Below are 57,671 nucleotides of genomic sequence, written 5' to 3'. Positions count from 1 at the left end.
ATCCACTCCCCCACCTATCTTCTGTAGAAAAGTGGAAACGGCTAGAGCTGGACAACGATTCTCTCTCAATCTTGAGGCGGGGGTCTTACTGCCCGTGAATAGCGGGATTAAAAAAAGAGCATCCTTAAAAGATCGATTTTATCGAACTTTTAGGACACCCTCTTTATTTTATATAGAGTACAAGTAGTTATGCCGCTGCTTTTACTTTACTTCTTTTACGAGATTTTTTCGTACCAGTAAAGCGTTTATGCAGTACGGATGCTATAAAGCGAGCAAGAATATTAAATAGTAGTACCATAATAATTAATACTGCTGCTGATTTTGTTGCAATTAGCTTCGCGTCAGGAATAATTCCCTCAGAATTTAACTTCCAAATATGCACTGCCAATGTTTCTGCTGGTCGAAATGGGTTCAACGGATTAGCAGGACTTGAAAGGTCTGCTGCTGTATTTAAAATTGGTGACGTTAATCCAGCTGTATAAATTAGTGCTGCCGCTTCACCAAAAATACGTCCAGCCGCTAAAATAACACCTGTAATAATTTGTGGCAATGCAGATGGAAGAATAATTCTAACAATTGTTTGCCACTTTGTTGCACCTAATCCAAGACTTGCTTCTTTCACATTAGATGGAATTTCTGTAATTGCATTTTCACAAACGCGCGTTAAACTTGGTAAATTTAAAATCGTTAAAGCTAACGCTCCACCCATGGCAGTATAACCCCAACCTGCCATCGTAACAAACACAAGTAATCCAAATAAACCAACTACAATAGAAGGTAGCGATGCCATTGTTTCAATACATAGACGAACAAAATTTAAAAATCGACCTTGCTTTGCATATTCCGCAAGGTAAATTCCTGCACCAAGACCTAAAGGAATTGAAATAATTAATGTAATGACAAGCATATAGAAGGAATTAAATAATTGAGGACCAATTCCTCCTCCTGCTGTTGTATTACTTGGTTCTCCAAATAAAAAACTTGGATCCCAGAATCCCCAACCTTTTTGTAAAATTTCGTATACAAGAAAACCGAGTAAAGCGACTACAAGCACTGCGACCGCATATAAAATCCCTGTCCATATACTATTAACTGTTCTAGCATTCATCGTTATCTTTCACCTCTTTGGCCAATCGCTCGAATTACTACGATAAATAAGAAGGAAATAAGAAGTAATATCATCGCTAATGTCCATAGCGCATTATTCCAAGCTGTCCCATTTAACGTATTCGTCATATCCATTGTCAAAATACCTGTTAAAGTTGAAGTTGGACTATATAGTCCTTCTGGTAATTTTATTGTATTACCGATTACCATCTGAACTGCTAATGCTTCACCAAAAGCACGAGCTAACCCAAGAACAACCCCTGTTAAAATACCCTTTTTCGCCGCCGGAACAATGACGCGACTAATCGCTTGCCATTTCGTCGATCCTAGACCATAAGAGGCTTCTAAATACTCAAAAGGAACTGCACGAATTGCATCGGAAGCAATACTTGCAATCGTTGGCAAAACCATAACACTTAATACAATAATACCTGCAATTAAACTAAATCCTACACCACCAAAAGAATTACGTAAAAGCGGAACTAAAATTGTAACACCTAATAAACCGTATACAACAGACGGAATCCCTACTAACAATTCTAAAACCGGCTTTAGTACTTTGTTCCCAAACTTTGGTGAAATTAAATTCATAAACACTGCTAGTGCAATTGCAATTGGCGCACTAATGATTACTGCACCAAGAGATACAGCAGTAGATCCAACTATGAAAATAACCGCTCCAAAACTTCCATTCCCTTCATTTGGAGCCCATTTTGTTGATGTGAATACTTCTGAAATTGAGATATTGCTTTGTGTAAATGATTGAATTCCTTTTGCACAAATGAATGCAATAATAGCTAATGTAACAGCAACAATTAATAACCCACAAAGCGTCACAAGTGTTCTTCCAATATATTCACTTTTTACGTAGTTAATTTGTTTTTTCCCCTTCATCACAAGACCACAACCTCACTTCATATATCGAAATGAACAAGACTGGCTAAATAGCCAGCCCCGTTTTATATTATTGTTTTAATTTAGACATTGGGATGTAACCCATTTCTTCTACTTTCTTCTCAAAGTCTGAACCTTTTACATAATCAATGTAACCCTTTGTTGCATCTTTTGCTTCACCTTTTGTGATCATGTATTCATAAGACCAAAACGGATATTTACCAGAAGAAATATTTTCAGTTGTTGGTTCTACACCATCAATTTTCAATGTTTTTAAAGTACCTTTTTTGTCACCAACCATGTAAGAGTTAGCTAAATAACTAATAGATCCTGGTGTAGAGTTGATTGCTTGCTCTACTGCACCATTGGAATCTTGTGTTGTACCAGTAGCATCGTTAATTTTTGCGTCTTTCATAACTGTTTTTTCAAACGTAGCACGTGTACCAGAAGCAGCTGGGCGATTAACTACATTGATTTTTTCGTCTTTTCCGCCAACTTCTTTCCAGTTTGTAACTTTACCAGAGAAAATATCTTGTACCTGTTTTAATGTTAAGTTATCAACATTTACATCTTTATTTACAACTAATGCAAATCCGATACCTGCAACTTTGTTATCTACTAATTCTTTTGCTTTATCAGCTTCTTTTATTTTATCTGCAGCAGGAACATCAGAGTTACCAACTTGGACAGCGCCAGAAGCTACTTGGTTAATTCCAGTTCCACTACCGCCACCTTGAACTGTAATTGATACTTTTGAATTTTTCCCCATAAATTCTTTAGCAGCTTCGTCTGCAAGTGGTTGAAGCGCCGTAGAACCAGCCGCTGTAATTGTACCGGATAATTCTTGCTTCGTTTCGTTACCACCTTTAGCAGTTTCCGTCTTTGTTGTGTCTGTTTTCCCACAACCTACTAAAGCACCTGCAACTACTAATGCCGCTAACGAAAATTTAAAACCTTTTTTCATAACCATGTCTTGTACCCCCATTTGATTATCACTTTTCATTTCTACCATTATTATGTGCATATCTCGTAGTACAAATTCATTGTAGGACAATAATATTATGTCAGTGTTAAGCGATTTTTAATTTTAAGTAAAGGACGTGGATTCGTAGAAAAAACCATATATATTCATTGTTTTCAACATAAAACAACGAAAAAACCATAAGAAACAGAACATATTGTAAAGCTAATTTTAATAATGTAAATTTATTGTAAATTCATATCCTTGCTTTTACACCTTTATTAAGATTTTTTTCTGAAAAATTCTACTTCCCCTTGTTAAAATCCCAACATACACAACAAAAAATGGAATAACATGCAAGTTAGCCCTATAAACTGGAACAATTCAAAAAATACCTGAATATTTTTAAAGTAAGAATTGACAACAGCGCTCAATATCACCTAGTATGTTATTAATAAAATGTTTCCCTAAGGAAACATTTTGAACTCGAACTAAAAAAATAGAAGTGAGGTAACTCTTATGGTATCGGTTAAAACCCAACCACTTTCTACTTTTAAAACAGGTCAGCTCGTACAAATTGAAAAAATCAAATTAGAAGGAACTATGAAACGCCGCCTCCTAGATTTAGGATTTATTCCTGGTGCAACGATTAAAGTGTTACAAAAAAGTCCGCTTGGCGATCCCATTGCATATCAAGTAAGTAATACGACAATTGCACTTCGAAATGAAGAAAGTTCGCGAATAATTGGGACATTGATAGGAGATGAGCCAAAATGAAAAAGCGCCGCATTGCATTAGCAGGAAATCCGAATACAGGAAAAAGTACGTTATTTAATACATTAACCGGATTAAAACAACATACTGGAAACTGGACAGGAAAAACAGTATTAAAAGCTGAAGGCGAGTATGCACATAACGGAGATTTATATACGATTATAGATTTACCTGGAACGTATTCTTTATATTCCAACTCTGCTGATGAAGAAGTTGCACGTGACTACATTATCTTCGAAAAACCAGATGTAACCGTCGTTGTATTGGATGCAACAGCCATGGAGCGGAATCTAAACTTAGCACTGCAAGTTATGGAAATGACAAAAGAAGTGATTATATGTGTGAACTTGATTGATGAAGCAGAAAAGAAAGGCATTATAATCAATGAGAAAAAGTTAGCAAAATCACTTGGAGTTCCTATTGTAAAAGTCTCTGCCCGTAACAAAATCGGAATCAACCAATTACTAAACACAATTGAAAAAGTAGTAAATAAAAAATTAATTTCTACTCCCTTTCAACTTACTTATAACGAGAAAATAGAAAAGATGATTCAGGAACTCGAACCCCAAATATATAAAGTTTTTGGAGACTCTTATCCTGCTCGTTGGATTGCACTTCGTATTTTAGATGGCGACAAGAGCTTCTTAGAATCTCTTCAAAAGCATCATGAAGAACCGCTTGTAAGGGAGGTCATAATTAATGGCATCTCATTCAACCAGTAAGGCTCTTCCATTAGACTATATCGTTCATCATGCGCGAACGCTTGTTAAAGAAGACATTCGTGATGAAATTGTCGGTGATATTTACCGTGCTTCAGCTAATATTTGTAAAGATTCAGTTCAATATACAGATAAAAATAAATTATATCGTTCAGAGAAGCTCGATAAAATTTTCACCTCTCCTATATTGGGCTTCCCTATTATGCTTGCTGTTTTATCTGTGATTTTCTATCTTACAATTGCTGGCGCAAACGTTCCATCCGATAAAATTGCTGAATTCTTTGGATGGACAGAAAATTATTTAACATCTTGGTTCCAAGCGATGCATGCACCAGAATGGCTACATGGTGTTCTTATTCTTGGTCTATTCCGTGGAATAGGAGCAGTTATTAGCGTTATGTTACCGCCCATGGCAATCTTCTTTCCAATTTTCGCTTTACTAGAAAACTACGGTTACTTACCACGCGTTGCTTTTAACATGGACCGCCTCTTTAAACGTGCCGGGGCACATGGGAAACAATCATTAACAATGGCGATGGGATTTGGATGTAACGCAGCTGCAATTATGTCAACACGTATTATTGAATCCCCTCGTGAACGTATGCTCGCAATCTTAACAAATAACTTTGTTCCTTGTAATGGTCGATGGCCAACGCTTATTTTATTAGCATCTTTATTTATGGCTGCTGGATATACAGGTGGGATGAAAACCCTTGTAACAGCTGGAGTTGTTGTCAGCATGGTTGTAATTGGAATTATTGTAACTTTAACCGTGTCATGGGCACTCTCAAAAACGGCTTTAAAAGGTGTTCCAACTCACTATACGCTAGAATTACCTCCATATAGAAAACCTAAAATTTGGGATACAATTGTACGCGCGACGCTCGATAAATCCATATACGTTCTAAAACGTGCGGTTATCGTTGCGGCACCTGCTGCAGTATTAACATGGGTATTAGCAAATGTATTTATCGGGGACACAAGTCTTCTTACGTATATCGTAAATTTTTTAGATCCGTTTGCAAAATTACTTGGCCTTGACGGATACATTTTAGCAGCATTTATTCTCGGCCTACCTGCAAACGAAATTGTTGTTCCAATTTTATTAATGGCTTATTTATCAACAGGTTCCTTAACAGAGTTAGCAGATTTAACACAAATTAAACAACTGTTTCTTGAACACGGTTGGACTTGGCTAACTGCATTAAATATGATGTTATTTTCTCTTCTGCATTTCCCATGCGGAACAACACTAGTTAATATATATAAAGAAACAAAAAGTGCAAAATGGACATTTCTTTCATTCGCAATCCCTACCATCATTGCCATTGTTGTTACATTCCTTACGGCACAATTGGTACATTGGTTAGGACTTATATAATAAAGTGAAACTTCCATCAGTGAAGGTTTTCTTCATCCCCCACTGATGGAAAGCTCTCACCAATCGGGCTTTTATGGGCAGTTATCCCCCACCTATCTTCCTTGCTTCTCCCTGAATCTTGAGGTGGGGGGTACTGCCCGTTAATGCGGGACAAAAAAGAAACCCAACGTATTACTCGGGTTTCTTTTTTGTCGATATTTGTTTTTGCCAAGGCTGTGCACCGTATTCTTGTATTTTTTTATGAATGAAATAAGCAGTATAAGGCAGCGTTGCCATTAAAATCGTACATATAATCCCTAAAGTTGTAAACATTATACTGCTCCTTTACTCACCTTTTTACCGGTAACATAGATCCCGTATGTTCAATACTTGGATGCACACGAACAATAATGTTACTCGTACTAAAGTAATTTTGACCTTGGTCCCAATTTTTTTTAATTTTTATCCATTGCTTATAATTTTGACGCTTATAATATTCTCCTAATCCAAATGCATCTACTTTTAAATCTTTTTGGACAATTTTAATTGTTTTCTGTATCTCTTTTTCCATTTCACTTGCAAGGTATTTGCTAATTTCCTTGTTACTCATCACCTTATTATCTTTCCGTAAATACACTTCTGCTAATGTTCCGTCTAAATATACATCAATGACAAATTTAGGCTTTGTAGGATTTGTTAAGAATGTGTGGATTTTCCGACGCATCTCACGAATTTCAAATACAATAAGCTGATTTCCTTTTTTTATTTTAAAAAAGCCCCCTACTTTTTTTCCAACAATATAATTTAATCCTAATGTTTCCATCCCATTTAGACTACCTACAAATTTAGTATCTTTTCCGCGAAATACAGCTGCTCCTTCCATTTTAATTCCTTGCCGGGTTAGCCCTAAGACAGGAAGAACAAAACTTCTATCAGCAGACATTTTCTCTTGTAAATCACCAATTCGAATTGCTTCTAACATTTGAGCATTCTTCTGTGCATTATCTGATATCATACTTATATATTTAGCTGGTAAATTTTCTGGTTTTGCACTCTGTTTTAATATTTCTTCCGCCCTTTCTTTTGAAACGAAAATACGAATGTTCCTGCGCATCTCATGATCACGAAAAAACACATCTAATGTATCTTCTAAAACGAAAGGTTTTTTCAATAAGTCCTCAGAAAAAATAAGCACTTCTATATGAGGAAAGAATAAGGACCGACTTATTTTCTTAGAGATAATCCGAATTTGAGCAAACACACTATCAGCCGTTGCATTAATATTAATATAATTTTTTCCATTTGATGGTTTATTTCCTTGTGGTGTTAAAGAACTAGGCAACACAATTTGATATGTTCCTTTTATAAGGGGGGAATAACGGGTAGTTGTCGTTTCACTTTTTTCTCCCTTATTCGTTGCCTTGTCTAAGGCAACACCGACAACAAACCCTCTTTCTTCAATTTCCTGCCGTTCAGAGCAGCCGCTGATAAGTAAAATCAAGAACAGACAACTCATTATTTTAAGAAGAAGATTCATTTTTCTTCCCCCCTCCTTTTATTTTATAAAAAATAAAAATGAGAAGAGGAATAACGAACATAACAGCCATGTCAATCCAAGCTAAATATGTACCATACTTACTTATTACATCCAAATTACCTGGAATATTATTTACAACATAAATGATAGGTGCACTAATAAAAATAAACGTATGTTTTTTTATTGAAGGAAACATTGCACAAAATAAAAAAATAGCCACATCATAATACAGTGCAGTTGTATTAAAAACGGTAATAATCCATGTTATAAAAAAAATGGCATCAAATCTCTCTAAAAACCCTCCTCCTATCTCAATTTCTTTTCCAAGTTCAATTGTTGGATATGTTAAAGTGCTAGTTGTTAAATACGTAAATACACTTATACAAGTAACATAAATTAATATATAGGATAAAACAGTAACCATAACCCCTTTCACTGCTGCCATAGGGGCGTTTTTAGTTGATTTTAATATAGCAGCATAGAAAAAACCCACCTCAAATCCAATAAATGTAAAGGCAGTTTCTCTGATCCCCCCCATATATTTACTCATTTTAGTTTGAAAAAATGGAGCTAAATTTTCAAATTCCATTACATTAATATTTAACAGCGATAACAAAATAATAGCAGTAAAAACAATTGGTAAAAACAGAACAGTAAGTCTTAATAATCCTGCCCTAGATCCGCAAACGCCATAAACAACAACGAGCAAATAAAAAAAAGACAAAAGCTGAACAGGTGTATCACTAAACAAATAGGTTTGAGAAATAATAGAAATTGTTCGCGCTTCATGAGCCGTAATTCCTGTAAATGTTAGTATTAAAATAAAACAGACAATATAAGTAATAGGTTTCGTTAAATACACGCTCGTATATTGAACAAAATTTTGTTTCGGAAATAAAATGGCAACCTTTATAATAAACCATGCAAAACAAGCACTTGTTATCCCACCTAGGAGTAAAAGAATCCATCCATCTGCAAAAAGGGCATGTGTTGCCATAATGCGCGGCATCGAAAGTGCACCTGTACCAATAATTGTAGAAGATATGGCAAACGCGAGTTCACGAGTACCAATTTCTTCATCCCCATACTCAAATGGCTTCACTTCATCCCCTCTCCTTTGAACGCAATGTTTTATCCTTTGGTTGTAAGTACTCCGGTCTTTCTTCCAACATTGCTTTAGGCAAACGTACAACCTCTTCTTTCCAATCTTTATAAAAAACAGGTGCAATCGGTGCAGAATACGGTACTCCAACACTCGTTAAATTTACGATGTGAATTGCTAAAGCAATTAATCCTAAAACAATTCCATACAAACCAAAGACTGTGGCAGCTAACATAAACGCAAACAATAAAATACGAAAGGTAATTGTAATGCTATATACCGGCAATGAAAATGTAGCTACGGCCGTGACCGCAATAATAATGACAAGAAACGGATTTACAATACCGGCACTTACAGCAGCTTCTCCAATAACAAGACCTCCTACAATACCAATCGTTTGCCCCATTGGCTTCGGAAGACGAATTCCAGCTTCACGAATCAGTTCCATTGTAAAAGCCATTATGAGTGCTTCAATATACGCTGGAAACGGAACACCTTCTCTTGCTCCAGCAATTGAATATGCAAGATTAGAGGGAATAAGTCCTTGATGATAAGAAACAAGAGCCACATACATAGCCGGTAATAAAATCGCAATCGTGCCGGCTAACATTCGAAGACCTCTTAACAACGCTCCAATCATCCAGCGTTCATAGTGATCTTCTGGTGATTGAAATATATCAATCATTACCATCGGAGCAATAAGTGCAAACGGAGAACCATCTACTAAAATAGCTGCTTTCCCTTTTGCAAGTGATGCTGCGACATTATCTGGTCTTTCTGTATTTAAAAATTGAGGGAAAGGAGACAAATTATTATCTTGTATGAGTTGTTCAATCGTTCCTGTCTCAAAAATAATATCTGTTTCAATAGACTGCAGTCTCCGGTTTAACTCTTCTACAATATAAGGGTTAATAATATCCTCAATATAAGTTAATGTTACTTCCTTCTGCGAACGCTTTCCCATAATATAAGAACGAAAACGTAGCTGCGGGTCACGTATGTGACGCCGAATTAACATTTTGTTTACATTCACATCTTCAATAAATCCTAAATTAGGCCCTCGAATGATTGTCTCTGTAGAAGGTGCATCAAGACTTCGTTTCTCCCATTCACGAAAATTTATAATTATTGCAGAAGGAATAGCATCCAGTAGCACAATTGTATCGCCTGCTAACAGTGCATTCATAACATCTGGAAATGTCTTTGCAATGCTCACTTCTCCAACTGATAAAAATTGATCGATTAATGTTTGAATAATTGGAGCTTGTTTAGGAATTTCCTCATACTGCAATGGGCGAATAACAAAACGATGAATCATGTCTTTATTGCTTAGTCCGCATAAAAATATAACTGCACACCGATCATTCGTTCCTGAAAGAGAAAATTCACGCACAGTTAAGTCATTAGGTGAATCTAACTTTTCTCGAATTGCATTGATTATTTTCGATAAGTTAGCATCTAACTGAACCATCTTTATCACCTAACTTTCTTTTTTAAATGGTGTAGTTATATTTCTCTATTTCAAGAAAATATATACAAAAAGAGTTATCCATTAGTAACTGGATAACTCGAATAAAACACTATTTTATTCCCCATTTCGCATAAAGTTCAAAACAGACGAAACAAATATATCTACACCGATCGGCAAGGCATCCTCATCAATTGTAAAACACGGATGGTGATGAGGGTGGATAATTCCCTTCTCTTGATTTCCAGCCCCTATAAAGAAAAATGTACCTGGAGCTTTTTGTAAAAATGCTGAAAAATCCTCTCCAGCCATCGTTGGCTGCAAACGAACAACTTGCTCCCTTCCTAAAAGTTGCAATGCCGTATTTTCTACATGCCTTGTTACATTCTCTTCATTTACAACCGGACGATATCCGTATTCGTATGTAAATCTATAAGATGCCCCGTATGCCTCTGTAATACATTTTACAATTTTCTCAATTCGCTCTGCTGTTTGCTTCCGAAGTTCATCCCGTAAACTTCTCACTGTCCCTCCAATTGTCGCACTATCAGGAATTACATTATGAGTTGTCCCTGCATGAAACTGTGTTACAGATAACACTAATGAATCTAATGGATTAGTAAGCCTGGAGACAATTTGTTGTAATTGAGAAACAACTTGTGTACCAATTGCGATACTATCAACTGTTTCATGCGGAATCCCAGCATGTCCGCCTTTCCCAACAATCGTAATCGAAAACGCATCAGGAGCAGCCATTGCTGGACCATACACAACACCAACTTTGCCAACTTCCAGTGGTGCCCAAAGATGCGCACCGATAATATAATCGACTCCTTCCATAACACCTGCGTCAACCATTTCCTGTGCACCACCCGGAAAATTCTCCTCAGCATGTTGAAACAAAAAACGAATTTCCCCTTGAATTTGATCTCGCTTTTGTGAAAGTGTGTATGCCGTGCCAAGTAACATCGCCATATGTCCATCATGTCCACACGCATGCATAACTCCTTGATATCTAGAAACAAAATCAAATTTATTCTCTTCTTCAATAGGTAATGCGTCCATATCAGCACGAAGCGCAATTGTTTTTCCTGGCTGTTTACCTACCAATTTTGCCATTACACTATACTGCGTTGGACGTGAAACTTCTAAATGAGGAAATGTTTGCAGTATGTCATAAACCGTTTGAGATGTCTTTTCTTCACGATAAGAGAGCTCAGGATACATATGAAAATGTCTTCTCCATTGAATAAGCTGCTCTTTCGAAATAGATGCTTCTTGTATAATATCCATATACAATCATCCTTTCTCCCCTATATTACCTGTTATTATGAAAACTCCCGCCACTTATCTCATTCGGATCTTAAAGTGGGGGTGTCTCGTGTATCCCCTTCAAAAGATGCTTAACACGAGTGGAGTTGACACAGCTGCCCGATGGCACAACCCCTCTATTCCATCAGCAAACGCCTTTGGAACTACTTTTTTAAGATGTTATAGGCACCATTCACATCTGCGTTCAGTAGTTTGTTCTCTTTCGTACGGTACAAGCCACGTTTGATACGTGTTCCACTGAATATAGGAATATCTTCCTCACCATAAGTTGGTATCACGTCATTGTCTAGAAAGGATGCCTTGCTTGTATACGATTCTTCTACAACTTGTACAGCAATACCTTTTCGTTTTGCCTTATAGATGATCATTTCAATGAGTAAATTATGTGGAACATGACAAAATGATTGATTTTGTCGTTCCCCCATCTTACTGTTTTGTTTCCATGATGTATTTTTTCCAATCGCAATCGTAGAGATTTCCTGTTGAATCGCTATCTGAACGATGAAAAAAATAAAAAAGCTATCAAATTTGATAGCTTTTTATTTTTTTAGAATCGTAATCGCTTGTTTCCCCATTTGTTCCCATGACTTTTCAAATTGAGCACGCGGAATACCTTTACGCGGATTGTTTGCCAATGGATCATTTATATATACAAAATTTTGATCATAACCTACAATAACAGCGCTATGTTCATAATATGTAACCTTTAATTCTCCAGCATTTGTCTTCCAAGTTTCAAAGCTTCCTTCATCTAGCGGCTGAAAAGTTGTATTAGCAATAACCCATACCGGTGAACCAGCACTAAGAACTTTATATATATCTTTTATATCTCTTCCTGTTAAATCAATTGTTTTATCTGGAACATATTTTTGCGCTAATTGAAAAATTGGCTGATGATATACCCCGTAACCTGGTTCAGACTTTGTATAAATATTTCCTACAAATCCTTCATGAGGATTTCCTCGCAAACCATTTGTCTCAAACGGTACACGTGTAATTTCATTTGCAAGCTTCATTTTGTCAACTTGAATTCCGTTATATTGCAGTAACATTGCTAAACTTGTCACTTCACAACCTCTTTCTAATTCAGGAAGTTGCTTTATAAATGGCACATTTTCAATCATCACTTGCTCTTTCATTTCATATGAAAAGTCTAAGCGAAGTTCCTCAGTTTTTTGAAAAATTTTATTTTTCCCTTTTTCAAATATTCCCATAACATCCTTACTGCATGCCGCACCGACAAGAACTCCAACTCCTAAAATACATATGTATTTCATTATCCTAAACATATATCTAACTCCATTACATAATTATTTTCTTACATTTCCCAAAATAATACTCTCTTTATTGTACCGTTGTTTTCACTAGTTTACTAGAATGATTCTACAAATTGTGATTTTAGGATATCACCTAAAATTCATACTTTTTAAAATAAAAAGATTTTTTAATATACAATTTCAGAATATTTTGTTAGAATGAAATGTGTTTAATATAGTGAAATTTCTTCAATAAAGATAAGCGAATTCACTAGCAGTTTTCATTGTGATTTTAACTAAAAAATATGAGGTGAGGGGTATATGATACAAAAGGAGAAGCAGTCAAATGAACTAAAACGTACGATGCAAAGCAGACACCTCTTCATGATTGCTCTAGGAGGAGTTATCGGAACCGGATTATTTATGGGATCTGGACAAACTGTTCACAATGCTGGACCCGGCGGAGCCATTCTTGCCTATTTAGTCGGCGGATTTGTTATGTATTTAACGATGCTTTGTCTTGGCGAATTAACAGTTGCAATGCCTGAAGCTGGCTCTTTCCAAAGCTATGCTAGCAAATTTATTTCACCTGGTTTTGGATTTGTGGTTGGATGGATGTATTGGCTAAACTGGGCTGTAACCGTCGGAGTTGAATTAACGACTGTCAGTATTTTAATGAAGCGCTGGTTTCCAGATGTTTCATCTTGGATATGGTGTGTTATATTTGCAGCCATACTCTTTATTGTAAACGCTTCCTCTGCACGTGCGTACGCTGAAGCTGAGTTTTGGTTTGCAAGTGTTAAAGTAATAACAATTATTCTTTTTATTCTACTCGGCGGCGCTGTTATGTTTGGTGTATTAGACTTTAACGGTAAGCCGGCACCAATGTTCCATAACTTCACAGGAAATGGCGGATTATTTCCAAATGGACTTCCAGCTGTTCTGCTTACAATGATTACTGTTAATTATGCGTTCCAAGGAACAGAATTAATTGGTATTGCTTCGGGTGAAAGTAAGCAGCCGGAAATAACAATACCACGTGCTATAAAAAGTACAATTTGGCGAACACTTTTCTTTTTCGTTCTTGCCATTTCTGTAGTCGTAGGATTATTACCATGGCAAGAAGCAAATCTTGTAGAAAGCCCGTTCGTACTCGTTTTTGACACAGCTGGAGTCCCATATGCAGCAGACATTATGAACTTTGTCATTATTACGGCTGTATTATCGGTAGCAAACTCTGGTTTATACGCAAACTCTCGTATGCTGTGGGCGATGGCAAAACAAGGAATGGGAAGTCCGCGTTTCACAAAATTAACGAAAAAAGGGGTACCGATCAACGCCTTAATTTTCAGCTTACTCTTTGCCGGTCTTTCTCTGTTAACAAGTGTATTTGCCGCTGATACAGTCTTTTTAGTATTAACATCGATTGCGGCCATGGCAGCTGTCGTTGTTTGGATGTCCATTGCTGCATCTCAATTTTTCTTTAGAAGAGAATTTATTAAGAACGGCGGAGATATACGAGACTTAAAATACCGTGCGCCGCTATATCCGCTTGTTCCTATTGCAGCGTTCTCGTTAAACTTCATTACATTTATAAGCTTAGCGTTTATTCCAGATCAACGTATTGCTTTATATTGCGGCATTCCATTCATGATTATTTGTTACATTTTTTATAAAGTAAAATATAAAAAAATTGTCACATTTGAGCAGCAAAAAAATGTTTCATAAGGAGTAAACTAAATATATAAAATATTCAGCTATCTTTACTTATTATAAGATAGCTTTTTTCTATTTTTTGGATATTCTGGTATAACTTTATTTATCTTAAAATTTTAAAAATCGCGATATGGCATCAAAAATAGTTTACAATATTAGCAAGTTACAAAAGTTTTTCATCGTAAAAACTGTGCATTTGTGTCTATTTTTTAACAATATCTCAAAAACTATTGCCATCTATAAATTAATAGGTTTATATTGTTTTATTGGCATAGTTTCAATCCAAGGAGAAAGGAGATTTTCAATCGTGCAACTGAAAAAAAAATTTTGGAAGTTGGCTTCACTTCTTCCACTATCATTACTCTTGTTCCTCGGTGGATGCGACAAAAAAATTGCTGTATTAAATCCACAAGGACCTGTTGCAAAAACGCAGTATGATTTAATTATTTGGTCGCTCATACTGATGTCTGTAATTATTGTAGTCGTATTCGTCCTGTTTACAGTTATTTTAATTCGTTACCGTGAAAAACCAGAGAATATGGACTATGAGCCACCTGATATACATGGTAATACTCTTTTAGAAATTATCTGGACTATTTTCCCTGTTATCATCGTGATTGCATTGTCAATCCCGACAGTAAAAGCAACATATGCATCGGAAAAGCCACCAGAGCAATCAAAGGATATAAAACCTGTAGAAATTTACGTTACATCTGCTAACTGGAAATGGTTATTCAGTTATCCTGAGGAAGGAATTGAAACCGTTAACTATTTAAATGTACCAGCAGGTGTTCCAATTCAATTTAAGTTAACTTCTGTTGGTCCAATGAATGCTTTCTGGATTCCAGAGCTTGGTGGAATGAAGTACAACATGGATGGTATGGTCATGGACTTATACCTACAAGCTGATAAACCAGGTTCTTACACTGGACGTAGTGCAAACTTCTCTGGTAAAGGATTTACTGACATGGAGTTTGAACTTGAAGCTAAAACAAAAGATGACTATAACAAATGGGTAAAAGAAGTACAACAAACTGCCCCTAAATTATCTGAAAACAAATATAAAGAAATTGTTGAACCAGGTGTAGTAGGGCGTATGTCGTTCTCTAGCAACCATTTAAAATATGTAGATCCAAAATCACTTGAATATTGTGATTACAACTACTACAAAAACAAAAAGTAATAACGACTATTCCAACAGATTGGAGTGAATATAGTGAAGCTTGATGAATTTTTTGTCACAGGCGATCCGATTCTATACGGAGCGGATGCATCTATCGTTCTTGTGACGTTAGGAATCATTTTTGTGCTAACAAAGTACAAAAAGTGGAGATGGCTTTGGGATGAGTGGTTAACTTCTGTTGACCATAAAAAAATTGGGGTCATGTATATCATTTCAGCAATTTTAATGCTGTTCCGTGGTGGTATGGACGGATTAATGATGCGTGCCCAACTAACGTTTCCTGACACAACTTATTTAAATGCTGAACACTACAACGGTATCTTTACAACACATGGTACTGTTATGATTCTTTTCATGGCAATGCCATTTGTTATGGGACTTATGAACGTTGTTGTACCTCTTCAAATCGGGGCACGTGACGTTGCATACCCTTATCTAAATTCCTTAAGCTTTTGGTTATTTTTCGTAGGTGCTATGTTATTTAACATCTCCTTCGTTATCGGTGGTTCTCCAGACGCTGGATGGACATCGTACTTCCCGATGGCTGGGAAAGAGTTTAGTCAAGGCGTAGGAAACAACTATTATTCAATTGCATTACAGATTGCGGGTCTCGGTACGCTGATGACAGGGATTAACTTCCTTGTTACAATCTTAAAAATGCGTGCACCAGGCATGAAGTTAATGAAAATGCCAATGTTTACATGGTCTATTTTAATCACATGTGTAATCATTATCTTTGCTTTCCCAGTATTAACAGTTGCTCTTGCATTAATGACATTTGACCGTCTGTTTGATGCTCACTTCTTTACGATGGCGAGCGAAGGTATGCCAATGCTTTGGGCTAACTTGTTCTGGGTATGGGGTCACCCTGAAGTATATATCGTTATTTTACCGGCATTCGGTATTTTCTCTGAAATCGTAAGTACATTCTCGCGTAAACGTCTATTTGGATATAGCGCAATGGTATATTCAATGATTGCTATCGCAGTCTTGAGTGGTCTTGTATGGCTGCATCACTTCTTTACAATGGGTGCAGGACCATCAGTTAACTCATTCTTCTCGATTTCGACAATGGCAATTTCAATTCCAACCGGTGTTAAGATCTTTAACTGGTTGTTTACACTTTATAAAGGTCGTATTCGTTTTACAGTTCCAATGCTTTGGTCATTGGCGTTTATTCCAAACTTCGTAATTGGTGGGGTTACGGGTGTTATGCTTGCGATGGCAGCAGCTGACTATCAGTACCATAACAGCTACTTCCTAGTTGCTCACTTCCATTACGTATTAATCGCAGGTACAGTATTTGCGATGCTTGCTGGATTTACATTCTGGTATCCAAAAATGACTGGCCATATGCTAAATGAGCGCATTGGTAAATGGACATTCTGGATCTTTATGAGCGGATTTAACATTTGTTTCTTCCCAATGTACTTCCTAGGTTTAGATGGTATGACACGTCGTATGTACACATACTCTGCAAATCTTGGATGGGGCTTATTAAACCAAATCGCATCTGTCGGTGCAGTAATGATGGGTATTGGCTTTATCTTATTATGCTACAACGTAGTTTATAGCATTCGTCATGGTGAACGTGACTTAACTGGAGATCCTTGGGATGGCCGTACACTTGAATGGGCAACACAATCTCCTGTACAACATTACAACTTTGCAAAAATCCCAGAAATTAAGCATAGCGATGTATTCTGGGAAATGAAGAAAAACGGTGAAACTATTGCACCAAAACCTGAAGAATTAAAACCAATTCATATGCCGAGCAATTCAGGTGTTCCAATTATTATGTCTTGCTTCATCGGCCTTGCTGGTTTTGCATTAGTATTTAGCTGGTTCACGTTAGCTATTATCGGCGGTATTGGTATGTTAGCTTGTATGATTTGGCGTTCGTTTGATTACGACGACGGATACTACATTAGCGTAGATGAAATTAAAAAGACAGAACATGTTGCATGAGAGGTGAAACGAAATGGCGGCTTTAGATAAAAGCTTACCTCTAGAATATCAATCTGAACAAAGCAGATTGAATATTTTAGGGTTCTGGATTTTCCTTGGGGCTGAAATCGTGCTGTTCGCAACACTTTTCGCCTCTTACCTAGTATTAGCTGGTCGTTCCGCAGATGGTCCGACAGCAGCACAAATTTTTGAATTAAAGCCTGTTATGATTGAAACACTTTTACTTTTAACAAGTAGTTTCACATGCGGGATTGCAATTCATGAAATGCGTAAAGAAAACAAAAATGCTATGCTCGTTTGGTTTATCCTTACATTACTATTAGGTGCAGGCTTCCTTTACATGGAAATTGAAGAATTCATGATGTACGTAAGCCACGGTGCTACACTTCAAACAAGTGGTTTCTTATCAGCATTCTTCGTTCTACTTGGAACGCACGGTGCCCACGTAACGGGTGGTATCATCTGGGCAGCTTGTGTTATTATCCAAATTTTAAAACGAGGACTAACACCAGTTACAGCACGTAAAGTATTTATTATCAGCTTGTACTGGCATTTCCTTGACGTTGTTTGGATCTTCATTTACACACTAGTTTACTTGAACGGGATGGTGGCGTAATAATGGGACAAAACAATACACACGCTCATAGCGGGTTTCCTTGGTCACACGTTTTCGGATTTATTTTATCACTTGCATTAACGTTCCTTGCTGTATACGTAGCGTTATATACAAGTTTGCCACTTTCAACAATCTTAACAAGCATTATTGCAATGGCATTGGCACAAGCAGCATTACAATTAATTATGTTTATGCACTTAAAAGAAGGAGAAGGCATAACACAAACAATAGCAATATTATTCAGCTTCTTCATCGCTATAGTAACTGTTGTTGGTACGGTTTGGATTTTCTTCTCTATGTAATTTTCAAAAGTCTGTTGGGACAATGTCTCAGCAGGCTTTTTTATATAAAGTAAAACTTCCACCTATCTTCTTCGCTTCTCTCTGAGTCTTGAATAACAGGATATTAAATACTTATATATAATGGTTAGCACTGCATCTTCTGCTCCCCTTAGGTAATTTAATATCTCATCTATAGCATGCAGATACTCCCTTTTTAGCAGGTTCAAAAGGAGTAGATTAGAGTAAGTAATAGGCAGTAACTTCCCTCCCCCACTAATGACAGTTTCATTTTATTCTTTCTAGAAAGAAATTAATTCATAAAACCTTAATTGCATAGAAAATCCACAATATTCCTTAAGTTCTATTTTTATGTATGGTAAAATATTACTATCATATATACCTAAGGAAGTGTCAAGACATGTCAATATCAACTTTAGCTCTTTTATTACTCGGAGAAGTACTTGTCGCAATTATTCTGATTGGGCTCAGCATTGAAATTTGGAGCTATGGGTGGAAAAAAACAAACGGAGTAAAGTATTCTTGCATTTTACTTTCTCTTATTATTGGAACTAGCAGTGTATTGGGACTTTGTATAGCACCAGCTTATTTTTTTATACAACTTACAGATAAGGTTAAATTTTAACCATATGGCTATTGATTATTCGTCGAATCAATTGAAGTATATGAGCAGATTTCATCCCTATCCCCTTCGTTAATCCCTTATAAATTGAACTTCCATCAGTGAGGTTTTCTTCATCCCCCACCTATGTTCTTAAGAAAAGCGGAAGCGGCTCGCTCAGAATCGCAGAACGCCCGCGCACCCGACAGAGATGCGCTTTTTGCCTCGTCCGAGGGGGCGAAACGACCGGAGATTCTAGCCGCTAGAGCTGGACCATGATTCTCCCTGATCCTTGAGGTGGGGGGTCTTACTGCCCGCGAATAGCGAGATAAAAGCTAGAAATAAGGACTGTTCCTGTCCGTTAATACTGTAAAAAGTGAGGTATATGTATGGTAGAAATAAAACGAATTGATTGCTCTCAAACATATGCACTTCGACACGAAATTTTGCGGCCTAATCAAAGTTTAGAAGACTGTAAATATACTTCTGATAATAAAAAAAATACCTTTCACCTTGGAGCATTTATGGACGATAAGCTTATTAGCATTGCTTCCTTTTCTTATGAAATACATCCCTCTTTAGGAGAAGGCATTCATTATCGTCTACGAGGAATGGCCACAGAACAAAATTTCCGCAAACAATATGCTGGAAGTACATTAATCCACAGCGCTGAAGCAATATTAACAGAGCACCATGTAAAGCTTCTATGGTGTAACGCCAGAATCACTGTTGCAAATTATTATACACGATTAGGATTTCAAGAATATGGTGAAATATTCGATATTCCTCCAATCGGACTACACAAATTAATGTACAAAATATTATGATCTTACTTTATTGTATGCAAAAAAGAGCGTCTCCTTCCGAGAAGCTCTTTTTTGCAATTCATTATAAAAACAAGTGACAACCAAATAATATAGCAAAGAAATAAAGAAACGGATGTACTTCCTTTCCTTTTCCTTTTACAATTTTTAAAATCGGATAAATTAAGAAGCCAAGTGCTATACCGTTCGCGATACTTGATGTGAGTGGAATACCAACAAAGATAAAAAATGCTGGAAGTGCATCTTCAAAGTCATTCCAATTTACTTCCCGAATATTTTGCGCCATAAGGCTGCCAACAATAATAAGAGAAGGCGCTGTAATTGCCGCTACACTTGATAATGATGCGATTACAGGGCTCAAGAAAGCTGTAATGATTGTCAATCCAATAACGACAATACCTGTTAATCCTGTCTTTCCTCCTGCTGCAATACCAGCAGAAGATTCAATTGTAGCTGCAGTTGGACTTGTTCCAAACATTGCCCCTACTGTTCCTCCAATTGCATCTGCAATAAATGCTTTTCCAAAACGCCCTTCTGCATTATCCGTATTTAAACCCGCCTGCTTAATTAACCCAAGCAATGCTCCTGTTGTATCAAATAACAATACAAGCAAAAATGAAAAAACAATACCATATAATCCGTAGTGAATTACATCCGTCACAGCATGAATCGGATTAAATGTAATCATCCCTTCTGGTAAATGCGGAACTGCTACAAGTTTATCGCTAAACTTCAATTGTCCTGTAAAAAAGGCAATGACTCCCGTTACAATCATACTAATAAATAGTGCACCATTTACGTTTAATACCATTAATATTGTAGCTAACACTAAACCAATTAACGTTAGCACAACAGAGGGAGAATGAAAATTTCCAATGGTAACTAAGTTTGTAGGATGATCTACGATAATACCAGACAACCGAAGCCCTATAAACGCAATGAACAAACCAATTCCTGCTGCAATCGCATGCTTTAAACTATCAGGAATAGACTCAATTAATTTTTGACGAAACGATGTAAATGAAAGTAAAAGAAAAATAATACCTGTCAAAAATACCGCTGAAAATGCAATAACATATGTAATGCCTTCTGCTTGTTGAACAACAGAGTAAGCAAAGTAAGCATTCATTCCCATTGCTGGTGCAATGACGATTGGATAATTTGCTAAAAATGCCATACATAATGTTCCAACAATTGTTGCAATAATTGTTGCCGTAAAGGCTTGATCGAACGGTACTCCTGCATCAGATAAAATCTTCGGATTGATGACAAGAATGTACGCAAATGTGAAAAACGTCGTAATTCCCGCTAAAATCTCCTGCTTTACAGAAGTATTGTATTTCTTTAATTGAAACATACTAGCTATCCTTCCTATTTAATAAAATTATGATTATAACTACCTTTTCAAATTAACTTCTTCTAACAGCAATAAAATAAAGACTTTATTGTGCAAAAAAAATATAATACTTAATCTTATCAATTACTAAAAAGGAGCGTCAATACACTTACTAATAGTTCGAATTTTAAAATTAAGTTTAACACTCTATATATATAGTACAGAAAACATTGTCTTTTTTTGTAGCACAACAGGGATAAATGTTTTATAATTTTAAATAGTTAGATACTTCGAAAACGAATACAATATTTTTTCTTATAATAAAGGAGGTTTACTATGAAGCACACAGACAAAGCAGACACTTTAAACCGCGGATTAAAACAACGACATATTACACTTATGTCTCTTGGATCTGCTATTGGAGTTGGGTTATTTTTAGGATCCGCTTCTGCTATTAAACTAGCAGGACCATCCATTTTATTTGGTTATATCATTGCAGGCCTTGCTATCTTTTTCATTATGCGTGCGCTTGGAGAAATGGCAATTGAACAACCTGTTGCCGGTTCTTTCAGTAAATATGCGCATGACTATTTAGGTCCATTAGCAGGTTATATAACAGGCTGGAATTATTGGTTTTTATGGGTTGTTACTTGTATGGCGGAAATTACAGCTGCAGGTATTTATATGGAATATTGGTTCCCTGACATTCCACGTTGGATTTGGGCTTTAATTGCTCTCGTATTAATGAGTGCATTAAACTTTTTATCTGTTAAAGTGTATGGAGAACTTGAATTTTGGTTTGCTCTAGTTAAAATTGTCACAATTATCTGTATGATTGTAATTGGTACTGGTATTATTCTATTTGGTTTTGGAAACGGCGGCGTAGCGACTGGAATTTCAAATCTTTGGTCTCACGGTGGTTGGTTCCCGAATGGTTTCTCTGGTCTTCTTCTATCTCTACAAATGGTACTATTTGCTTACTTAGGAGTGGAGTTAATCGGTGTAACAGCTGGAGAAGCAGAAAATCCGAAAAAAACATTATCTAAAGCAATCGATAACGTATTTTGGCGCATTTTAATTTTCTATGTAGGGGCTCTATTCGTTATGATGGCAATTTACCCATGGAATGAGATTGGCGAAAAAGGAAGTCCATTTGTACTAACGTTTGAACAAATCGGCATTGCGAAAGCAGCAGGAATTATTAACTTTGTTGTATTAACAGCTGCCCTTTCTTCTTGTAATGGTGGTCTCTTTAGTACAGGCCGTATGCTATTTACATTAGCACAGCAAAAACAAGCACCAGAAAAGTTTGGTCATTTAAATAAAAACGGCATTCCAAGTAAAGGAATTTTAGCAACAGCTTTCGTATTATTAATAGGCGTTGCTTTAAACTACCTTGTTCCTGCGAAAGTATTTACGTGGCTAACTAGTATTTCAACATTCGGAGCAATTTGGACTTGGGGCGTCATTTTAGTTGCGCAGCTACGCTTCCGTAAAGGATTATCACAGGAAGCACAAAATAAATTAACGTACAAATTGCCACTGTTTCCACTTAGCTCTTATATTACACTCGCTTTCCTTGTTTTAGTATTAGGAGTTATGGCATATTCTACTGATACACGTATCGCATTAATCGTTGGACCGATTTGGATTATCGCTTTAGTTGCTGTTTATTATATGAAAGGTTTTCATATGATAAATAAAACTCAAAAATCTTCTTCAAGAATCGGGTAAAGCTACTCCCTTCCTCATATTAGGAAGGGAGTTTTTCTATGGATCTAAAAAATATTTCTCAATAAAATTCACCCTTAATTTACGAAATTTTTATAATTTTCATCTTTTTTCTTCTTTTAAAATTAGCTAGAGTAATAGAAGGAAACTTCTATCAGTTGGTTCCTACTAATCAAAGCAACTCATTTTATTATCTCTAGGAGGATTGTTATGACGAAAAACAAATGGATGAGATTCGCATTAGCAACAGGAATTACTTTAAGTATGGCCACCCTATTTAGTGCACCAACTTTTGCTGAAAGTGCTATGGATCCAGCTCCAGAGATTCCTGCAAAAATCGTTAATGAAAATGCTGGAAAAAAAGTATTATTTGATAATACGCATGGTCAAACGGCAGGAACAGCCGATTGGGTTATTGATGGAGGATTTTCTGATTTTGGAAACGGTATTGCAAACAAAGGTTTTTTTGTAAAAGAACTTCGTAAATCATCATCTATTACATATGATGATTTAAAAAATTACAATGTGTTTATTATTCCTGAAGCAAACATTCCCTATAAAAAGTCCGAACAAGATGCCATGCTACAATATGTAAAAAATGGCGGTAGTATCTTTTTTATTGCCGATCATTATAATGCTGACCGTAATAAAAACCGCTGGGATTCCTCAGAGGTTTTCAACGGATATCGCCGCGGAGCCTGGGATAATCCGGAAAAAGGGATGTCTATAGAAGAAGCATCTTCACAAGCTATGCAAGGTGTAGAAAGCTCTGACTGGCTTGCAAACAACTTTGGCGTACGCTTTCGATATAATGCAATTGGTGACGTTTCTACAAATAAAATGGAGACGCCAGATCAATCATTCGGAATTACTACAGGTGTTTCATCCATTGCCATGCACGCTGGGTCCACACTTGCAATTGTAAACCCTAATTTAGCAAAAGGAATCGTCTACTTACCAGAAGGTTTACCAAAGTGGAACAATGCCGTTGATAGTGGTGTGTATAATGGCGGCGGCATCGCTGAAGGCCCTTATGTCGCTATTGCAAAGGTTGGATTAGGAAAAGCTGCTTTTATCGGTGACTCTTCACCAGTTGAAGATGCAACCCCAAAATATGTTCGTGAAGATACTGGTCTGTCAAAAACAACATACGATGGGTACAAAGAAGAAAATGACGCTACTTTATTAACTAATATTGTAAATTGGCTTTCTTCACAAGAAACATATACAAGTTTAGACCAAGTAGCCGGATTACAGCTAGACAAACCAACAACATTACAAGCATTTGAAGAACCAAGTGCATCAACTGAGCCGCAGCCAGAACCTTGGAGCGCTCCTAATGCAGGATACAAATGGTTTAATACAAGTACATTTAAGCCGGGTTCATACGGCTATAATGGAAGTATTTCAACGAGTGACTATAGCTTTATCCATCCTAGTATCCTTCCAAACAGCGGTATATTTCAGGTTAAAGTACAAGTGAATCATTTATTACCAAGCGCTACCTATAATAACTATTCTTTAGGTATTTATACAAGTGGCGGTACGCAAGTCGCAAAAATTCAAAACGAAAATGGCACTTGGCCTTCTTTCTATGGTTATAGCAATTCCTTTTCTCTTACTACTAATAACCTAGGTTCTGCTGAAAAAATATTTAATGTACAAATTGCACCTAATACAGTAGGTCAAGCTACTTTACGCCTTCGTCAAAATACAACTGCAAAAATTAGTGAAACTGTTGTAATTGGAGCACCTGCCCTTCAATAAAAGCAGCCCCCTTTTCTTATGAAAAGGGGGTCTCTTTATACATAAACACTTTTTCTTAGTTTTTATTTTTCACTTTTAATTTCTTCCAAAAAATCAGCCTTTATTGACTTTTAATAGTTAATAAAGTAAACTATTAAATATTAAAAACTATTAACTTTGTTTTTGTTTATGCAAGGAGGAACTACACATGGAAACTGCGATGCATATTGATGAAAAACAGCAGCAAAAAAAGAAACATCCTCCGGGTTTATACTTACTCTTCTTCACAGAAATGTGGGAAAGATTTAGTTATTACGGATTACGAGGATTATTAACATTATATTTAACAACAGCCTTAATAAATGGTGGCCTTGGTTTTAGTAAAAGCTGGGCATTGACTATTTACGGTTTTTATACAGGTGCTTGTTATTTCACCCCAATGATTGGTGGATTCTTAACAGATCGTTATCTTGGCAAACGATTAGCTATTACAATCGGTGGTATAACAATTGCACTTGGTAACCTTACGTTATTTGCACTGCAAAGTCACTTAGGGCTATATCTTGGATTAGCGCTTATTATTATCGGGAACGGTTTCTTTAAACCGAATATTTCTACTCTTGTCGGAGAGTTATATACAGAAAATGATTCGCGCCGTGATGGTGCCTTTACGATTTTCTATATGGGAATTAATGTAGGTTCATTCCTTGCTCCACTCGTTTGCGGATATTTATCAGAAGATTTGTTTAAAACTGCTGCAGATGGTGTTATTCATTATGGGTTCCGATATGGATTTTTAGCTGCTTCCATCGGGATGATTGTCGGGCAAATTTTATTTACAACGTTATCCAATCGTTTCCTTGGCGACATTGGTAAAAAACCGACAGCAGCCTTACAAACAGGAACAGGCAGTAAAACGGCTGGAAATACACCATTAACAAAAAAAGAAAAACAGCATACAGCCGTTATTATCATTATAACGTGTTTCGTTGTCTTCTTCTGGGCTGGATTTGAACAGGCTGGTAGTTCTCTAACATTGTATACAAATAGTTTTGTAGATCGCACTATATTCGGTTGGGAAATTCCAACATCTTGGTTCCAGTCTGTAAACCCGCTATTTATTATTTTATTAGCACCAGTTGTTTCAGCACTTTGGACAAAGCTTGCTTCTACAAAACGCGGTGATTTGAAAATCCCAACAAAAATGGGTCTCGGTATGATTTTACTTGGAATTGGTTATATGGTTCTTCTTGTCGCTACATTAAAAACAGGAAGTAATGAACAAGACATTACAGAAAAAGCAAATCTGCTCTTTATTGTCTTTACTTACTTATTCCATACATTAGGTGAATTGTTCTTATCCCCAGTTGGACTATCAATGGTAAGTGCACTCGCCCCTATCAAACTCGCATCTTTATTAATGGGTGTTTGGTTCGCAAGTACAGGTGTTGCAAATATTTTAGGTGGGCAGTTAGCAAACTTTACAACTTCATTAGGTTATTCAGAAGTATTTGCTGTTATTGGAGCTGTCGCTATTTTCTTAGGATGTATATTGCTATTGCTTTCAAAAAAATTAGTAAAAATGATGGACTAAAGTGAAACTTCCATCAGTGGGGGTCCTCTTCATCCTCACTGATGGAAAGCTCTCACCAATCGGGCTTTTACGGGCAGTCCCCCCTACCTGGCTTTTTCGCTTCTCTCGATCTTGAGATGGGGGGTTACTGCCCGCGAATAGCGGGATAAAAAAGATGAGGGGACAACCCCTCATCTTTTTTTAACTATTTACTTTCTTCACATGCATTAAGTCTCCAGACACTACATATCGCTTTGAATTATCAAGCACAGATGCACACGTAATAAGCGTCACTTCATCTTTTCCGTGATCTTCAACAACTTCCCACTTATCCGGCGTTACTTCTGTCACGTGTTGTACCTCATACTCATATTCATTTTCGTTATCATATAAATATACTTTATCGTTCTTTTTTAATTTCGAAATATCGCTAAATAATACACCTTTTTTTGACATATTATGTCCTGCTAATGCGTAATTCCCTTTTCCCATCTCTTGTTTCTCTTTCACCGTTGCTGCACCTGATAATAAATTTTTCTCTGTCGAAGAATTTAGAATTGGCAACTCTAATCCAATGGTTGGAATAGCCATGCGCCCGATAACTTGCTTCTTATCTAATGAAGCATTTGCCACATCCGCTAAACCCGGTTGTTTTATTTTAGAAGCATCAACAAATTTTGTTTCTTGCTTTTCATACTTCATTCTCTTAATATTCTGTAGGTTTTCTCCTTGCATTTTTTCAGCTTTATAACCGTCATAAAAAGGTTTTGCAATTAAAATACCACCTACGACAAATAATAAAAGTGCTAATATACTATAAATCCTTTTTTTATTCATACCCCAATTCCTTTCCTTCACAAAGTTCCTCTTATATAAAATGATAAAGTAAGAATGCTAGATATACAAGCAACATACGTAAGATACGGGAAAGGGCAAATCTTTTACACAACCTTATTACGATATAAAGAAATATGAAATACTGTTATTTGAATTAATAAAATGACAAATAATACATATAGCGGATATTCTGGAATCTTTCGATTGAATAGTGGATAAACAGTTAACGAGACAGCCGCGAAAGGTATAATAAACCATAATGAAAGAAGTGTAGTGCGACACGCTTTTGCAGTCAATATTTCTTCTCTCTCATCTTCACTTGGAAATAACAACGGAAATGTCCAAAATGATAATTTCTTATATTTCTTTTTTTGTACCTTGTAACCAATGAATACCCCTACCGCTACAATCAGCATCAATGCAATTGGCGTTATATTCATCGTAACAGTCCACGTTTGCTCTTCAGTACGGATGATGTTTGCAAGATCCATAATGATATGAAAATACTCAACAAATGCCCAACCTGTTATAACAAGAATAAATATATTTATTACATAAGAAATACCTATTCTATTCATTTTCTTCTTCCTCCTTTTGTAATACAAATACTTCTTCCATCTGTAAACTAAACACATCACAAATCATGAGCGCTAATAATAATGATGGTACATAATCCCCTTTTTCAATAGCAGCGATGGTTTGCCTCGTTACACCTACTTTTTCAGCCAATACGCTTTGTGTGAAATTAAAACGGGCTCGTAACTCCTTTACCCGATTACAAATGGACAATTTTACCACCCCTTACCATTATTGTATGCTAAACTTTACAAAATGTAAACTAAACTTAACATTTGATATTAAAAAAACCTACTTTGCTTATTACAAAGTAGGTTTTACTTTAATCTAAAATTACAATACGAACTTGTTTTCTGCCCCAAGCGTTAGAAGATGCTTTATCTGGCATGAATACATCAATTTTAGGCCCTTTAATTGCTGAGCCAGTATCTCCAGCAATTGCTGTACCATATCCCTCGACATATACGCGAGATCCTAATGGAATAACATCTGGATCAACAGCAATTAATTTCATACCTGGGTTTCCAGTTAAGTCATGTCCCATTTTGGAGTATACATGCTCTCCTGGTTGTTTTCCGTTTTCTGAAGGATCAGCAGTATAAGCTGTTGCCTCTACATACATCTCACGTCCACCTTGAGCAGGAGAACCATTTGATGTAGCCCCTGATCCTGATGCTGTTCCTCTCGCCTTTGCTTCATCCGCTGCAGATGCTTTTTCTGCAGCAGCTGCTTTTTCACGCTCTGCCGCAGCAGCTGCTGCAGCCGCTTGCTCACGGGCAATTGCATCTTGTACACTCTTCATATTTGCTTCAAGCTGTGCTTTTTCTTGCGCAGCAAGCGTCAGTTGGCTTGAAATTTCATTATATTTTGTTTGCACAGCCTGCAAGTTTTCTTGGCGTTTCTTTAAATTCTCTTGTAACTCATTCTGTGCCTTTGCTAATTTTTGTTTATCTACTTCTAAAGATTTTTCTTTTTCATCAATTACTTTTTTATCAGCTTCGATTTGACGAAGATCTTGTTCTTGTAAACGAAGAATCTCTTTATCTGCATCCATAATTGTAGAAACTGCACTCATACGTTCTAAAAGATCTGCAATATTTTTTGAGTCTACAATTACCTCTACTACTAAACTTACATTTGAACTATTTTGAACAGAGACCATGCGCTTTTTCATAATATCTTTACGCATATATACTTTCTTTTCTAAAGCAATAATCTCTGTCTTTTTTTGTTCAATTTGTTTATTTGTTTCATCAATTTTATGCTGAATTTGGTCTTGCTCTGTTTTATTTTTAGAAATTGTATCATTTAAATCTTTTAATTCTTTTTGAATACCTTCAATTTCTTTTACTACAGCTTGTTGTTCTTGCTCTTTTTGCTGAATAGTATTGTTATTTTGCTGCAATTGCTGCTGCATGTTGTTTAATTTATCGTCGTTTGACTCAGCTTTTACAGCAACTGTACTAGAAAAACAAATGAATCCAGCTAATACAACGCTACTGATACGCTTAAAATAGTTCATAATCCGACTCCCTTCTTCTACAGTTATACATGATTTGTTTTACAGTTTGTTTACAAAATCATTAAATACAGTTTATTTTTCATGACGAAAAATAACGAATACTGAAAAAATTGTAATAAATACCTTTTATATTTTTTAAATTTTATATGTATATATTTAAAAATAATGCTACAATTTCAATATAAGGTGAAACTTTCATCAGTGGGTTTGTTCGTCATCCCTAATGATAGAAAGTCCTCACCAATCGGGCTCTTACGGGCCGTTGTTATCTCTCACCTAACTTCTGTAGAAAAGCGGAAGCGGCTCGCCCAGAATCGCAGGACGCCCGCGCCCAAGGCAGAGAGGCGCTTTTTGCCTCGTCCGAGGGGGCGAAACGACCGAGATTCTAGCCGCTAGAGCTGGAAAACGTTTTTCTCATAATCTTGGGGTGGGAGTCTTACTGCCTACAAGTAGCAAGATAAAATGAAACTTCTATAAGCAAACTCTTACTATCTAGTAACAAAAGAAATAGAAAATCATAGAAGCTTGGGGAGAATATTATGTTTACAAAGACAAAATCACTAGAAAAAGAAATTACTCAATTACAAAATCAAGTACAAGAGTTAGAACAACAATTACATCAAAAAGAAAAAGAACATCAAAATGTTATCACTTCATTACATGAAAATGTATTAACAGTTGTAAGTGAACATGAAGAAATCAATCGGCAACATCATACATTACAAAATTTAATTCAACAATTAAGCGATTGCTTTAACAACGTTACAACGCGTACGAATCATTCCAACACGATCAATAGTGATATGCTGCAAAAAGAACAAGGCCTTATTCAAGCTATTGAAGAAATCGTAACATGTTCCAATGAAGGAAAGGATTCTGTTCACGGATTACTGACTGTTATTAACAAATTAGGTGAGCAATCACAACGTACATCTAATAGTATGAATCATTTAAGTGAGCGCTCAAAGGAAATTGAACAAATCGTAGAGGTAATTCAAAATATTGCTGCACAAACAAATCTCCTTGCTTTAAATGCGAGTATTGAAGCTGCTCGTGCTGGCGAACATGGAAAAGGATTTGCAGTCGTTGCCAATGAAGTTCGAAAACTTGCAGAAAGCACTGCAGAAAGTACAAAGAACATCGGAGATTTAACAAAGAAAATTCAAGAAGAAATTGAAAAAGCATATGAAAATACAAAAGATAACCTTCATCTCGTTGATGAAGGTGTTGAAGTAAGTGCGGATACAAATGCAAAAATTGAAAAAATATTAACGATGGTTCAAACATTACAAACAGGTGCTACAAGTGTCATTGAATCAATTGAGCAACAAAAGCATTGCAACGAAGACATATTACGTGAATTTACAAAAACACAGCATATGTTCCAAAAATTAAATGACATGATGGTAAAACATATAAATGATACTCAAAAAGTTGATACAAAATTATCTACAAGTCTAGGAGAAATAGCTGTAACGAAAAACTAATAATATAGAACCTAATAAAAAGAGCACTGAAGCAATATAGCTTCAGTGCTCTTCATAATTAATATACTTTCTTTTCTTGGCAATATAAACGAATGACATGTTCATTTTTATGAAATACATCATGTGTTAGACGGATAATAATAAAATTACGTTTTTCTTTTTCCTCGTGAAAAAAAATTTGTTCCCCTTCCTTAAACTGCCACATGCTATCAAACATTGTTATATGACCCCCATTTACCAAAGACAGCTCATATTTCATAGTTTGTCATCTCTCCCTCCGCCAGAATCTATCACCAAAATCAGTTTAACACCATATTTTAATTATAGGCTATTTGAAGTTGAATTTAAAATTATTTATTTTACTAATTATTAATTAAACAATTATAAGGCATCTCCCTGTAGCTAGAACTGTTTCTAAGTTCATATAAAAATAGACCCAATACTTAAAGAGTAAGTATTGGGTCTTTTAATATGCCATTAGCGATTTACATACGTATCAAACCATAAATGAATATAACCAGCTGTAACGCGCTGTGCTTCGATTAAACGCTTTCCTGTCGCCGGTGTCACTTCCACCCGCCATTTATCTGCATATTCTTGAGATACAGCTGCTTTTACAAACCAATCTTTTGTCGTATCGTTCACAATACCAGGGTAATCTTGTTTAGCTGCTACCGCTGCTCCTTGAATCCAATCTTCTGGGTTTGTCCCTTTCCAATTCCAATATCCATTACTATCTGAAACTATATAGTTATTTTTTATTGTATCAACAAAATTTTCGTATTTAGAATGGAAACCCATTGGATAAGAAAGATTCGTAAAGTTTACTGCATGCATCGGCTGGTTTACATCTCCTAAATAATGAAGAGATAACCCTAGATAGAAGAATGCCTGTTTCATATCTTTATTTTGATATGCCTCTCCAGCAAGTTTAAAGTATTTTGCACCTGTTTCTTTTGCCTGTTTTGCAAGGGGAATATATGATTTTCCAGTATCCGGATCATAAAAGTGAGAAGCGTATGTACTATTATCATAATAAGGATTCTCGTAATCAGCAGAATAAATACCATTTTCTAAGTCAGTACGCCACTCATTTAATAAAGTAGTTTCATTCGGCTTCACAATCGCTGTATTACGAGACATGATATTAATTGCACGATTTACAATCCACAAATGAGTGCTAACTCCCTCATTATGCTTATCCTCAGCTGACCACCTTAAAATCGGTTTAGGACCTTCACTATTATTTGTTTGCGCAAATGCTACACTTTGAACTGGTGCAGCTAATGCAACCATAGCTGCTAGTGCTAATACTTTCTTTTTCATACAAAATCCTCCCATTTTATATTTATATATGAAGTAGAACCTCTGATGTTATTTAGTAAATCTATTATAAGGATATACTATCTTTTGATGATTTCCTATCATTAAAACAAGATATGCAAATGTTCATATCTAAATGAATTAATATATAATTAGAATGTTACACTTCAAACTATAATGGAAAAATATTAATCTTATATAAGATAATCGATAAAATAATGTAAATATTACAAAAACTAATCCGTTATGATTTTCCTGAATTTTCGTAAAGATCTATAAAACACTCTACATTTCACTAACCTTTAACAAAGTATACAAATTTCCACACATAACAATTTAATTTCATTGCAGAGAAAAATAGCATTATGCCATAATAGCAAAGGAGAGGTGAAAAAGGTTGAAATACTTTATTTATTTTATTGTTATCATTGCATTTTTAGATACATTTTCACAATTACCAATTATGAGTACATACGCACAAAGCCTGGGAGGAACACCTCTAATTATTGGCCTTGTCGTTGGAATGTACTCATTTGCAAATATGATCGGCAATATCATCGCAGGTGCGTCTGTTGATAAATATGGAGCCAAAAAAGTTCTTTCTATTAGCATGGCAATTACGAGTCTCATAGTCTTATTGTATACGGTTGTCCAAAACGGCGAACAACTTATTATCGTTCGTTTTCTACACGGATTTAGTGACGGCTTCTTAATACCAGCTGCCTTTACTTTCTTATCAAAACAAACAAAAGCAACAAAACAAGGAAAAGCAATGGCTTTATCTGGTGCAGCTGTTGGAACAGCAGCTATCGTCGGTCCTGCTTTCAGTGGGATTATGAAAGCAACCGCGGGCATACATTGGGTCTTTATTACAATTTCTATCTTAATGATACTTGGTACAATTGTCTCGCTCTTCTTGTTGCCAAATCATATAACAAAAACAAATACATTACGGACACAAATGATGAACAAAGAAGATATGCTTGGATTATTAAAATCTGAACCGTTATTACAAGCATACATCGGTGCCTTTACGTTAATGTTCTCGCAAGGAATTGTCACCTATATGTTACCTATGAAAATAGAAGCTTTAGGACTTAAAGCATCCTTAACAGGAATGATGCTTAGTGTCTTTGGAATCACCGCAATTCTTTTCTTCTTACTGCCAACAAACCGTATATACGATTACTTTAACCGTCAAAAAATGATGGTCATTGGTATTACAGTTATGGCATTTGCATTATCCTTACTTGGTATATTTACAACAAAAGGCATGCTCTTTATTGTTATGATCATTTACGGAATTGGATTTGCAATTCTCTTTCCTTCTATTAATGCCTTACTTGTTGAAAATACAACAGAAGATAATCGCGGAAAGGCATTCGGATTATTCTATGCGTTCTTCTCACTCGGTGTCGTTGGCGGATCATTTACAGTTGGAGCAATTGGCGCATCACCAAGCGTAAGTTTTGTAATTGGAACAGCTTTCTTGCTTACATTCGCTTCGATGATTTATGTAAGAGGAAGATTCAAAAAAACAATGATGGGATAGACCCCATCATTGTTTTTTTATTTTAAAAAGAATGTCCATACAATCCATCGTAAAACGGAAGCACTGACAAAAGACCGTGTAAAAATACCAACTATCTTTCGACAATTCCCCCGGAAATATTTTTTCTATCTACACAACTCGATAAATTAGTAATACATTCACTCAAAAACATAATCTTCTATCATCCAGAAGCACACTCCCATATGTAGAAATAATAAAGTCATTTAATTTTTCTCTTAAAAACACAAAGGAGATACTATTTAAAACCTGGTATCTCCTTTTAAAATTCTTTAAAAATATTCATTTCGGGAAAATTGTACGTTTACACATAATACAGCTACCTTTAGAATTCGTTTCTGCTATACTTAATTAGGTATGGAAAAAAATGAGAGGTGGAGATAAAATGACGCAACTTACCATTTTTGTCATATGTTTTGCATGCTTAATTTTAACCTACATACCTTTTAAAAATAAAAATACAAAGTAAGAATTCATTTATGAAGTAAACGTAAAGTAACTCCAAAATATACAATAAATGTAGCTTTATAAAAAAAGAGCGATTCAACTCGAAAGTTGAACCGCCTCATAAAAAATTATTTCCCTTGTGTTTTTTCCCAATCTGCTAAAAACTTTTCAATTCCTTGATCTGTTAATGGATGTTTCACTAATGAAGCAATAACATTTGCTGGAATTGTTGCAATGTGCGCACCATTTAATGCTGCGTCTGTTACGTGTACAGAGTGGCGAACAGATGCTGCAATAATTTCTGTTTTAATGTCATGAATGGCAAAGATATCAGCAATTTGACGAATTAAGTCCATACCGTTATGACCAATATCATCTAGGCGACCTAAAAATGGTGATACATATGTTGCACCAGAACGTGCAGCCATTAATGCTTGTACAGCTGAGAACACTAATGTTACATTTGTACGAATGCCTAAATCAGCAAATGCTTTTACAGCTTTTAAACCTTCTGTTGTCATCGGTACTTTTACAACAACGTTAGGTGCAATTTTTGCTAACTCTTTTCCTTCTTCAATCATTTTATCTGCTTCTAAGCTAATAACTTCTGCACTTACAGGTCCTTCTACAACGCTGCAAATTTCACGAATGCGCTCATGAAAATCTACGCCTTCTTTTGCAACAAGAGATGGATTCGTTGTTACACCTGCTAATACGCCAAGAGCATTTGCCTCTTTAATTTCATCAATGTTTGCTGTATCAATAAAAAATTTCATGTTTTTCTTCCTTTCTAAATTCAAGTATATGTTTATTTTTGCTTAATAAGGCCTAATTCAACCAAAATAATTTTTTTACTTTTTTTCTTCGCTTTTTTCTTTTTCCACACTTACCGCTGACGCAACTACTTTGGAATCTGTAAAGATGATACCGGTTACATATACGCTTTTTTGAATGACATTTTCTGCATCATTTTGTACATCAACTACTATTTATGTAACGCCACACCTCTGCTTCTTCATGCCAACCAATACGTTGTTTTTCTTTAAAATCAAGTATTGTATAGCAACAGCAGTTATCTCCGTTATATCACATACAGAAATATTAAAGCAATAATTAAGATCAGTGATCAGACGTCTGTCCATAAAAACGAGTGTAAAGCCCCTAAAAACATCATTGTTGATAAAAGTTGCTGCTTCCCCTTTCTCAATGATGACACCGTTTATAATTCCCATTATAAGAACGGCAAGCAATCCCACTCCTATTGCAAAGAATGAATTCATACCAACAATAAGTGTATGTAGTAATGCTAAAATAGAACCTACTAATAAGTCAATACCTCTAAGTTAAAATTACGCTAAAAGTCATAATTTTAAATGTATTTGACAGTTCAATACACGCTAATTAAAACTTCACCATCCTACAATCATCTGCACTTCTCGTACTTTATCTCGTGATGGCATTCCACCTTGAGCTCCTAATTTTGTTACAGAAAGCCCTGCTGCAATGTTTGCAAAATGAATTGCTTTTTTCAGTTCTTCTCCTTCTGCAATCGCAACTGCTAATGCACCGTTAAATGTATCTCCAGCTCCTGTCGTATCGACGACTTCTACAGAAATACTTGGTATATGAACAATCTCTTTTCCATTATGGAATCGAACACCGTTTTTACCTTCTGTCATTAACAGTTTATTTGGATATTTTGCAAGCAACGATTCAATTGGTGACGTGAAATCATCTAAAACAATTCGGCATTCATGTTCATTTGGCGTAATGTACGTTGCCTTTTGCAGGACTTCCTCTGGCAGTACTTGTGCTGGAGCTGGATTTAAAATTACTGGAATTTGATGTTCTTCACAAATTTTTAGTACATACTTTACTGTTTCGAGTGGAATCTCTAGCTGCAAAACAACCATATCCGCTTTCGTAAGAAGATCTTTTGCATGATTTACAAGTTGCTCACTCACAAGACGATTTGCACCTTGTACAACAATGATACTATTATCTTCTTCAGCCAATACAATATGGGCAATTCCTGTTGTTTCAAGTGTAATCGTTTCCACAAAATCAATAAAAATGCGTTCATTCTCTAAATTTTTTCGAACAAACTTTCCGTAATTATCATTTCCAATCGCTCCAACCATCGCAACATTCGCGCCTAAACGCGCTGCAGCTACAGCTTGGTTTGCACCCTTTCCACCTGGAACAGTATGAAATGCTTCTCCAATTACTGTTTCACCAGCTTTGGGGCGCTTTTTTGAAATGGCAACTAAATCCACGGAAATACTGCCGATTACCGCAATATTCGCCAATCTTTTTCTCCCCTTACTTCGTTGTATTTCGCTCTATAATTGTAATTGCTAAACGATGATGCTCTTCCTTTAATTGACGTCCTTCTATTTTCTCAATTAATAACTGCGTTGCTATTTTACCCATCTCATAAATAGGCTGTGCAACTGTTGTGATAGCTGGATACATCATTTCAGCTAAAGAAATTCCATCAAATCCGATAATTTGTAATTCATCTGGAATAGATATTCCCTGTTGCAATGCAGCTTTTACTGCACCTAATGCAATCAAATCATTTCCTGCTACAATACCATCAATATACGGATGCTTCTCAAGTAGTTTAGAAGCAACATATTCGCTTTTCATAGGATGAAATTCACTTTCTGCAATAACGTAAGAAACATTTTGTTTCGTGACAACATCGATAAACCCTTGAAAACGCTCGTTTGCAGTACTAAGATTTCGAGGTCCACGAATATGTGCAATCGCTTGACATCCTTTTGCTAATAGAAGCTCTGTCGCTTGTTTACTTCCAGCATAGTTATCGGCATATACTGTTGGAATACGTTCATGAAACATGCGGTCAATTGCTATAACCGGCACTTGTAAATTCATGTAATTACTACTGTTTTGCGGAATTGTTGCGACAATAAAGCCATCGACATTATTTTGTATAAGCACATCAATGTATTGTTTTTCTTTTTCTAAACTTTCATCAGAATTACATAGCACAACCGTATAACCTTGTTTATGAGCTACGTCTTCTACTGCCCGAGCTATCTCTGGAAAGAATGGATTTACGATGTTTGGGACAACTAATCCAATTAGACGAGAACTTTTATTATATAGAGAACGTGCCACCGTACTTGGCCTATAATCTAATAACTCAATTGCTCGCTTTACTTTTTTGAGCGTATCTTCATGCACATAGCCATTCTGATTTAATACTCTAGAAACAGTAGCAACGGATACCTCTGCTAATTTGGCGACGTCTTTTATTGTACTCATTCTTTTCCATCTCCATCCTATGTAACCGTTTACACAAATAATATAACGTATTCAGTAAAATCCGTCAATTGTTTATAAGTAAAAAGACGCGATTAAATATATGTAAAAATACAAAGAGCATCGCCATTATAGGCGATGCTCTTCCCTATTATGAATAAGATACACTTGCATCTTTCTCTTCTGTTTCATTCTTTTGCTCTTCTGTTTCATTCTTTTGCTCTTCTGTTCCCTTTTTACGACCAGAAAGCTTAATTTTCGTCAAGAAAAGTGTAAATACGGCACCAACTATAATGAACACTAATCCAGTCATAAATACATGTTGAAGAGAATCTAATAATGATGTCTTCAATACAGGTACAATGCTGTTTGCAATTGCTTCTGGCATTTGCTTCAATGTTTCCGGACTAAATAACATTGAGTACAGCCCTTGTGGATTTGTATGAATCATATCTTTAAACTTCGTCACCATTTCTCCTGCTTGTGGCGGGAATGTATTCAGTACAGGTACTAACTTCTCTGTTAATACTGTACCAGATGTGTTATTCATAATGGAACCTAAAATCGTAATTCCAAATGTACCACCGATTTGACGGAAGAATTGACTTGATGAAGTTACAACTCCAAGATCTTTTTTCGGGAAGCTTTCTTGTAACGCTAATGTTAAAGTTGGCATTACAAGACCCATTCCTAAACCAATAACCATCATATATGACGATGCGACAAGTTTACTTGTATGCATATCCATTGTCGTTAAAAGCCCGAATCCACCAGCCATAATCAGCATACCAGTAATAATTTGCGGCTTTACTCCAACTTTTAACACAAGCTGCCCACCAATAATACTTGTGATAATCATCGTGATCATCATTGGCGTCATAATCGTTCCAGATTGAGCAGCACTTACACCGACAATACCTTGCATAAAGAATGGAACAAACGTAATTGCTCCAAACATTCCAACACTCATAAAGAAACCAATTGCATTTAATAATGTAAATGTACGATTTTTAAAGAAATGGATAGGTAAAATCGGCTCTTTCGCTTTTTTCTCAACAATGACAAAGCTTACCAGACCAATAGCTGCAAGCGCAAATAATCCAATGATTTGCCAAGAACCCCAAGCGTAGTCTTTTCCGCCAAATGTTAATGCTAATAATAAGCTCACAACACCGAGAATCATAGTGAAAATACCCGCGATGTCAATTTGAATTGGACCAGTCTGTTTCTTACCTTTTAAGCCCATTGCAATAAAGATTGTCGCTAAAATCCCAACTGGTAAGTTAATGTAGAACACCCATCTCCAGTTCATTGAATCAACAATCCAACCGCCAATTTGTGGACCAACGACAGAAGCAAGACCATAAAGTGCTCCAAAAATCCCTTGCCATTTCGCACGTTCTTTCCCTGTAAACATATCCCCAATGATAATCATAGCCATCGGCATCATAATACCGCCGCCTAGCCCTTGAATACCACGGAAAATAATTAATTCTGTCATGCCATTTGCCATACCACAAAGTGCAGAACCAACCATGAAGATGATTAATCCTGTCATATATACATTACGGCGACCTAACAAGTCTGCTAATTTACCAGCAATCGGTACAACCGTTGTTGATGTTAACAAATATGCTGTTGTTAACCATGTCATTAAACTTAATCCGCCAAGTTCACCGACAATACGCGGCATTGCTGTACCGACAATTGTTCCGTCTAATGCAGCAAATAACATCGCGATAACTAAACCAATTAACAACAATGTTCTATTTTGATTTGCTTGTTGTTCCATGTAATCTCCTCGATTCTCTTTATTTTCTCTCTTTCTTCTCTGATGTTTGGCAAATAATTGCTTCTAGTTTTTCAAACAAACGAAGTAAATCTTCTCTCTCTTGTACTTCTAATTGTGAAAAATATTTTGCAATATGTTGATTCCTAGCAGTCATTGCCTCTTCTAATACATCTTTCCCCTTCGCAGTTAACTCAATTACGACAACGCGGCGATCATTTTTATCATGATAACGTAAAACCAATTCTTGATCGACTAACCGATCAATCATCACTGTGATTGCACTTGGTTTCACATACATTATTTTTGCTAATTCTGTCGCTCTTGCTGTGCCGTGATGACTTAAAATTTTTAAAATATAAAATTGCGGTGGTGTTAGTCCAGATGATTGCAATTGCTCTAATAACTCCGTTTGCATTTTCTTTGTAATAGAAAATGTAAGAGCTTGAATTTTATCAATATGAGTTATATCATTTTGCATTTGTTCCACCTCTTATTTAAACAATAAAATATTTAATGACTTTAAATATTTAACACTTTCAAATATTAACCCCTATAACTAATAATGTCAATCATTTCATTTCAAAAAAATGTTTGCAACTTTTTGGTAAAGTTAATAGAAAAGATTACGAAGTTTAGAATGCTTTTACTAAAACAAAAAACTACCATTACTATGTATACAAACCATAGCAATGGTAGTCTTCTCTCTTTTATAAAATCAATTCAATTGTTTCAGTAATTTTAATACTATCCTTCACAGATTGAACAATTGTACAATTCTTCACAGCAAGCTCTAACGCCTTTTCTAACTGCTCTTGCGTGATTCCTTCCGCCTTTATTGTATAGTGTAAATGGATGCTCTCCACTGGTTTTGGCAAAACTTCACTTCTTACAATTTCAGTTGCAATTGTAAACTCATTATACGTAATACGTTTTTTTTCTAAAATCGTTCGAAGCACAATTGCACTGCATCCTGCAATCGAAGCAATAAGAAGATTTAATGGCGTATACCCATTTTCTTTTCCGATTTGCAATTCACCATACGGAAGATCAGTTGTTATTTCATTGTGCTTGACTGTCAGTTTCATATGCATTCCCCATCTCTGCTTGCACCTTTTGCTTTCGCTTTTTACTTATATAATAATATACGTAGCAAAAAATGATAAATGGGATGCCGCAATATAGTGCCATACGCTGTTCTGGGATAAAAGCTAAACTAATAACAACAACGCTATTTAAAATAAGCGCGGCAATTGGAACAATTGGATATAATGGTGTCTTATATTTTAAATCTTCCAGCTTACCACCATTCTTTAAATGTTGTTGTCTAAATCGAATTTGTGAAAATGCGATAACAACCCAACTCGCTACCGCTGATAAACCTGCAACAGATAGTAAATACATGTATACTGTACTCTCCGCGAATACACTTGTTAATAATGATAGTGCTGCAACAGCTACCGTTATAACTAATGCCGTAACAGGTATACCTCTTTTATTCAACTTCTTAAAGGAAGTTGGTGCCATACCTTCATTTGCTAATGACCATAAAATACGTGTTGCTGCATATAAACCAGAGTTTGCTACAGATAATAAAGCAGTAATAATAACAAAGTTCATAATATCCGCTGCATAAGGAATACCGATTTTATCAAATACAACAACAAACGGGCTTTCAATAACTCCTGCTTCTTTCCAATCAATCAGTCCTACTAAAATCGTCATTGTTAAAACGAAGAATAACATAATACGCCATACTGTATTACGAATTGCACGTGGAATAGTTTTTTCTGGTTCCTTACTTTCACCTGCTGCAATTCCAATTAACTCTGTTCCTTGGAAAGAGAAGTTTACAGTAATCATTGTCAATAATACCGCTCCAATTCCGTGTGGAAATAATCCGCCATCTTGTACAAAGTTAGAAAATAGCGGTGCTGCTGCTTTTCCATCGTATGGTAAAAATCCAAGCAATACGCTTCCACCAAGAAGTATAAATGCAATAATAGTAACTACTTTAATACTTGAAAACCAAAACTCTAATTCTGCATAGCTTTTTGCTGATACTGCATTTGAAATGAATAAAAGACTACCGAACACAAGGCACCATACCCAAACATTAACATCCGGAAACCATCTTTTCATCATTAAACCAATTGACGTTAACTCTAAACCAACCGTTACAGCCCAGCCAAGCCAATACAACCAGCCAATCATAAATCCTGTTCCAGGTCCGATAAATTTCGTCGCGTACTTTTGAAACGATCCAGAAACAGGCATTGCAACTGTTAGTTCACCAAGACAAAGCATCGTTAAATACATAATAAAACCGCCGACTAAATAAGAAAGAATTGCTCCCCCTGGTCCTGCTTCATGAATTGTATATCCTGATCCGAGAAAGAAACCTGTTCCGATTACTCCTCCGAGTGCAATCATAAATAAGTGTCTACTTTTCATTGTACGATGTAATTGCTCATTCGTTGTCTGACTCATCTTCTTCCTCCCCTAAACGCTCTTTGTATTTTAAAATTTCTGATAATATAAAATATACAATAAAGCGTTTACAATTTCTATATAAAATTAAAACTTTTCTAAAAAAATAACTCTTGCATAAAAAAAATGCAAGAGTTATCTGCTTTCTAAACGTCTTGAAAAAATCGACAAGCTATAATTTACAATGAAATACATACATGCAACGAGAAGAAACATTGGAATCATATAGTTTACATTTTGACCATTAATAATTTGAGCATTATGCATTAATTCTGGCAATGAAATTACGACCGCCAACGATGTATCTTTTAAAAGGGATATAAATTGACTGACTAGCGGCGGCACCATACGCCGCAGTGCTTGCGGTAAAATAATATGCTGAAGCGTCTGTACATACGATAGTCCAGAGGCACGCGCTGCTTCAATTTGTCCCTTCTCAATTGATAATAAACCACTGCGAATAATTTCTGATATCATCGCTGCTTCAAATATCGTCAAAGCCACAATGGCCGCTGTTGTAATCTCTAATTTCAATCCAGCTTCTGGAAGCGCAAAATATGTAAAGAAAATAATTAATAACAACGGTAAATTACGAATGATTTCAACAATACAGGCAAGTATTGCTGATACAACAGGCATTTTCGTATATCGTAACGTACCAATTACACTACCAATTACAAAACTAAGAAAGATTGCTATAAGAGCAATTTCTAACGTAACAAGTAATCCTTTTAGTAAAAAGATAATATGATCCCCTGTATAAGCACCTCGAAAATCCATTTACACAGCTCCCTTCGCCAAGCGTTTCTCTAAGTATCGAACACCCACGCTAAGCGGAACAGTTAAAAGTAAATAAAACATACCAACAAATATATATACATCAAATGTGACAAATGTTCTTGTAGAGATTAAATCACCTTGGTACATTAAATCCGCCCCAGCGATAATACCTAGTATAGAAGAGTTTTTCACTAAATTTAGAAATTGATTGCCTAGCGGCGGAATCACAATTTTTATCGCTTGCGGCAAAATGATATGATACATCGCTTGCACATACGTTAAGCCAGAAGAACGCGCTGCTTCCATCTGCCCTTTCGGAACTGATAAAATTCCCGCCCGAATTGCCTCTGTAATAAAAGCCGCTGTATATATAGTAAGTGCAGTTGTACCAGCAACAAAGCCACTTAATGTAATGCCAATTACCGGAAAAGCAAAATAAAAAGCAAATGCAATTAAAACTAAAGGGATATTCCGAATAAACTCTACATATGCTGCACCAAGCCAATTTAGAATCCGAATTGGTGCAATTCGCATCACTGCGATTATGATACCAACAATAAAACTACCAATTAACGCAGTAAGACTAGACATCACCGTATATTTGAATCCCTCTAAATACAAATCTAGATTATTTGAGAGAATAGAAAAATCGGGCACAAACTCTCCCCTCTTTCTTCATAACAAGAGGATGATTATTTCTCATCCTCTTGTTATCCTATATTTTGTAGTTTTATTCAGGCTTTTTCCCAATCCACTTTTCATACAATTTATCGTATTCTCCACTTACTTGCATCTCTTTTAGCAACTCATTAATTACTTTCGTAAGCTCTGTTTCGCCTTTTCTCACCGCAATGCCATACGGTTCGTCCGTGAATTTTTTTCCAACTACTTCATAGTTTGCATCTTGCTTTTCCATACCATATAAAATGGCATTATCTGTTGTTAAAACATCACCTTGTCCTGCCTTCAATGCCGTAAATGCTTCGCTGTAATTTTCAAATTCAAGTACAGTCGCTTCCGGTGCTTTGGCACGAATATTGTTCGTAGAAGTAGAGCCTTTTACAGCCAACACTTTTACCCCTTTTTTCACATCAGCTATATCCTTAATTCCACTTCCTTTTTTTACAAGTAAAGATTGCCCAGCTTTAAAATACACATCTGAGAAATTAACTTCTTTTTTACGTTCCTCGGTTATCGTCATTGTCGCAATAATTAAGTCAATATCACCGTTTTTCAGCATTGGAATGCGCGTTTTAGAAGTAACTTCTTTTAATTCTAATTTATTCTCATCGCCTAAAATTTTTTTCGCAAGTGCTTTTGCAATATCAATATCAAATCCTTCTACCTTTCCCGTTGCCGGATTCTTTAATCCAAATAGATTCGTATCATACTTCACACCGACAACTAATTTTCCACGTTTCTTAATTTGATCAATAACGGTTTCTTTCTCATTTTTTACAGCTTCTTTCGTTTCCTCTTTCTTATTTCCACACCCAGCTAAAATCAGTATAAATAAACACGCACAAACAATAAGCGTGAACCACTTTTTCATTTTAATCATCTAATTCCTCCCTTAACGATTAAGCACACGACTTAAAAATAATCGGGCTCGTTCTTGCTTTGGATTCGCAAAGAAATCAGCAGGTGCTGCTTCTTCCACAATTTGACCCTTGTCCATAAATAAAATACGATCAGCTACCTCACTGGCAAATCCCATCTCATGTGTAACAACAACCATCGTCATGCCTTCTTTTGCTAATGTTTTCATAACGTCGAGTACCTCGCCAATCATTTCAGGATCAAGCGCAGAAGTTGGTTCATCAAACAGCATAATTTCCGGCTTCATCGCTAGCCCCCTCGCAATGGCAACGCGCTGTTGCTGTCCGCCTGATAGCTGGTGCGGATAAGCATTTACTTTATCTGTAATTCCTACTTTTTCTAAATAAAACATAGCAATTTTTTCTGCTTCTTCTTTCGACTTTTTGAGTACTTTTATCGGGGCAAGTGTAATATTTTGAAGCACCGTTTTATGAGGATATAAATAAAAATGTTGAAATACCATACCGATGCTTCGTCTTAATTGATTTATATCTTTCTTTACACCATATATGTTTACACCATTCACAAACAATTCACCATCAGTAATCATCTCTAGTCGATTTATGCAGCGCAGCAACGTACTTTTCCCTGACCCCGATGGGCCAACGACTACGGCAACTTCCCCTTTTTCAATTTGTAAATTAATATCTTTTAAAACCTGAAAGCTGCCGTAATATTTGTTAACATCGCGAAAAACAATCAATCTACTCCCCTCCTTTACAACTCAAAAAGCTTGTATAGTTTTTTATATTCGAAAACATCTAAAAAAATAACTAGTAATCTTTTAGGCATAAAAAAGAAGCAAAGAAATCGCTCTCTTTGCTTCTTTCACTTTCATCTTTTTACGAAACCTCTTCTTGTTTATCTTTTCTATATTCATGCTCCCAAAAATCGGCATTTTTAATACCAAGTTCTTGAGGATTAAATACAGGATCTTTCCCTTCCTTCTTCTGTTTCTCATAGTCTTTCAATGCTAAAAGCGCCGGCTTTTGCAAAAATAGAATCGCAATAATATTTATCCAAGCCATAATGCCAACACCGATATCCCCAAGCGCCCACGCTGTTGCTGCCGTTTTCACACAGCCATAAAATACAGTTGCTAAGAATATAAACTTTAGTATAAGTATCATCCAGGGACGATCTTTTTCTCGATTTAAATAGGCAATATTCGTTTCTGCAATGTAGTAGTATGCCATAATGGTTGTGAAAGCAAAGAAAAAGAGAGAAATAGCAACAAAAACATTTCCAAAACCAGGGAATACGGATTCAACAGCAGCTTGCGTATAACCAGGTCCCGGTTCCGCACCGTTCAAATTATTAACAAGAAACCCTTTTCCACTTGCATCAAACACATTATACATCCCTGTAATAATCATCATGAATGCTGTTGCAGAGCACACAAATAATGTGTCAATGTAAACAGAAAATGCTTGTACAAGTCCTTGTTTTGCCGGATGAGATACTTCCGCTGCAGCAGCCGCATGCGGTCCTGTTCCTTGGCCAGCTTCATTTGAATAGATACCGCGTTTTACGCCCCAAGAAATTGCTAAACCGATAATTCCTCCAAATGCAGCTTCTAGCGCAAATGCACTTTTTATAATAAGCATGAAAGCATCTGGCAACTTATCAATATTCATAAAAACAATTAAACAAGCAACAAGAATATAACCAACTGCCATAAACGGTACAACAACTTGCGCTACATTCACAATGCGTTTTACACCACCAAAAATAATAAGGCCTAGTACAACAACTAGTACTGCTCCTGATACAGACGTATTAATACCAAAAGCTGTTTCCAGGCTTATTGCAATACTGTTCGCTTGAACTCCTGGAAGTAACATTCCTGTTGCAAGAATTGTTGCCATAACGAAGACAATTGCATACCATTTAATTCCTAGTCCTTTTTCAATGTAATACGCCGGACCACCACGAAATTGTCCTTTGTACTTCGTCTTATAAATTTGTGCAAGTGCTGATTCTACATAAGCAGAACCTGCTCCCAAAAAGGCTACAAGCCACATCCAAAAGACCGCTCCAGGTCCTCCAAAAGCGATTGCTGTAGCTACTCCAGCAATATTCCCTGTCCCAACGCGCCCTGATAAAGAAAGTGCTAGCGCCTGAAACGAAGAAACACCGGCTTCTGATTTCTCTCCTTGAAATGTAAGCCTTACCATCTCGCCCACATGTCTAACTTGTAAAAATCTCGTTCGAATTGAAAAATATAGACCTACTCCTAAACATAAATAAACAAGTGCAGGGCTCCATACAATACCATTTAACCAATTTACAAAAGTCTCCACAAATCCTCCTCCTTTATAAATTAGAATTTTCGGAATATATAAAAAGTATAAAATATACACCTTATGCAATACAACATTATTTTGAGAAAATAAACACATTTTTGTATAAAAACGCAAAATGTGTTTATCCCATACTTTCAGGAAATAAGACCCCACTGATGGAAGATTCACTTTATTAGTAACGAACAAAACAGCGATTATCTAATATAATCTATATACCCAAACTAACCTAGAAAAAAAACTGACCATGACTCCCTAGAGGGTGTTTTTGGTCAGCCTTTTCTCTTAACATTCAATAATTGATTTTCTTGCAAGAATTCTTTGATGAATAGCTCTTGTTAATGTTTGAAAATGCTCTGGCATTTCCTTACCGTTAAACTTTTTCATGATTGTTCCATATAAAGTAACATCTCGAAGGCGCATGAAAAGTGGTATCGTATCATATACGGAATCATCAAGAATATGCTCTGTCTCATACCCTTCTCGCAATACTTGCAACTGGTGACGTGTAAAAGCTGCCCTTTCTTCCTCTGACCAATCTTTTCGTAAAACTGAATAATATAAAACCATTGCAATGTCATGGACAAAATAATTATACGTTGCATCATCAAAGTCAAAGATTGTTAACTCTCCATTTTCATAGTGAAAATTCCCGTGATGAATATCTCCATGAATGAGTCCGAATGTACGACTTGTAGAAGGTAAATCCTTAATTTCTGCTACAATTTCATAGGCGATTTGCTGCAGTTCATTATCTTTTTTTAACATATCAATAATCGTAATCTCATCATCCATCCATGTAACACGATTCTCTGTTTTCGGATAATGCATTGTAAGGCGATGTAACTGACCAATTGCTTTCCCCCAAGCATAAAAGAGCTTATCATTCCAAATGTCGGGATCATTATCTTTCGCCCTTTCTCCTTTTGCATAATCAAAAAGAGAAGCATAAAAAAATGTTCCATCTGTCGCTTGTAAACTTTCTACAAATATATTGTTCTGTGAGCGATGCGGCGCCGCCACTTTTGCACCGTTTGCCCCAAGGTATGCCAAGAATTCTAATTCGGCCTCAATTTGTTTATATGTACGATGAGATGAATGTGTCAAACGAAGCACATATGATGTACTTCCTTCTCCCTCCGCACGAAAAATATAATTTTCAAAGTCTCCAAGCGGTTCTTCCGTAACAGTTACACCGAAGCGTTTTGCCCCTTCTTGTAAAATTTCTTTTGTAAATACTCGTTCAACTACTATTTCCATATGACCACTCCTTTCCTCTCTACGTAATTCGCCATAAATCGTAGAATCACTGCTATAAAATAAAAAAAGAAGCAGAACGTTCTACTCCTTCTCAATCCAAGTAATGAAAGACTATAACTATACAAGTAAACAAATTTATTACAATTCACTTAGATTTAAACTTACATAGTGATATACTCCATTCCTATATTCCTTACCATTTCCCCTCTAATATTAGTGCATAAATACCCATGCTCATAACAAATAGTGAAACGCCTAATGTAATGATCCATAACGGAATTTTCAATTTTTTCACTTTAAAATAAGCTCCATGCCCTTTATATTTAAGAGAGCGATATAAACTGATTCCTCCTACAAAAATCATGAAAATACTTAAAATATGTACGACATACGGCAAGCTCCCACTCCTTAACAAAGCACTCCTTATAAGATTATCACATCCCCCTTTTATTTACAGTAATTTCTAAATAATATTTATCATGCAAATAACAAAAGAAATAACAGTTGAATTCACAAATTAATTCATATAGTAAATGGCATACAAAAAACTCAGAATTTTTTATGCTCTGAGCTTTCTTTTTTATAATGTTATGCCATTAAAGTCCCCTATTGTCACATAAGGATAGTTCTATGTTAAATCGCAATAAAAGGTGTTTTATGAATATACGCTTTGTTATGAATCTGACTAATTATAAAACTTGCTATTTCTTTGTTTGAAATCATTGTTCCAGGCATATCAGTAAGACTTTCTTTGACTGTTCTTACTTCTATAATCGCTATATTTTAATTTTTTTTGGATTTCTAACAAGCATACGAACTTGGTAGCCATTTTTTAACGCTTCTGAAGCTATATAGCGTCCTACCTTACCAGTACCACCAATTACAGCTATTTTATAAGTATTATCCATAATTCCACCTCTAATAATATATATATAAATCAATACTGTTCTTTTCTTAAACAAGTAAAGAATTTTGTCATTCCCCTTATAATTTAACATAAATCCCCTGTTTTTTTCTGGATTTTTCATTTAACACCCTAAATATCAGCCTAAATCACAACTGAAATGGAAGTGCCTAATGATGTCCAACTTTGTGTTTACGCAGATAGGGAATGGGCATGCACCTATAATCTTTTGAAGAATATGCTAAATCACATATAACCGAAGGGGGCTGGCTTATTATGTCTAAGCATTTTGGGTTTGTAGAACAGTGCGATACAGTTCCAATCGAATTTCCCCCGCAGTACCAACCTCAGCAGCCGGGTATTGAATCTTTGATGATTCCAAGACCTCTCTCCGAAAACCCTAATTATTCTGGAAGCAACAAATTATTGAACAAAGTCTCCATCATTACTGGGGGAGACAGCGGTATCGGCCGGGCTGTCTCCATTGCTTTCGCAAAAGAAGGGGCGGATATTGTAATTGTTTATTTAAATGAGCATGGGGATGCATCCGAAACAAAAGACAGAGTGAACCAATTGGGCAGACAATGCTTGACAATCGCAGGTGATATTGGGGATATTGGGTTTTGTCATTCTGTCGTTAAAAAGACAATGGAAGTATTTGGCCACCTTGAAATCCTGGTCAATAATGCGGGAGAAGCACATACACAAGCAAGTATCAGCGACATTTCAGCAATGCAGCTCGAACGTACTTTTAAAACAAACATTTTTTCATATTTTTATTTAACACAAGCAGCCATGCCCTATTTAAAAAATGGAAGCTCTATTATCAATACGGCTTCACTCGCCGCATACAACGGACTTGATCCCGCCATTGATTATGCCGCTTCCAAGGGAGCTGTCGTTGCATTTACCCGCTCGTTAGCATTATCAGTCATTAATCAAGGAATCCGGGTCAATGGCGTTGCTCCAGGGCCTGTATGGACCCCTCTTATCCCTTCAAGCGCTCCGCCGGAACTTTATGCAACACTTGGAAGCACTACGCCAATGAAACGTACTGCACAACCTTTTGAACTGGCACCTTCCTATGTTTATTTGGCGTCGGACGACTCCTCATATGTGACAGGACAAATTCTTCATGTAAACGGTGGAGTGATTATAAATGGATAAGAGTGAATGCCTTTGATTCAAACTCTATTATAAAAAATTGTATTTTAGTGAAAAGAAAGACACCGTTTTAATCAATCTTTTTTCAAAATGACGTTTTTTTATTTCCTGTTACATATGGAATAGAGGGGTTGTACCATCAGGCAGCTGTCGTGTTAAGCATCTCTTGAAGGTGATACACGGAGAAACCCCCACTTCAAGATCCGAAAGGGATAAGTGGCAGAAGTTTTCATTCTAATGTAAGTAAATAGTTGATTAAAGCTTCCTGCTCTTGTTTTGAAAAACCTGTAGAAGAATCTATCCAATATTCGTGTCCTTCTCCCGTAATATGTGTGTCTTGTAAATCCTTTGAACTTTTGTTTGCTTCAATTACTTTTCTTCTCAAGTTTTGATCAATTAATGCTCGTAAACTGTTAAACGGATTAGGCTCAATTCCTTTTGATACCGTTCCTGTCATGCCTAGTTCACTCTCCACGTTTTGGCCAACCGCAATACCTCCATCATGTAAATACGGCGCTCCCCAATAAAGCCCTAACAAACTTGGAACTTTGTAACCACCAGGTGAACCATTTAACATATATGCTAAATCAATTTTCTCCTTATCTAACGAATAAGCCGGAACTTTTAACTGTTTCGCTCCTTTCGGTACAGGTACTGGTGTATCTGGTGAATATATGATAGGATCTGCTAAACTTTTACCTATCGCTTCAAATGATTTCGCTCTTGATGGCTCGGTCTTAATTTCATTAACTCGAATAATTCGATTATTTGTGTAGGCTTGTCCAGCATGACAAGTAATACAACCTGCACGTACAAACACACTCTTCCCTTGTTTTATCGTCTTTTCATCAACAGATAATGGGGGCTTAGGAGAAACAAATGTATTTTGTAATGCCGACATTCCATTATTTTGCTCCATAACCCGATAGCCAGGGGAACTTGATAATAAACCATTAGGAGAGATTAAAGACGGCCTTGGAAATGTCGGAAGCATAATTAACTCATTTACTCCTGGAACTCCTGGGTTCGGATCAACTGAAGCAAAAAAATCAGATGGTTTCTTTCCACTTTTAGGATCATATCGATATTTTGGATTCGCTGCATTTTGTAACATTGTTCCTAAATAAACTTCCTTGTCAATTTTGAAAAGGAATGGACTAGCATGTGCTAATGTCGTTAAATCTGATCCTTGAATATTTACAGCACTATTAATTACACTTAGCCCTTTAAACGGACCAGCTTGTGCAAACCCATTCCACCCATAAGGATGATCTCCAAATGTAAAAGAATCTGGAATTTGTGTTGGATTATTCACCAAATCACTACTCGCATCAAAATTTCCGCTTGGCCATTTTAATAAAGTACGATCTACAGTCTCCTCTATCATCTCTGGATCAGGAAGCGGAGCTTTTTTCCCATCAGAAGTCACTACTGTTCGCCCTAAATCTTTTATATAGTCTTGTAATGACTTAATTTCTGCACGAGAAAAATAAGCTGCTGAATTTGTCCCTAGTGCTAAAATGAGGCCACCATTAAAATCATTATTTGCAGCACCTTCAATCACTTTTTTTGTATCTCTAGTTACCGTTGCATGGCATGCAGCACAGCTTACTCCTATCTTCTCTTTTCCTTCAGGCTTAATAATAGGCATCCCTAACACTTCATTAGAACCTCTTGCAACATCTAAACCCGTATCAACCTTTGTTCCTTTTTCAAACGTTTTATCTCCTATTTTCACAGTTTTCGCCAGTTCGACACGTAAACTTGTTGTCCCTTTTCCATGCAAGTCGTAAATTGCTTTTTTAATATTTTCTAAAGTTAACGCACCATTTAAAATCCCCATTATGTCTGTAAGAAACACTTCATTTCCAAATGTTTCTTCATAAAAAGACTCTCTCCCCACTTTTAATAAATTCTTGTCAATTTTCACTGCTCCGTTTTGTGGTGATAATAACATTTTGCCTTCATTCGTTTTCAACAACTCATTCGCCTTTTTTTGCGAAATCGTTTGTCCCCAAATATCGTATGCCGGTTGGTTTTCCTCAGTTCCATAATGATTTGGTTTGCTCTTTACAATTTGATCTTCAGAAGGAATATAAGCGTATGTTGGTTTTGAAAAGTTAAAAAGGACAACACATACAAAGATTATCCCCCACATAAGAGCTCTAGCGGACTTCCTATTTTCCATTTACTTTCCTCCATGTCCATCAAAAAATATTACAAACGCTCAGTAACAACCTTACTATTCCCTGTAAAAAGAGATATAAATACGAAAACATACTTTCCGTCTTCTGTTTTCATCTCATGAACATCTAGCGCCTACAATTTTGTGATTACAGTATGTTAAAAATGAATTCCTAAATTTGTTACTTTACAAATAGTAAGAAAAAACAGGATAAATATTTAATCACCTGTATGAATTTTTATAAAAAAATTTATATTTTTCTCTTCCCTTTCTAAAAAACATGTAGTATACTTACTTCAAAATCAGAGGAGAAAGGGAGCAAAGAACTATGCTTACTTATACAACTGTAGTTACATTTGCACAAAAACATCATCATCATACGTAAACCCTTGAAACCTAGCGGAAAAATTCACGCGTAGGTACAAGGGTTATTCCCGTTGTACCTACGTTAGGCAAAGAGCCATGTAGGTATTTTTTATCTACATGGCTCTTTTTTATTTCCAAAAAACACTAGGTACAAAAAATAATAAAACAAAAAAACTATTACAAAAAGGAGTTAGACAATCATGGCAACAAAAAAATGGGGTTTATGGGTTTTAACAGCATTCGTTGTTGGAAATATGGTTGGCGGCGGCGTGTTTATGCTTCCAGCAAATTTAGCGCAAGTATCAGGACCAATGGGATCCACGCTTGCATGGACAATTACTGGTCTTGGTGTATTTATGATTGCACTCGTGTTCGGAAACTTAGCAATGCGAAAACCAAATTTAAAAGCAGGTCCGCAAAGCTATGCGCAAGCAATGTTTACATCACCAAAAGCTGGTAAAGTGGCTGGTTATAGCATGGCATGGGGATACTGGGCTGCAAACTGGGCTGCAACAGCTTCTGTCATTATTTCATTTGCTGGATATTTATCTACGTTCTTCCCAGTTCTGCAAAGTAAACAAATTTTATTCACAACAAATGGTTTTTCATTAGAGCTTGGAAAAGCCTTAACATTTGCTGTATGTAGTATTATGCTATGGGGCATTCAATATATTCTTTCTCAAAATATTGATCGTGCTGGTAATATGAATTTACTGGCAACTGTCGCAAAAATTATTGGATTTACAATGTTTATTATCATTACATTATTCATTTTTAATGCAGCTAATTTCGGTGATGGTCAAACTTTTATGAATGAAGCTGGAAAGTCCATTCCATTAGGCGGACAAATCAATGCTGCTGCCATCTCAACACTTTGGGCGTTTATTGGTATCGAGTCAGCTGTTATGCTTTCCAACCGCGCAAAGTCACAACGCGATGTAAAAAAAGCTACGATTTTCGGATTAGTAATTGCTCTTCTAATTTATGTAGCAATTACATTGTTAACAATGGGTGCTCTTCCACAAGATGCGCTGAAAGCATCACAAAAACCATTGGTTGATGCATTAAATATGGCTATCGGTAATAAGGGTGCATATATTATGGCATTCCTAGCACTTGTCTCCCTATTCGGCTCTACAGTCGGCTGGATTGTTGTAAGTGCAGAAGTTCCTTATCAAGCAGCAAAAAGCGGATTATTCCCAGCTTTCTTTGGAAAAACAAATAAGAAGGGAAGCCCAAAGAACTCATTATTACTAACAAATATCATGACACAAATATTCTTATTCTCTACTATTTCCGGTTCAGTATCAGAGGCGTATAGCTTTGCTGTTGTTGTCGCTACGCTTGCTTATTTAATTCCATATCTTGTTTCAACATTATATCAATTAAAACTTATTATTACTGGTGAAACATATGAGAACATGCAAGGCTCTCGTAAACTTGACGGTGTAGTTACAGTACTTGCTCTTATCTATTCCATTTGGGTTATCAAAACAGGAACAGCTGATATGAAAACTTTTTTCCTAGGAATAGGATTATTCGTAATCGGATTAATTATTTATCCATTTATCATGAAAAATACTACTGAAAAGAACATAGAAACACTTAATACAAAAATTAGTTAAACTTAAAAACACTAGCTCCCTAAAGAGCTAGTGTTTTTCGGTTAAAATTCATTTTTTAATTCTGATACTGTTAACGGCTTAGCATAATAAAATCCTTGTACATAGTCACATCCCATTGATTGTAGTAACGTTTCTTGTTCAACAGTTTCCACCCCTTCTGCAACAACCTTCATATTTAAACTATGTGCAATGTCAATAACCGATTTTACAATTGTTCTTTCAGATTGTGCCTGGATATGATGAAATTCTTGAATAAAATTACGATCAATCTTTACAATATCAAGTGGTAACCGCTTTAAATAATATAACGATGAATACCCTGTTCCAAAATCATCTAGTGCAATTAAAATTCCCATATTTCTTAATTCTTGAAGGGAAGCAATAATATCCTCAAAGTGGCTTATCGCGATACTCTCAGTAATCTCTAAAATTAATCGATTTGGTGAAAATGAAGTACGCGCTAATATACTACGCAAAGCAGGTATAAAACGCTTTTGCATAATTTGTTGAATGGATATATTTACAGATAACTGTAAACCTTCTGCATATGCCGGCAATGTTTTAAATATTCTACATGATTGCTCTAATATCCAATCCCCTAACTTTGAAATCAATCCACATTCTTCTGCAATTGGAATAAATTCAGACGGAGAAATCGGCCCTTCTTCCGTATAACAGCGTAGTAATGTCTCTACCCCAGAGTATTGCTTTGTTTGTAAATCGACGATTGGCTGCATTACTACTTTTAATTTTTCGTCACGAATTGCCTTTTGCAATACAAGTTCAACTTCCATTTTCCGATGCACTTTTGCTCGTAAATCATCTGTAAAAAAACAAATAGGGTTATTGCCTTGCTCTTTTGCACTATACATTGATAAATCTGCATTTTTTAATAAAACTTCAATATCCTCACCATCTTTTGGATATGAACATATTCCTAAACTAGCAGAAACATATACTTCATTTCCATCTAGTATAAATGGTTCTTGAAAACAAGAAAGAATCAAACTTGCTAACTGTTGTAGATCTTTTAAGGTATTCTTTTGCGTTAATAAGACAAATTCATCCCCGCCAAATCTTGAGAGCACATCCATATCACTTAATTCATAGTAGAGACGTGATGCCACTTCTTCAAGTAATAAATCCCCCATCGCATGTCCTAATGTATCGTTTATCAATTTAAAACGATCTAAATCAAAATAAATAAGACTAAACGGTGTTTTTCCGTCTACATGTTTATTTGCTAATGTCGTTAATTGTAAACGATTTGGCAAGCCCGTTAGCATATCATGATATGCTAATTTGCGATAGCGATTTTCACTTACCCTTAACCGTTGCTCCATCTCTTTTCGTCCTGTTACCTCATTTCGAATGGAAACAAATTGATATGGTTCCCCGCTATCATCTAGAAAAGGAACAATGGTAGTACTTACCCAATAATAGGATCCGTCTTTTGCTTTATTACGTATTTCTCCACGCCAAACTTTTCCACTTAGAATACGTTTCCATAAGTGCTTAAAAAAAGACTTTGGATGATATCCAGAATTTAAAATGCGATGATTCTGTCCAATTAGTTCTTCCTTTGTATACTTCGAAATCTTACAAAATTTTTCATTTGCGTATGTAATATAACCATCCCGGTCAGTAATAGCAACAATTGATGATTCATCTAAAGCAAATTTTATATCTTGCAATGCTTTCATCGCCCCATTGAGCGACGAATCATGTAACACAAGATTTTGCTGCTCTATCATGCCCTATCTCCCCTTGTTTCCTCTCTCAATAACAAGACAATACGTTTTCCTTCTTATAATTAATGAGAAGGAATCATCATCTATATTCTTTAAAATATAGGGATGATGATAACTCCATTCATTAAGTTAACAATCAATGGAGGCCTCACTAACAAACATTTCACCTTTTAAATATCTTTAACTAAAACTTTTAAATAAAAATATTATAGAATGTTTTATTCTTCCTCAAAATTATCATAATAATTACATATAACGTTACAAGACAATAATACCAAAGTATTCGTGTTTTTTCACCAATAAATTGGAAAACATTTCATCTAAAATGTAATGATCTGCTCATCTGATATATAAAGTGAAACTTCCATCAGTGGGGGTTTTTTATCCTCCACTCCTCGCTTCTCTCTAATTCTTGAGGTGGGAGTCTTACTGCCGCAAATAGCGGGATAAAATAAAAACTAGTCTACTAAACGACTAGTTTTTATTTCTCTTTTGAAAACGAAAAATTCGATATGCTGCAAATCCTGCGATTCCAAATCCTATGATTGCAGAGAACTGCCATAATGTTGGACCATTGTCAATGGTAATCCAGCCACCTCCGTCTGGAACCCAGTCAATTGTATTTTTTGCTGGACAAACTTTTCCATTTACATTTGATTTTAATGCAAAGCGAATTTCTTTTTTTCCATCTAAACCAAACTCTTTTAAGGGAACTCGGAATTCTAGTTCCTTCTTATTACTACTTACAGAAAAGGTTTGCTCTTGGTATTTTCCTGAGTCTACACTTATAGAATATTGATTTCCTTTTCCACTAATTAGATTTACAATTGAATAATGATATTGAACCATTTGACATTTACCATTTACCTCAATGGATTCCGAGTTACCTCTCCCACCTTGTTTCGCATCAGGAAAAATCACATGAAATGTCCAGCCGTCTTGCTTAGAATGTCCTGCTGATTGTCTTTCTACATATAAAAAATGCTAGCCATTGCCGTTTTGTATACACTCCCCACAATAACCAGCCCAAGCCCCCTACAATAAAAAGAAAAATAAAAAATAATTGATAAGCTCCAATCATATCCGTTGTAAACATTCGTAATACAGCTAAGATATAATAAGATAAAGGTGCCCAAAATCGAAATGGTTGAAATCCGTTATACCATTCAGCACTGTAATTAACATACCAGTTTCCTTTTTGAAATTCTTCATATAGTAAATTTGCTTTATATAAGTGTCCATACGTGTCCGATCCCCACGGATAACGCCCGAAACGATTCACATACCATGACATAAGTAAAGCACATGCTACTAATAAAGAAAATTGAAAAAAAAACAGCCAAACTCGTTTTCGTTGTTCAATTGTCATACTACTTTCCTCTCTACCCTCTTTGAATAACATATTGTCGCATTGGATTTTCACTAATTGTTAATTCTTCTAATGGCACGTGCTGTTTTCTTAAATTCTCTGTTAAGTCTGTAAAAAAGATTCTCCCAATTTGCTCCATCGTACAATTTTTTCCTGAAAATCTAGGAGAATCATTTAAGCATGTTCCCTGGTATTCATTTAAATACCCCCCAATGACATCTTCAATATGAGCAAAATTTAACTCTTCAGCTCCATCATGTGAAATAAGCAATGTAATTTCACATGTATGTGGATGTACAGTAGACTTATTTCCATTGATAGATACATAATGTCTTGCATTCAAATAAAAATGTAAACGATATTTTGTAATCATTACAATTTCTCCTTTAACCATTTTTCAGCATTCGTAAATCATACATTACGAACTCCATAATTTTAAAAAAACTTTCTCCTACTGAAATTACTTTAGAATATTGAAACGAAATATGTAAAACATCATACAAGATCCGTAAAATAGAATTTAAGAAAAAATTTCCTCTCATAAAGGTTAATAAATAAACAGAGCCAGTCTATGAATTTGTCTTAGTTGAAAATACATAACGAGTACATAATATATAATGAAGCACAGCAATACTCATAACACCAATACTTGAGGAACAAGAGATGAATGACGAAATATATAATAACACGCATTGATACTAAAAAATCAATTACCAATAAATACTTAACGATTTTGCGATTATACAGCCTATTTAGTAGCCATCTCCTCCTTTTCCTATCATATTTAACATTTGAAATTTTATTATGATCATATTAAATTAAATGAATTTTGTATAGATACCTTATCATAAAACCTTATGCTTCTTGAACACAACAAGTATAATCCTCCTCGTTTTAACTATAATTATGAAAACTTCCACAGCTTTATAG

General features: G+C 35.8%; 53 protein-coding genes and 2 pseudogenes. 17 read left to right on the top strand and 38 right to left on the bottom strand.

What is annotated here, in order from left to right; all coding sequences use genetic code 11:
* Positions 1–187: 187 nt before the first annotated feature.
* From pstA to AB1284_RS01625, 3 genes are all read right to left on the bottom strand, one after another.
* Positions 188–1,108, bottom strand: a complete 921-nt coding sequence (gene pstA / locus AB1284_RS01635; protein ID WP_429752164.1) for a phosphate ABC transporter permease PstA — start codon at positions 1,106–1,108, stop codon at positions 188–190.
* Positions 1,109–1,110: 2 nt separating this feature from the next.
* Positions 1,111–2,001, bottom strand: a complete 891-nt coding sequence (gene pstC, locus AB1284_RS01630; RefSeq protein WP_429752166.1) for a phosphate ABC transporter permease subunit PstC — start codon at positions 1,999–2,001, stop codon at positions 1,111–1,113.
* A 70-nt stretch (positions 2,002–2,071) separates the two neighbouring features.
* Positions 2,072–2,971 carry a phosphate ABC transporter substrate-binding protein PstS family protein gene (locus AB1284_RS01625; protein ID WP_429752168.1) on the bottom strand — a complete coding sequence of 300 codons (900 nt, stop codon included), beginning with the start codon at positions 2,969–2,971 and terminating at the stop codon, positions 2,072–2,074.
* 510 nt (positions 2,972–3,481) lie between these two features.
* On the opposite strand from AB1284_RS01625, the gene AB1284_RS01620 reads away from it, so the two are divergent.
* Genes AB1284_RS01620 through AB1284_RS01610 form a run of 3 tightly spaced genes read left to right on the top strand, consistent with a single transcriptional unit; the run spans position 3,482 to position 5,836 of the window.
* Positions 3,482–3,739 (top strand): FeoA family protein, encoded by a 258-nt coding sequence (locus AB1284_RS01620; RefSeq protein ID WP_429752170.1) that lies wholly within the window; start codon positions 3,482–3,484, stop codon positions 3,737–3,739.
* Complete coding sequence (locus tag AB1284_RS01615) at positions 3,736–4,458, top strand: FeoB small GTPase domain-containing protein (protein WP_429752172.1); 723 nt, start codon at positions 3,736–3,738, stop codon at positions 4,456–4,458. The genes AB1284_RS01620 and AB1284_RS01615 overlap by 4 nt, the downstream gene beginning before the upstream one ends.
* A complete protein-coding gene (locus tag AB1284_RS01610; RefSeq protein WP_429752174.1) occupies positions 4,436–5,836 on the top strand; it encodes a nucleoside recognition domain-containing protein in 1,401 nt (466 codons plus the stop codon). Before AB1284_RS01615 ends, AB1284_RS01610 begins: the two co-directional genes overlap by 23 nt.
* A gap of 171 nt (positions 5,837–6,007) precedes the next feature.
* Here the strand turns inward: AB1284_RS01610 and AB1284_RS01605 are convergent, their stop codons facing one another.
* From AB1284_RS01605 to AB1284_RS01575, 7 genes and pseudogenes are all read right to left on the bottom strand, one after another.
* Positions 6,008–6,148 carry a hypothetical protein gene (locus tag AB1284_RS01605; protein WP_429752176.1) on the bottom strand — a complete coding sequence of 47 codons (141 nt, stop codon included), beginning with the start codon at positions 6,146–6,148 and terminating at the stop codon, positions 6,008–6,010.
* Between the two features lie 16 nt (positions 6,149–6,164).
* Positions 6,165–7,352, bottom strand: coding sequence for a Ger(x)C family spore germination protein (locus tag AB1284_RS01600; protein ID WP_429752178.1), 1,188 nt, complete (start codon positions 7,350–7,352; stop codon positions 6,165–6,167).
* Positions 7,336–8,454 (bottom strand): GerAB/ArcD/ProY family transporter, encoded by a 1,119-nt coding sequence (locus AB1284_RS01595; protein WP_429752179.1) that lies wholly within the window; start codon positions 8,452–8,454, stop codon positions 7,336–7,338. The genes AB1284_RS01600 and AB1284_RS01595 overlap by 17 nt, the downstream gene beginning before the upstream one ends.
* Before the next feature lies 1 nt (position 8,455).
* Positions 8,456–9,925, bottom strand: coding sequence for a spore germination protein (locus tag AB1284_RS01590; protein WP_429752180.1), 1,470 nt, complete (start codon positions 9,923–9,925; stop codon positions 8,456–8,458).
* A gap of 114 nt (positions 9,926–10,039) precedes the next feature.
* On the bottom strand, positions 10,040–11,215 hold the full coding sequence (locus AB1284_RS01585; RefSeq protein WP_429752182.1) for a M20 family metallopeptidase: 1,176 nt from the start codon (positions 11,213–11,215) through the stop codon (positions 10,040–10,042).
* Positions 11,216–11,314: 99 nt separating this feature from the next.
* Positions 11,315–11,757, bottom strand: a pseudogene (locus AB1284_RS01580) (IS200/IS605 family accessory protein TnpB-related protein); the annotation flags it as partial.
* A gap of 36 nt (positions 11,758–11,793) precedes the next feature.
* Positions 11,794–12,543, bottom strand: coding sequence for a C39 family peptidase (locus tag AB1284_RS01575; RefSeq protein WP_429752184.1), 750 nt, complete (start codon positions 12,541–12,543; stop codon positions 11,794–11,796).
* 288 nt (positions 12,544–12,831) lie between these two features.
* Between AB1284_RS01575 and AB1284_RS01570 the strand changes: the two genes are divergently transcribed.
* From AB1284_RS01570 to AB1284_RS01540, 7 genes are all read left to right on the top strand, one after another.
* Positions 12,832–14,238, top strand: a complete 1,407-nt coding sequence (locus AB1284_RS01570) for an amino acid permease (RefSeq protein WP_429752186.1) — start codon at positions 12,832–12,834, stop codon at positions 14,236–14,238.
* A 295-nt stretch (positions 14,239–14,533) separates the two neighbouring features.
* Positions 14,534–15,409 (top strand): cytochrome aa3 quinol oxidase subunit II, encoded by an 876-nt coding sequence (gene qoxA / locus AB1284_RS01565; protein ID WP_377882870.1) that lies wholly within the window; start codon positions 14,534–14,536, stop codon positions 15,407–15,409.
* A 33-nt stretch (positions 15,410–15,442) separates the two neighbouring features.
* The gene (gene qoxB, locus AB1284_RS01560; RefSeq protein WP_429752188.1) at positions 15,443–17,377 is read left to right on the top strand and encodes a cytochrome aa3 quinol oxidase subunit I; all 1,935 of its coding nucleotides are present in this window, start codon (positions 15,443–15,445) and stop codon (positions 17,375–17,377) included.
* 13 nt (positions 17,378–17,390) lie between these two features.
* On the top strand, positions 17,391–17,993 hold the full coding sequence (gene qoxC, locus AB1284_RS01555) for a cytochrome aa3 quinol oxidase subunit III (protein ID WP_429752190.1): 603 nt from the start codon (positions 17,391–17,393) through the stop codon (positions 17,991–17,993).
* 2 nt (positions 17,994–17,995) lie between these two features.
* The gene (qoxD, locus tag AB1284_RS01550; RefSeq protein WP_429752192.1) at positions 17,996–18,295 is read left to right on the top strand and encodes a cytochrome aa3 quinol oxidase subunit IV; all 300 of its coding nucleotides are present in this window, start codon (positions 17,996–17,998) and stop codon (positions 18,293–18,295) included.
* Between the two features lie 397 nt (positions 18,296–18,692).
* Entirely contained in the window at positions 18,693–18,917 is a 225-nt protein-coding gene (locus tag AB1284_RS01545; protein WP_429752194.1) for a DUF4022 family protein, read from the top strand.
* A 365-nt stretch (positions 18,918–19,282) separates the two neighbouring features.
* Positions 19,283–19,720 carry a GNAT family N-acetyltransferase gene (locus tag AB1284_RS01540; protein ID WP_429752195.1) on the top strand — a complete coding sequence of 146 codons (438 nt, stop codon included), beginning with the start codon at positions 19,283–19,285 and terminating at the stop codon, positions 19,718–19,720.
* A 61-nt stretch (positions 19,721–19,781) separates the two neighbouring features.
* Here AB1284_RS01540 and AB1284_RS01535 read toward each other — a convergent pair whose 3' ends face one another.
* The gene (locus AB1284_RS01535; RefSeq protein WP_429752197.1) at positions 19,782–21,074 is read right to left on the bottom strand and encodes an NCS2 family permease; all 1,293 of its coding nucleotides are present in this window, start codon (positions 21,072–21,074) and stop codon (positions 19,782–19,784) included.
* 315 nt (positions 21,075–21,389) lie between these two features.
* Here AB1284_RS01535 and AB1284_RS01530 point away from each other — a divergent pair, with 315 nt between their 5' ends.
* From AB1284_RS01530 to AB1284_RS01520, 3 genes are all read left to right on the top strand, one after another.
* Positions 21,390–22,787 (top strand): amino acid permease, encoded by a 1,398-nt coding sequence (locus AB1284_RS01530; RefSeq protein ID WP_429752199.1) that lies wholly within the window; start codon positions 21,390–21,392, stop codon positions 22,785–22,787.
* A 207-nt stretch (positions 22,788–22,994) separates the two neighbouring features.
* Positions 22,995–24,551: a DNA-binding protein gene (locus AB1284_RS01525; RefSeq protein WP_429752200.1), complete on the top strand. Its 1,557-nt coding sequence runs from the start codon at positions 22,995–22,997 to the stop codon at positions 24,549–24,551.
* Between the two features lie 187 nt (positions 24,552–24,738).
* Positions 24,739–26,124 carry a peptide MFS transporter gene (locus AB1284_RS01520; protein ID WP_429752201.1) on the top strand — a complete coding sequence of 462 codons (1,386 nt, stop codon included), beginning with the start codon at positions 24,739–24,741 and terminating at the stop codon, positions 26,122–26,124.
* 180 nt (positions 26,125–26,304) lie between these two features.
* Here the strand turns inward: AB1284_RS01520 and AB1284_RS01515 are convergent, their stop codons facing one another.
* From AB1284_RS01515 to AB1284_RS01500, 4 genes are all read right to left on the bottom strand, one after another.
* Entirely contained in the window at positions 26,305–26,940 is a 636-nt protein-coding gene (locus tag AB1284_RS01515; RefSeq protein WP_429752202.1) for a class A sortase, read from the bottom strand.
* Between the two features lie 104 nt (positions 26,941–27,044).
* On the bottom strand, positions 27,045–27,518 hold the full coding sequence (locus tag AB1284_RS01510) for a DUF2178 domain-containing protein (protein WP_429752203.1): 474 nt from the start codon (positions 27,516–27,518) through the stop codon (positions 27,045–27,047).
* Positions 27,511–27,729, bottom strand: a complete 219-nt coding sequence (locus tag AB1284_RS01505) for a helix-turn-helix transcriptional regulator (protein WP_429752205.1) — start codon at positions 27,727–27,729, stop codon at positions 27,511–27,513. Before AB1284_RS01505 ends, AB1284_RS01510 begins: the two co-directional genes overlap by 8 nt.
* Before the next feature lie 109 nt (positions 27,730–27,838).
* The gene (locus AB1284_RS01500; RefSeq protein ID WP_429752207.1) at positions 27,839–29,038 is read right to left on the bottom strand and encodes a 3D domain-containing protein; all 1,200 of its coding nucleotides are present in this window, start codon (positions 29,036–29,038) and stop codon (positions 27,839–27,841) included.
* A 965-nt stretch (positions 29,039–30,003) separates the two neighbouring features.
* Between AB1284_RS01500 and AB1284_RS01495 the strand changes: the two are divergent.
* Positions 30,004–30,525, top strand: a pseudogene (locus AB1284_RS01495) (methyl-accepting chemotaxis protein); the annotation flags it as partial.
* A gap of 58 nt (positions 30,526–30,583) precedes the next feature.
* On the opposite strand, the gene AB1284_RS01490 reads toward AB1284_RS01495, so the two are convergent.
* Both AB1284_RS01490 and AB1284_RS01485 read right to left on the bottom strand, forming a co-directional pair.
* Positions 30,584–30,784 (bottom strand): hypothetical protein, encoded by a 201-nt coding sequence (locus tag AB1284_RS01490; RefSeq protein ID WP_429752209.1) that lies wholly within the window; start codon positions 30,782–30,784, stop codon positions 30,584–30,586.
* A 218-nt stretch (positions 30,785–31,002) separates the two neighbouring features.
* Positions 31,003–31,851 carry a phospholipase C gene (locus tag AB1284_RS01485; RefSeq protein ID WP_429752211.1) on the bottom strand — a complete coding sequence of 283 codons (849 nt, stop codon included), beginning with the start codon at positions 31,849–31,851 and terminating at the stop codon, positions 31,003–31,005.
* A 394-nt stretch (positions 31,852–32,245) separates the two neighbouring features.
* Between AB1284_RS01485 and AB1284_RS01480 the strand changes: the two genes are divergently transcribed.
* Positions 32,246–33,400 carry an MFS transporter gene (locus tag AB1284_RS01480; RefSeq protein ID WP_429752212.1) on the top strand — a complete coding sequence of 385 codons (1,155 nt, stop codon included), beginning with the start codon at positions 32,246–32,248 and terminating at the stop codon, positions 33,398–33,400.
* 593 nt (positions 33,401–33,993) lie between these two features.
* Here AB1284_RS01480 and fsa read toward each other — a convergent pair.
* The 16 genes from fsa to AB1284_RS01400 all read right to left on the bottom strand — a co-directional run bounded on the left by fsa (position 33,994) and on the right by AB1284_RS01400 (position 48,405).
* Complete coding sequence (fsa, locus tag AB1284_RS01475; RefSeq protein ID WP_429752214.1) at positions 33,994–34,641, bottom strand: fructose-6-phosphate aldolase; 648 nt, start codon at positions 34,639–34,641, stop codon at positions 33,994–33,996.
* Between the two features lie 213 nt (positions 34,642–34,854).
* Positions 34,855–35,115, bottom strand: coding sequence for a hypothetical protein (locus AB1284_RS01470; RefSeq protein ID WP_429752216.1), 261 nt, complete (start codon positions 35,113–35,115; stop codon positions 34,855–34,857).
* A 159-nt stretch (positions 35,116–35,274) separates the two neighbouring features.
* Positions 35,275–36,174, bottom strand: a complete 900-nt coding sequence (gene rbsK, locus AB1284_RS01465; protein ID WP_429752218.1) for a ribokinase — start codon at positions 36,172–36,174, stop codon at positions 35,275–35,277.
* A 13-nt stretch (positions 36,175–36,187) separates the two neighbouring features.
* A complete protein-coding gene (locus tag AB1284_RS01460) occupies positions 36,188–37,159 on the bottom strand; it encodes a LacI family DNA-binding transcriptional regulator (RefSeq protein WP_429752220.1) in 972 nt (323 codons plus the stop codon).
* A gap of 148 nt (positions 37,160–37,307) precedes the next feature.
* The gene (locus tag AB1284_RS01455; RefSeq protein WP_429752222.1) at positions 37,308–38,948 is read right to left on the bottom strand and encodes an MDR family MFS transporter; all 1,641 of its coding nucleotides are present in this window, start codon (positions 38,946–38,948) and stop codon (positions 37,308–37,310) included.
* Between the two features lie 19 nt (positions 38,949–38,967).
* Positions 38,968–39,426 carry a MarR family winged helix-turn-helix transcriptional regulator gene (locus AB1284_RS01450; RefSeq protein ID WP_429752224.1) on the bottom strand — a complete coding sequence of 153 codons (459 nt, stop codon included), beginning with the start codon at positions 39,424–39,426 and terminating at the stop codon, positions 38,968–38,970.
* 229 nt (positions 39,427–39,655) lie between these two features.
* On the bottom strand, positions 39,656–40,033 hold the full coding sequence (locus AB1284_RS01445) for an OsmC family protein (protein WP_429752226.1): 378 nt from the start codon (positions 40,031–40,033) through the stop codon (positions 39,656–39,658).
* The gene (locus AB1284_RS01440) at positions 40,008–41,435 is read right to left on the bottom strand and encodes an amino acid permease (RefSeq protein WP_429752228.1); all 1,428 of its coding nucleotides are present in this window, start codon (positions 41,433–41,435) and stop codon (positions 40,008–40,010) included. The genes AB1284_RS01445 and AB1284_RS01440 overlap by 26 nt, the downstream gene beginning before the upstream one ends.
* Positions 41,436–41,570: 135 nt before the next feature.
* Positions 41,571–42,215: an amino acid ABC transporter permease gene (locus AB1284_RS01435; protein ID WP_429752229.1), complete on the bottom strand. Its 645-nt coding sequence runs from the start codon at positions 42,213–42,215 to the stop codon at positions 41,571–41,573.
* Positions 42,216–42,872 carry an amino acid ABC transporter permease gene (locus AB1284_RS01430; RefSeq protein WP_429752231.1) on the bottom strand — a complete coding sequence of 219 codons (657 nt, stop codon included), beginning with the start codon at positions 42,870–42,872 and terminating at the stop codon, positions 42,216–42,218.
* A 73-nt stretch (positions 42,873–42,945) separates the two neighbouring features.
* Entirely contained in the window at positions 42,946–43,776 is an 831-nt protein-coding gene (locus AB1284_RS01425; protein WP_429752233.1) for a glutamate ABC transporter substrate-binding protein, read from the bottom strand.
* 12 nt (positions 43,777–43,788) lie between these two features.
* Complete coding sequence (locus tag AB1284_RS01420; RefSeq protein WP_429752235.1) at positions 43,789–44,517, bottom strand: amino acid ABC transporter ATP-binding protein; 729 nt, start codon at positions 44,515–44,517, stop codon at positions 43,789–43,791.
* Between the two features lie 139 nt (positions 44,518–44,656).
* Entirely contained in the window at positions 44,657–46,117 is a 1,461-nt protein-coding gene (locus AB1284_RS01415) for an alanine/glycine:cation symporter family protein (protein ID WP_429752237.1), read from the bottom strand.
* 285 nt (positions 46,118–46,402) lie between these two features.
* Positions 46,403–47,377, bottom strand: coding sequence for a phosphotransferase enzyme family protein (locus AB1284_RS01410; protein WP_429752239.1), 975 nt, complete (start codon positions 47,375–47,377; stop codon positions 46,403–46,405).
* A 193-nt stretch (positions 47,378–47,570) separates the two neighbouring features.
* Positions 47,571–47,774: a hypothetical protein gene (locus AB1284_RS01405; protein ID WP_429752241.1), complete on the bottom strand. Its 204-nt coding sequence runs from the start codon at positions 47,772–47,774 to the stop codon at positions 47,571–47,573.
* Between the two features lie 379 nt (positions 47,775–48,153).
* Positions 48,154–48,405: an NmrA family NAD(P)-binding protein gene (locus tag AB1284_RS01400; protein WP_429752243.1), complete on the bottom strand. Its 252-nt coding sequence runs from the start codon at positions 48,403–48,405 to the stop codon at positions 48,154–48,156.
* 152 nt (positions 48,406–48,557) lie between these two features.
* Between AB1284_RS01400 and AB1284_RS01395 the strand changes: the two genes are divergently transcribed.
* Positions 48,558–49,448, top strand: a complete 891-nt coding sequence (locus tag AB1284_RS01395) for an SDR family oxidoreductase (RefSeq protein ID WP_429752245.1) — start codon at positions 48,558–48,560, stop codon at positions 49,446–49,448.
* A gap of 226 nt (positions 49,449–49,674) precedes the next feature.
* On the opposite strand, the gene AB1284_RS01390 is transcribed toward AB1284_RS01395, so the two are convergent.
* Positions 49,675–51,633: an electron transport protein gene (locus tag AB1284_RS01390; protein ID WP_429752247.1), complete on the bottom strand. Its 1,959-nt coding sequence runs from the start codon at positions 51,631–51,633 to the stop codon at positions 49,675–49,677.
* Positions 51,634–52,196: 563 nt separating this feature from the next.
* Between AB1284_RS01390 and AB1284_RS01385 the strand changes: the two genes are divergently transcribed.
* Positions 52,197–53,621, top strand: a complete 1,425-nt coding sequence (locus AB1284_RS01385; RefSeq protein WP_429752248.1) for an amino acid permease — start codon at positions 52,197–52,199, stop codon at positions 53,619–53,621.
* A 41-nt stretch (positions 53,622–53,662) separates the two neighbouring features.
* On the opposite strand, the gene AB1284_RS01380 is transcribed toward AB1284_RS01385, so the two are convergent.
* The 4 genes from AB1284_RS01380 to AB1284_RS01365 all read right to left on the bottom strand — a co-directional run bounded on the left by AB1284_RS01380 (position 53,663) and on the right by AB1284_RS01365 (position 57,114).
* Entirely contained in the window at positions 53,663–55,375 is a 1,713-nt protein-coding gene (locus AB1284_RS01380; protein WP_429752250.1) for a putative bifunctional diguanylate cyclase/phosphodiesterase, read from the bottom strand.
* Between the two features lie 471 nt (positions 55,376–55,846).
* Entirely contained in the window at positions 55,847–56,293 is a 447-nt protein-coding gene (locus AB1284_RS01375; RefSeq protein WP_429752252.1) for a hypothetical protein, read from the bottom strand.
* A gap of 22 nt (positions 56,294–56,315) precedes the next feature.
* Positions 56,316–56,741: a 6-pyruvoyl-tetrahydropterin synthase-related protein gene (locus tag AB1284_RS01370; RefSeq protein WP_429752253.1), complete on the bottom strand. Its 426-nt coding sequence runs from the start codon at positions 56,739–56,741 to the stop codon at positions 56,316–56,318.
* A gap of 13 nt (positions 56,742–56,754) precedes the next feature.
* Positions 56,755–57,114 (bottom strand): 6-carboxytetrahydropterin synthase, encoded by a 360-nt coding sequence (locus AB1284_RS01365; protein WP_429752255.1) that lies wholly within the window; start codon positions 57,112–57,114, stop codon positions 56,755–56,757.
* Positions 57,115–57,671: the final 557 nt, after the last annotated feature.

Origin of the sequence: Bacillus sp. S2(2024), from assembly GCF_050474045.1 — a bacterium.
Taxonomy (GTDB): Bacteria; Bacillota; Bacilli; order Bacillales; family Bacillaceae_G; genus Bacillus_A; species Bacillus_A yunxiaonensis.
Note: the sequence above shows the minus strand (reverse complement) of the source record. Positions and strands in the feature narration are given on the sequence as shown.

What these genes read in the sequence shown, in the direction of transcription:
- pstA (WP_429752164.1), bottom strand. Translation starts at nt 1,108, where the DNA reads ATGAATGCTAGAACAGTTAATAGTATATGGACAGGGATTTTATATGCG.
- pstC (WP_429752166.1), bottom strand. Translation starts at nt 2,001, where the DNA reads ATGAAGGGGAAAAAACAAATTAACTACGTAAAAAGTGAATATATTGGA.
- AB1284_RS01625 (WP_429752168.1), bottom strand. Translation starts at nt 2,971, where the DNA reads ATGGTTATGAAAAAAGGTTTTAAATTTTCGTTAGCGGCATTAGTAGTT.
- AB1284_RS01620 (WP_429752170.1), top strand. Translation starts at nt 3,482, where the DNA reads ATGGTATCGGTTAAAACCCAACCACTTTCTACTTTTAAAACAGGTCAG.
- AB1284_RS01615 (WP_429752172.1), top strand. Translation starts at nt 3,736, where the DNA reads ATGAAAAAGCGCCGCATTGCATTAGCAGGAAATCCGAATACAGGAAAA.
- AB1284_RS01610 (WP_429752174.1), top strand. Translation starts at nt 4,436, where the DNA reads ATGGCATCTCATTCAACCAGTAAGGCTCTTCCATTAGACTATATCGTT.
- AB1284_RS01605 (WP_429752176.1), bottom strand. Translation starts at nt 6,148, where the DNA reads ATGTTTACAACTTTAGGGATTATATGTACGATTTTAATGGCAACGCTG.
- AB1284_RS01600 (WP_429752178.1), bottom strand. Translation starts at nt 7,352, where the DNA reads ATGAATCTTCTTCTTAAAATAATGAGTTGTCTGTTCTTGATTTTACTT.
- AB1284_RS01590 (WP_429752180.1), bottom strand. Translation starts at nt 9,925, where the DNA reads ATGGTTCAGTTAGATGCTAACTTATCGAAAATAATCAATGCAATTCGA.
- AB1284_RS01585 (WP_429752182.1), bottom strand. Translation starts at nt 11,215, where the DNA reads ATGGATATTATACAAGAAGCATCTATTTCGAAAGAGCAGCTTATTCAA.
- AB1284_RS01575 (WP_429752184.1), bottom strand. Translation starts at nt 12,543, where the DNA reads ATGTTTAGGATAATGAAATACATATGTATTTTAGGAGTTGGAGTTCTT.
- AB1284_RS01570 (WP_429752186.1), top strand. Translation starts at nt 12,832, where the DNA reads ATGATACAAAAGGAGAAGCAGTCAAATGAACTAAAACGTACGATGCAA.
- qoxC (WP_429752190.1), top strand. Translation starts at nt 17,391, where the DNA reads ATGGCGGCTTTAGATAAAAGCTTACCTCTAGAATATCAATCTGAACAA.
- qoxD (WP_429752192.1), top strand. Translation starts at nt 17,996, where the DNA reads ATGGGACAAAACAATACACACGCTCATAGCGGGTTTCCTTGGTCACAC.
- AB1284_RS01545 (WP_429752194.1), top strand. Translation starts at nt 18,693, where the DNA reads ATGTCAATATCAACTTTAGCTCTTTTATTACTCGGAGAAGTACTTGTC.
- AB1284_RS01540 (WP_429752195.1), top strand. Translation starts at nt 19,283, where the DNA reads ATGGTAGAAATAAAACGAATTGATTGCTCTCAAACATATGCACTTCGA.
- AB1284_RS01535 (WP_429752197.1), bottom strand. Translation starts at nt 21,074, where the DNA reads ATGTTTCAATTAAAGAAATACAATACTTCTGTAAAGCAGGAGATTTTA.
- AB1284_RS01530 (WP_429752199.1), top strand. Translation starts at nt 21,390, where the DNA reads ATGAAGCACACAGACAAAGCAGACACTTTAAACCGCGGATTAAAACAA.
- AB1284_RS01525 (WP_429752200.1), top strand. Translation starts at nt 22,995, where the DNA reads ATGACGAAAAACAAATGGATGAGATTCGCATTAGCAACAGGAATTACT.
- AB1284_RS01520 (WP_429752201.1), top strand. Translation starts at nt 24,739, where the DNA reads ATGGAAACTGCGATGCATATTGATGAAAAACAGCAGCAAAAAAAGAAA.
- AB1284_RS01515 (WP_429752202.1), bottom strand. Translation starts at nt 26,940, where the DNA reads ATGAATAAAAAAAGGATTTATAGTATATTAGCACTTTTATTATTTGTC.
- AB1284_RS01510 (WP_429752203.1), bottom strand. Translation starts at nt 27,518, where the DNA reads ATGAATAGAATAGGTATTTCTTATGTAATAAATATATTTATTCTTGTT.
- AB1284_RS01500 (WP_429752207.1), bottom strand. Translation starts at nt 29,038, where the DNA reads ATGAACTATTTTAAGCGTATCAGTAGCGTTGTATTAGCTGGATTCATT.
- AB1284_RS01490 (WP_429752209.1), bottom strand. Translation starts at nt 30,784, where the DNA reads ATGAAATATGAGCTGTCTTTGGTAAATGGGGGTCATATAACAATGTTT.
- AB1284_RS01485 (WP_429752211.1), bottom strand. Translation starts at nt 31,851, where the DNA reads ATGAAAAAGAAAGTATTAGCACTAGCAGCTATGGTTGCATTAGCTGCA.
- fsa (WP_429752214.1), bottom strand. Translation starts at nt 34,641, where the DNA reads ATGAAATTTTTTATTGATACAGCAAACATTGATGAAATTAAAGAGGCA.
- AB1284_RS01460 (WP_429752220.1), bottom strand. Translation starts at nt 37,159, where the DNA reads ATGAGTACAATAAAAGACGTCGCCAAATTAGCAGAGGTATCCGTTGCT.
- AB1284_RS01455 (WP_429752222.1), bottom strand. Translation starts at nt 38,948, where the DNA reads ATGGAACAACAAGCAAATCAAAATAGAACATTGTTGTTAATTGGTTTA.
- AB1284_RS01450 (WP_429752224.1), bottom strand. Translation starts at nt 39,426, where the DNA reads ATGCAAAATGATATAACTCATATTGATAAAATTCAAGCTCTTACATTT.
- AB1284_RS01445 (WP_429752226.1), bottom strand. Translation starts at nt 40,033, where the DNA reads ATGAAACTGACAGTCAAGCACAATGAAATAACAACTGATCTTCCGTAT.
- AB1284_RS01440 (WP_429752228.1), bottom strand. Translation starts at nt 41,435, where the DNA reads ATGAGTCAGACAACGAATGAGCAATTACATCGTACAATGAAAAGTAGA.
- AB1284_RS01435 (WP_429752229.1), bottom strand. Translation starts at nt 42,215, where the DNA reads ATGGATTTTCGAGGTGCTTATACAGGGGATCATATTATCTTTTTACTA.
- AB1284_RS01425 (WP_429752233.1), bottom strand. Translation starts at nt 43,776, where the DNA reads ATGATTAAAATGAAAAAGTGGTTCACGCTTATTGTTTGTGCGTGTTTA.
- AB1284_RS01410 (WP_429752239.1), bottom strand. Translation starts at nt 47,377, where the DNA reads ATGGAAATAGTAGTTGAACGAGTATTTACAAAAGAAATTTTACAAGAA.
- AB1284_RS01400 (WP_429752243.1), bottom strand. Translation starts at nt 48,405, where the DNA reads ATGAAAAATCCAGAAAAAAACAGGGGATTTATGTTAAATTATAAGGGG.
- AB1284_RS01395 (WP_429752245.1), top strand. Translation starts at nt 48,558, where the DNA reads ATGTCTAAGCATTTTGGGTTTGTAGAACAGTGCGATACAGTTCCAATC.
- AB1284_RS01390 (WP_429752247.1), bottom strand. Translation starts at nt 51,633, where the DNA reads ATGGAAAATAGGAAGTCCGCTAGAGCTCTTATGTGGGGGATAATCTTT.
- AB1284_RS01385 (WP_429752248.1), top strand. Translation starts at nt 52,197, where the DNA reads ATGGCAACAAAAAAATGGGGTTTATGGGTTTTAACAGCATTCGTTGTT.
- AB1284_RS01380 (WP_429752250.1), bottom strand. Translation starts at nt 55,375, where the DNA reads ATGATAGAGCAGCAAAATCTTGTGTTACATGATTCGTCGCTCAATGGG.
- AB1284_RS01370 (WP_429752253.1), bottom strand. Translation starts at nt 56,741, where the DNA reads ATGACAATTGAACAACGAAAACGAGTTTGGCTGTTTTTTTTTCAATTT.
- AB1284_RS01365 (WP_429752255.1), bottom strand. Translation starts at nt 57,114, where the DNA reads ATGATTACAAAATATCGTTTACATTTTTATTTGAATGCAAGACATTAT.